Here is a 57,671-nt window from a genome sequence, read left to right on the forward strand (position 1 = left end):
AAATCCGTTGTTCGTCACGGAGATCGCCCGCGCGGTCGCCGACGGCACGTGGCAGCCGGACCAACCGCCGCGCAGCGTCCAGGACATCGTGACCGCACGGCTCGCCCGGCTCGGTGACGAGGCGCGGGAGCTGATCAAGACGGCCGCGCTGATCGGCCGCGACTTCGACGTCGACCTCGCGGTGGCGGCGTCCGGGGTGCCGATCAGCGCTCTGGACGAGGCCGCGTCGTTGATCGACGCCACCGGCCACCGGTTCGTGCACGCACTGACCAGGGACGCCGTGGAGGCTTCGCTGACCACCGCCGAACGCCGGACGATCCACCGCCGGATCGCCGAGACGATGACTTCCAGCACGCACTACGCCGACGTTGCCCGGCACTGGACCGCTTGCGGCGAAACCGGTGAGGCCCGTGCGTGGACCATCCGTGCCGCCGAGGACGCGGTGCGGCGGCTGGCCTACGAGGAAGGCGTCCGGCTTTACCGCGCGGCAGCGTCCATTGAGGACAGCTGCGAGGTTCAGGTGGCGCTGGGCAGAGCCGCGTACTTCGCGGGCGATCTGGCGGCGTGCGTCGACGCCGCCCAGCGCGCGACCGAGCTGGCACGGACGGCCGAGCAGATCGCGGAGGCCGCGCTGGTGCTCGAGGCCGCGCCAGGTGCTGGTGTCAACGCGGTGGCGACTCCGTTGTGCGACAACGCACTGCGCCAGCCGGTCAGTCCCGCCACCCGTGCCCGGCTGCTCGCCCAGCGCAGCCACCTCGCGTTCTACCGCGGCGAACAGCACCGCCTCGACGAGCTCAGCCGCGAGGCACTCCTGCTGGCACGGGACAGCGGCGACGACCGCGCGCTCGCCGAGGCCCTGCACGCCCGGCAGGAGGCCTGCCCCGGTCCATCCGGCCGGGCAGAACGGCTCGGCCTCGCCACCGAGATGATCGACCTGGCCCAGCGGACCCGCAGCCCGCGCGGCACGATGTGGGGCTCGCTGTGGCGAATCCAGGCGTTGATCGAGAACGGTGAACTCGTTGCTGCACAAGAAGAACTCCCCGCCTTGGCGCTCGCCTGCGACCGCGTCGGTGGCCAGGTTCCGCGGTGGCACCTGGAGGTCGTGACGGCATGCCTGGCCCAAGCGCAGGGCCGGTTCGCCGAGGCGCGCGAGGTCGGCCGCCGGGCCTACGACCGCATGCTGGTCATCGAACGCGAACCGGCTTCCGGCGCGTACTTCGCGTTGCAATGCGGGCTGGCGTGCCACCTCGGCCCCACCGAGGACGGCCTGGCGCTGGCCCGCCACTTCCACGACCCGCCACCTCGGTTCCGCCTGATGTCGAAGCTGACGCGGTCGTACCTGTTGCTGCGCGCGGGTTTCCGCGAAGAGGCGCTGGAGTGGTTCCGGCGCGCCGGGCCCGTCGCCGAGTGGGACCTGCCGGCGTTCTTCGTGGTGGCAGGCCTGGTCGACGCCGTGCTCGTCACGTCAGGTCTGGGCCTGCGCGACGACCTCGCCCAGATCCTCCCCCGGCTCGAGGTGTTCCGCGGCGCGCACGCGGCCGGCAACGGCGTCGCCTACATGGGCCCGGTGTCGCTGGCCCTGGGCCGCGGCTACCTCGCGCTGGGCGCCTTCGAGGATGCCGTCCTGGAGCTGAGCACTGCCGTCGACGAGGCTTCCGCGGCCGGCGCCCCGGCGTTCGCGGCGGAGGCCCGCTGGCACCTCGCGGCCGCGTTGCGCGCACTGGGCAAGGACGCCGACGCCGTGCAACGCTCCGCCGACCGCGACATCCGCACGCTCGGGATGACCGCCTTCACCGTGACGGAGCTGAGCAGCCGCGAGCACGAGGTCGCGTCCCTGGTCACCGAAGGCCTGACCAACCGCCAGATCGCCCGCAGGCTCGTGATCTCCGAGCGGACCGCGCAGAACCACGTCCAGCACATCCTGACCAAGCTCGGCTTCAGCACGCGCAGCCAGATCGCGGCGTGGATGAGTACCCGACCGAGTACTCCGGCGGATGGCTGACCAGCGCGAACTTCCTAGGTTTGAGCCACACCCACCAAGGAGGAACACCATGTGGCTCACCATCGCGACCCCGCCCACCCAGTCCCTCGACCAGCTCGACAAGGTGATGGGCTCGTCCACCCCGGACGGTCTGCGCGCTCGCTACGCCTGCCAGGCCGACGGCGAGTTCCGGGTCATCGCCGTCTGGGAGTCGAAGGACCACGCCGACACGTTCTTCCGCGACACGCTCGGCCCGATCCTGGCCCGCGTGCTGGGCCCGGAGCCGTCCGGGGCGCCCGCGGTCACCGGCATGGAGGTGCTGCGGGAGTACGTGCCCGTCAGCTGAGCCCCGCTAGTGGCGTGGCCCAGAACGTTGCCAGGCGAATTCGCGGTCAGACGGGTGCATCGTGGTGCCGCCCCCGCGTCCTCATACCGGACGTATGGGGGCGCGGGGGCGGTGCCGCGAGGCGCCCTGCTGAGCGTGAATTACCCGGCCGTCGTTCTGGGCCACGCCACTAGTTCAACACGGCGATCGACACGTTCAGGGCCCCCGCGAAGCTCACCCACGCCAGATAAGGCACCAGGAGCAACGCGGCGGCCCTGCTGCGCCACCAGAACACGACGACCACCGCGACGATCGCCAGCCACAGCACCACGATCTCGGCGAACGCGACCCCGTACCAGCCGAGCCCGAAGAACAACGGCGTCCACAACGCGTTCAGCACCAGCTGCACCCCGAACAGCGCCAGCTCGCCCCGGCTGGCCCCGCGCCGCCACGCCAGCCAGCCGGACAGCGCGATCAACCCGTACAGGACCGTCCACACCGGACCGAACAGCCAGGCGGGCGGCGCCCAGTCCGGTCGTCGCAGGCCGAGGTACTCCTCCCCCGCCGACACCGAGAACAACGACCCGACAACGGCGGTCACGACCACCGCCGCGACGAACACGAACAGCACGCGCACGGGGTGGTGCCGCAACGGCAACGCGGTCATGAGGAACTCCCGACAGGCAGGGCGCGGACGATGGCGAGCACCGTGGCACGGCTGGGAGCCGCCCGTTCGGCGTCGTCGAGCAGGGACAGTTCGTCGGCCAGCACGGCCTGGCGAAGCTGGTCGAACCGATCGGGCACCTCACGCGCGAGCGCCTCGACCAACCGGCCCCGCAACGCACGTCCGGCGGGGTCGTCGGACGGCAACACGCGCCAGTGCGCGCGCAGGACCCGTTCGGCCACGTCCTCGCCACCGACCGCCCACACGAGGCGGATCATCCGGTCGGCGAGGCCCATGCCCAGGAGTCTAGATTCGATTCAAAATCGTTTCAACAGCACCCGCGAGCGAGTCCACGCGCTGGACACCTCCGGGCAGCGGCACGTCGTCCCATCCCGGCCCCGCGACCAGCACGCCGGCACCCAGCTCCGCCAACGGCACCTGGTCCGCATACGCCCGATCGTGCGCCCACACGACCACGACCTTCGGCTTGAGCCGCCGCACCGCGCTCACCAACGCGGCAGCGGGCACCCGAGCCCCGAGGTTCCGCGCCGCGCGCCCCTGCTCGGCGAGTGCGGCCGCGAGCACGTCCAACGGCAGACTGTGCTGCTCGTCCGGTGCACACGCCAGCAGCACCGACGGCAGCCCCGCCGCGGCCCCCTGCACCCGCATCGCGTCCGAGATGCTGCCGCTCGCCACGTGCTCGACCTCGATACCGGTGGCCGCCGCCGAAACCCGCTCGCCGAGTTCGATGAGAAACGGCATCAGCACCGCGTCCCACGTGTGCACGACACCGTGGCGGGCGATCAGGCCGACGGCCACCCGGCGCATCCTGGCCGCGTCGAGCTGGTCGGCGGCGTCCCAGAAGTCGGGGTCACCGGCGGGCGCCAGGGATGCGGCCGCCGACGCGGGCGCGACCCCCGAGGCGGTCAGCTCGACCATGCGCTTCAGCCGGGCGACGTCGTCGTCGTTGTAGCGGCGGTGCTTGCCCTCGTGCCGGGTGCTGGGGCCGAGGCCGTAGCGGCGGTCCCAGGTGCGCAGGGTCGTGGGCGAGATGCCGAGCATCCGCGCGACCGCGCCGGCACTCCACTCCACCGCTCACCTCCGTTGCAACGATTTTGAATCGTAATGCGCGGAGGGTCAGGCTGCGTTGTCGAGGCGGTGGCGGAGGTCGTCGTCCAGCACCAGGTCGAGCGCGCCGAGACACTCGTCGAGCTGGCTGACCGAGCTGACGCCGAGCACCGGCAGCACCGGCGGCACCGGCGGGTCGCCGCCCAGCAACCAGGCCAGGACCACCTGGTTCGGCGTCGCCCCCAGTTCGGCGGCCACATCGGCCAGCACGGCCAGCCGGCGCCGGCTGTCGTCGTGGTCGTACTGCTCCGGCAACGGCCGGTCGGCGCGGGTGTAGGCACCGGACAGCAGTACCGAGTAGCCGAGCACGGTCAGATCGGGCTCGGTCCGCGCGTAGTCCAGGATCTCGTCGCTGATGTGCGGGTTCGCCCCGAACTCCGCACCCGGACGCGGCCGCAGGTAGGTGTGCCGCTGCTGGACGCACGTGAACTCCGGCAGCCCTTCCGCCCGCGCGATCTGCCGGGCCTGAGCGACGCGCCAAGCCGCGTGGTTGCTGCACCCCGTCACGCGAACCAGGCCGTCGGTCACCAACGACGCGAAGGTGGCCACGGTGTCGTGCAGGAGCGTGCGGCGGTCCTCGATGTGCGCGTAGTACACGTCGAGGTGGTCGGTACCCAGGCGGCGCATGCTGGCCGCGGCCTGCGCGCGCACCACCGCACGGGACAGCCCTTCCGCGTGCTCCGGCCAGGCAGCGCCCGGCGGGTCGGGCAGCGCGCCGACTTTGGTGGCCAGCACGACCCGGTCGCGGACGCCCCGCGACGCGAGCCACCGGCCCAGCAGCTCCTCGCTCTCCACCCCGGTGCCGCCCGGCACCCAGAACGAGTAGGTGTTGGCGGTGTCGATGAACGTGCCGCCCGCCTCGACGAACCGGTCGAGCACGGCGAACGCCTGCTCCTCGGCCACCGTCGTGCCGAAGTACATCGTGCCCAGGCACAGCGCGCTCACGCCGAGTCCCGAGCCACCGTCGGCCAAGATCCGCTCTTGCACGTTTCCCCCCAGAAACGACCTCGGACCGTCCAGATCGGACGGTCCGAGGTGGATGAGAACTACCTCTTCTTGCCGGAGAACAGTTCCTTGACCTGGTTGCCGCGGCGGCGCAGGCCCCACTTCGTCACGCGGATCAGCGCCTCGCGGACGATGTTGCCGCTCATCTTCGACTCGCCGAACTCGCGCTCCAGGAACGTGATCGGCACCTCGCGCACGCGGAAGCCGAGCTCCAGCGTCCGCCACAGCAGGTCGATCTGGAAGCAGTACCCGGCCGACGCGACCGAGACGAGGTTCAGCTTGCGCAGGGTGTCCGCGCGGAACGCCCGGTAGCCGCCCGTCATGTCCCGGATCGACGCACCCAGCGCCAGCCGCGAGTACAGCGAGCCGCCCAGCGACAGGAACTTGCGCTTCGCCGGCCAGTTCACGACCTCGCCACCCGGCACCCAGCGCGAGCCGAGCACCAGGTCGGCCTGAGGCAGCGCGTCCAGCAGCCGGTGCAGCTGCTCAGGCGCGTGCGAGCCGTCGGCGTCCATCTCGCACACGACGCCGTAGTCCCGCTCCAGCGCCCACTGGAAGCCGGCGACGTACGCGGCGCCCAGACCGGCCTTCTCGGTGCGGTGCATCACGTGGACGCGCTCGTCGGCGGCGGCCATCTCGTCGGCCAGCTGGCCGGTGCCATCGGGGCTGCCGTCGTCGACCACAAGTACATGCACGTCGGGCAGTGCCGTGTGCAGCCTCTTGACGATCTTTCCGATGTTGTCCCGCTCGTTGTAGGTCGGGATCACCACCAGCACCTGCCCGAGTTCCTGGTCAGGCTGCTGCACCATTCGAGTCCTTCCGTTGTCGGGTGAAGCCCAGCGCCAACGCGACAAGGCCCGCAGCGGTCAACACCCACTCGGGCCAGGCTCCTAGCCAGGTCGCCAGCGTAGTCTGTGACCTCAGCGGCAGTTCGGCGACCAGGGCATCAGGCACGAAGAGGCCAGTCTTCCGCGTGACGGAACCGTCCGGTTGGACGATCGCGCTCACCCCCGAAGTGGCCGCCACGACGACCGAACGTCCGTGCTCCACGGCGCGCACACGTGACATGGAAAGCTGCTGGTAGGTCATCTCCGTGTAGCCGAACGTGGCGTTGTTCGTGGGGATCGCGATGATCGTCGCGCCGCTCGTCACCGTGTCGCGGACCACTGAGTCGAACGCCACTTCGTAACACGTGTCAATCGCGACCTTCGCCGACCCCATGACGAAACCGTCCGGGTCCGAACCAGGCTGGAACACGCCGGCGCGGTCCACGGTCGACGTGAACAGCCGGAAGAACGACCGCATCGGCATCGTCTCGCCGAACGGCTGCAGCTTGCGCTTCGTGTAGGTGTCGGTCGGCCCCTTGCCGGGCTCCCACAGCACCACCGTGTTGCGCGGCAGCCCGTCGCCCCGGTCGACCACCACGGCACCCACCGCGATCGGCGCCTTGATCGCGTCGGCGGCCGCGTCGAGCACCGCGGCGGCGTCGCCGTTGCGGAACGGGTCGATGTCGGACGAGTTCTCCGGCCAGATCACGATGTCCGGCTGCTTCACCTTGCCCGCCGCCACGTCCGCCGCCAGCTGCATCGTCCTTTTGGCGTGGTTGTCCAGCACGGCCCGGCGCTGCGCGTTGAAGTCGAGCCCGGCGCGCGGCACGTTGCCCTGGATCGCGGCGACCGTCACGGTCCCGGCGGAGGCGTCCACCCCGACCGGCACCACGAACCCGATCAACAGCGGCACCACGAAGAGCGGCAGTCCGAGCTTCCAGTTCTTGACCACCCAGAACAGCCCGAACCCGGTCAGCACCACCGCGAACGACACCAGCGGCGCCCCGCCCAGCGACGCCAGCGGCAGGAACCAGCCCTCCGGCTGCCCGAACGCGATCTTGCCCCAGGTGAAGCCGCCGAACGGGAACACGCCGCGCAACGCCTCGTCCGCCACCCACAGGCACGCCGCCCACAACGGCCAGCCCGGCACCCGTGACGCCACCGCCATCGCGGTCGTGCCGATCGAGATCATCAGCGCGCAGGCCAGCGCCAGCGGCAGCCACGCGATCAGGCCGACGAACTCACCGGTCCAGCGCAGCAACGGCACCATGAACCCGAGGCCGAACAGCACGCCGTAGCCGAACCCGGCCCGCGCCCGGCGTTCGTAGATCGTCCAGGCCAGCAACGCGAACCCGACCGGCGCCAGGAACCACAACGGGCGCGGCGGGAAGCTCAGGTAGATCAGCACACCGCCCACCACGGCGAGTGCCATGCGCAACAGCACCGGTCGGCTCAAGCGCCTTCGGCGAGCGGGCAGTTCCGGCGATTCCGGCGCAATGGAGGGTGCGACCACCCGATCAGCCTAGGAGTACACAGGAGAGATGACCTACGTGGATCTTGCGCTGGACCGGCTCTCCACGGATGGCGATCGCGAGGCCCTGATCGGCGGCGACACCCGCCTCACCCGGTCACAAGCCCGCGACCTGCTGTTTCGCCTGGCAGACGGGCTCGTCCAGCGCGGCATCAAGCCCGGCGACGGTGTGGCGGTGTACGTCGGCAACACCCCGGAGGCGGTGCTGCTCAACGTCGCCGTGCACCTCCTCGGCGGCCGGCTCGTCTTCGTCCCGCCGGAGCCGGGTCCTGGCGAGCTGCGCGCGTTCATCGACAGGGCCGAGGTCTCGGCGGTGGTCGTCGACCCGACGTTCGACACCAAGATCGACGGCTGGCACCTGCAAGACCTGCCGGGCGATCCGGTCGAACGCGCTCCGCACCCTTCGTTCGCCACCGTCAGCTACACCGGCGGCACCACCGGCCTGCCGAAGCTCGCGGTCCACGGCCCGAACCTGGCCGCGGCGTTCTCCGCCTTCAAGGACACACCGCCGCAGAAAATGCTGGGCACCACCCTCCTCACCCACGGCAGTGGCGCCGGCACCGCGATCATGGCCCTGGTCAGCGGCTCAAAGCTGGTGCTTGGCCCGTCCACGTTCGACGCGGACACGTTCGTGCGGCTCGCCGAAGAAGAGCAGATCACCTCGACGGTGTTCGTCCCGCCGATGATGTACGAGGTGCTGGACCACCCCGACTGCCCAGGACCGCAGTTCACCAACATCCGCATCGGCGGCTCCCCCGTCGCCCCGGCGCGACTCCGCCAGGCGATCGAGCGGTGGGGCCCCGTCGTGCGGCAGGCCTACGGCATGACGGAGGCCTTCCGCATCTCCTCCATGCCTCCTGAGGACATCGACTTCGACCGGCCGGAAACCCTGCGCACGGTCGGCAAGCCGAGCCCGGACATCGAGGTCGAGATCCGCGACGGCGACATCTGGGTGCGCGGCCCGTCCGTCATGGAGGGCTACTGGGGTGAGCCGCCGCTCAGCGCGTCCGACGGCTGGTTCAACACCGGCGACATGGGCCACTTCGACGACGAGGGCTACCTCTACCTCGACGACCGCAGCAAGGACGTCATCGTCACCGGCCGCACGTCGGACAACGTGTACTCGCGGCTGCTCGACGACTTCCTGGTCACGCTGCCGGGTATCCGGCAGGCAGCGGCGGTCGCCCAGCCCGACGACGCCCTCGGCGAGGTGGTCCACGTGTTCCTGGTGACCGACGTTCCGGATGTCGACTTCGACAGGATTCGCGCTTCGGTCGTCGCCGAACTGGGTGAGCTTTACCAGCCCAGAGGCGTCACGATCGTTCCCCAACTCCCTCTGACGAAGGTGGGAAAGGTCGACAAGCGCAAGCTCCGTTCCCGGTTTCGGTAAGGTTCGGAGTAAATCAGGAGGTGACGGATGCCCCGTCCAAGCGTGGAAGCCGAACGCAAGGCGCAGATCCTCGCGTCCACCTGCAAGGTGATCGCGGCAGAGGGTTTCCGCCACCTCCGGGTGTCCGACGTGGCCAAGGACGCCGGCGTCTCCGGTGGCACGGTCCACTACTACTTCGAGACCAAGCGCGAGCTGACCGACGCCGCGTTCGAGCACTGCTTCGAACTGTCGGTCTCGCGCCGCCGCTGGATCCTCGAGTCCGACGAGCCACCGTTGTCGCGGTTGCGCATGGTCGTCGAGTCGTACCTCCCAGAGGGTGCGGAGACGGTCGAGGCGTGGAAGGTCTGGGCCGAGCTCTGGGTCGAGGCCATCCGCAACCCCGAGCTGCAGGAGCTCAACGAGCGCTTCTACGGCGAGTGGCGCGACATCGTGGCGAGCATCTTCCGCGACGGCCAGGCCTCCGGCGACATCCACTCGCCCGGCGACCCGGTCGAGCTGGCGAACATGATGGTCAGCATGCTCGACGGCCTCGCGCTTCAGGTGCTGGCGGGTTCGAAGGCCATGACGGTCGACGCGATGCGCACCACCTGCCTGAGGTTCGTCGACCAGCTCTCCACCGCGTCCGTCGGGTAGCTCAGGCCGCTCGTCAGCAGGCACAGCACGATCAGCAACGCCACCGGCGTGCGCGTGAACCCGAGGAACAGCAACCCCTTCGGCACCGGCACGGTCTCGGCGAACCGCTGTGCCTCGCTCAGCAGCAGCCCGGCGAACATCGCGAACACCACAGCGAGCGGCAACGTCCGCCCGATCGCGCTCACCGTGATCAACGAGCCGCTCGCGATGAGCACGAGCGCCGCGGTGAACCACCAGTGGTGCGGTGAGTGCCAGGGTTCCTTCGCGCTTCGCGCCATCAGCCAGTCGCCGAAGAGGATCGCGACCGTGGTGAGCACCAGCACCCGCATCGCCGTGAGCACGCCCTGCCCGTCCGGCTCGTAGGCCATCGGCACGTAGGCGACGCCGAGCGCGACGAGCGGCGTGACCGCGAGCCCGCGCGCCACCCGCATCACCGCCGGCCGTTGCTCCGCGTTCGGCCTCATCGCCACCCGCGCCCTGGCCCGATCCGCCTCGCTGATCTTGGACCGCGCGGCCTCGCCGTCCCCCTGCTCCCACACCACCCACACCAGCCCGAGCGCCACGACCACGCCGAGCACCACCGCGTACCCGGTCAACTGCCGCGGCCCGTACACCCACCCGACCGCCCCGACCAGCACGCACAGCGCCAGCCGGATCAACGCCCCGAGCTCGGGCCTCGCACTGCGCCACTGCTTCTGCGGCCACGACGTGAGCACCAGCCTGCGCATGACGAACCAGACGCTCGCGCCCAACGCCACGGCCGCCATCCACACCGCGAGCCCCACTCCCGGCTGCCGCAACGACTTCGTGTCGCCGAAGATGAGCACGACCGCCACGAGCGTGACGACCACCGCCGGAACCCTGAGACGCCCCAACGCCCACACATGCGCGCGCACCCACCGCTCCCGGTTGCGCCAAGCCGACTCCGCGCCCACCAGCGCCAGCAACCCGAGCGCCCCGAAGCCCACCGGGTTGCCGGCGAGGTGCGACACCGCCAGCACAGCGATCGGCACCGCCCGCGGCAACGGGCTCACCGCCAGCGTGAGGCTGCGCAGGGGCGACGGCTGCGCTTTGCGTTCCTTTGTCTGGAGCCACTGCCACGCGCGCCAGAGCAGTGGGACGTACACCGCGACGAAGACCACGTCGACGAGGAGATTGACGTTCATCTCGGCTCCCCAAGGTTGCGGGACAACCGTGGAGTCGCAGGTCACAGCCTCGGGGTTACCTGCTGTAACACGTCCGGGTGAAATCAGGGTTCGTCCCCGATGCAACAAGTGGCCGAGTTTGGGCATTCTCGGTATATGACCACGACAGTTGCTTTGAGCAGGCCCAGGACCAACCGGATGATCGCGGGTGTCTGCGCGGGGCTCGCCCAGCGCTGGGGATGGAAGCCGGGCACGGTCCGGCTGCTGTTCCTGCTGTCCTGCCTTCTGCCGGGACCGCAGTTCGTCGTCTACCTCGTGCTGTGGGTGATCATGCCCGACCGCGGTTACTGATTCACTTCACGGGTGCCGGAGAAACTGACCGTCGACCTCCACCCGATCTTCCGCAACGACCGGGACATCGACACCGCGGTGCGCAACGCGATCTTCCGCGCGGCCGCCGCGAAGGTGCCGCTCGTCGAGATCATCCCGGGGAAGGGGTCGGGCAAGCTCAAGGGCCGTGTCCTCGCGATGCTGAGGCAGCCCCACCTGAGGAAGCTGTACCGGCGGGTGGAGGTCGCCCCCGGTAACGACGGGATGGTGCTGGTGCACCTGAAGTAGGTCAGTCGCGGACCGACCGCAGGAACGCCTCCCACGCTGCCGGGTTCACCGGCACGTGGGCGGCGGGCGCCTTGGAGTCCCGGATGCCGACGCCGTGGCCGATCTCCACGCAGTCCTGGTCGGTCGGGCTGTAGCTGCTCTTCCGCCACTCGACCATCCCGGTCGCCTCCTCAGGACACGATGCTGGTGATCAACTCCCTCGATTCTTCCTTACCCAGCGCAGCACTGTCCATCGTCTTCAACGCATCCTGGTAGAGCCCGATTGATGCCTTGTCGTCGAGAAACAAAGCCGAGTTCAAGCCACCCTTGTAGACGACCGGCTCGTACTTCTCGAACTTCAACAGGGTGAAGTCACCGGTCAGGGCGCGCCCAGCAGGCAGGATCCGGAAGCTGATGTAGGGCCGAACCAACATGCGCAACAACTCGTGCAGCTGCTCAGCCATCACATCGGCGCTGCCGACCTCCGAGTACAGCACTGGCTCGTACACGTAGAAAACGAACTTCTTGTGTCCCGCGACGATGCCGCGCCGATCGATGCGAGCCGCGACCAACTCCGGAATGTCCTCGTCCTTGACGAAGGGCGAGTCCTCGGCGGCAGCGCGCGCGTACGGCTCGATCTGCAGCAGTCCGGGAATGAACAGCGAGCTCCAGATCACGATCTCCTTGGCGATCCGCTCGTGCAGGATCAACGTCCGGACGTGCGGCGGCAGCACTGACTCGTAGAGCTGGAGCCAGCCCTTCTCCCGCGACTCCAGGAAAAGTCCCTTCAGGTACTGGAACTCCTCCGGCTTCGCGCCGCACATCCCCAGCAGGAACGTGAACTCCTCCAGGGACGTGCCGCCCTTGCCGTTGACCAGGTCCGACAGCTTGGCGTGTTCCCAGCCGAGCCGGCGCGCCAGCTCGGACTCCTTCAGACCGGTTCGGGCGATCACCTGGCGAAGGCTGTCGCCGAACTCCCGTCCCAGCACAGTGGACACTCTCTTTGGCATGGCAGCGAAACTAGCCCCGCCGTTCCCCCACGCTCCATCACTTCGGGCCCAAAATGCCCTGAAAGAAGCAGATGTAGAAGGCTTCTACGAAATCTGGAAACCCGGCCGACTCGGCCAGCCGCTGCGGCGCGGTTCTGCGTCCCCACATCTGCGCTTCTCCCCCAGCTCGACTGGCATTCAGCCGATGGCGACCACCCTTGCCCACGCGGGTGGCGCGTCCGGCACGTAGTCGGGATCGTCCTCACCGGACAGACGCGGCCGGGGGAACAGACCCACCACCGTCCGGCAAGGCGGCCGCGCCTCGGGCCAGGGTGTCTGGCCATCGGTCAGGGCAACGACAACGTCGGGCCGGGGACTCGTGCGCAGGGCTTGGGCGAAGCCGGCCCGCAGGTCGGTGCCGCCACCGCCCACCAACGGGATTCCCTCCGCGCGGCACAGCGGATGCGTGACGCGGGCGGCGGCGTCGCACGACACCACCGAGACGAGGTCGCGCCGGCCGCCCACCGCGCGGGCGATCGCGGCGATTTCCAGGAGTGCGCTGCCCAGTTCGGTGTCGCTCACCGAGCCGGAGGTGTCGACGATGATGACGACGCGGGGCGGTCGGCGGCGCAGGCTCGGCAGGACGACGCCGGGCAGCGACCTGCGGGACGGCCGGCCGTAGGTGTAGTCCTCGCTCACCCCGGCGCTGGACACGGCCGACCGGACCGCCGCGCCGAGCAGTTCGCGCCACGGCTGGGGTGGGTGGAACGCCTCCTCCGCCCAGCGTTGCCAGCCCTGCGGGACGTCGCCACGACCGATGAGGCCCTGCGCCACCCGGAACCGAACGGCGTCCCGTTCCTGCGTGGAAAGCCCGTGCGCGCCGTCCGGGCCCAGGTCCCACCCGCGCTCCAGGCCGTCGGCGCCGCTACCGCAGTCGAGCCACGTGAAGGCGTTGGTGTGCGGGCCGAGCCGGAACTGGCGCAGGTAGTCCTCCATCAGCTGGCCCGAGTGCAACCGGAGCGAGGACGGCAGGACCGCGCCTTCAGGACACACCAGGCCGTCGCCGAACACGTCGTCGTTGATCTCGCAGTCCGCGGCGATGTTCATCCGCAGCCGCTCGCCCGGCCCCGTCAGCTCGTGCTGCACCGCGAACCGGTCGCCGCGCCCGTGGTGGTCGCGGAGCAGGTGCGAGACCTCGTGCACCCAGATCCCGGCGAGCTCCTCCACCGGGGTGCGGTCGACGAACAACGGCGAGACGTAGCAACGCCAGTGCCGGTCGACGGCCATCGTGGGCACCTGCTGTGACTCCACGACGTGCAGAGCGAACAACGCCGTCGCCAGGTACGGCCGGCACCGGACCGCGTACAAACGAGCGGCGAACAGCTTCTCCTCGTCGAGACTCGTCATCGAGCACCCACGCGGTCCGCGTGCCTTGCCACACCCACGGCTTCGGCGAGCCGTTCGATCTCCGCGGGAACCAGCCAGTCGTCCCGGCGCAACGCGGCGAGCGTGGAGGCGGGCACGACGACCAGGTCGGGGGCTCCGGTTTCCAGGGCCAGCACCAGCACCGACCACGCGGCGTTCCAGCGGGCCTCGTCCGGTCGTTTGCGCACCGCCTCCACCACGCCGTCGAGCACCACCTGGCGCAGGTCGCCGCGGTCGGGCAGGACAGCAGACGCCGGGTCCGCGAGCAGCGTCTCGGGATCCGGCAGGTCCATCCGGTCGAGGTTCGCCAGCAGCTCCAGGCCAGGGCCATCGCCGACGGCGCCGCGCACCAACATCGACAGCACTTCCCGGGAGGCACCCGCCGCAGTAGCGAACGCGATCAGGCGCAACGCCATCTCCCAGCTGCGCGGCGAGGGCCACGGACCGCCGCGGCGTGCTTCGCTCTTCGGCAGTTGATGCACGAGATTTGGCCGTACGGCAAGAAGTTCGCACACGGCCCTACGGGCAAAAGCAACCGCATCGGTCAGGCGCCCCGAATCCAGCAGTGGCAACGTCGCGAGAGGCCAAGTCCCACCCAGCCCGCGCACCACGACGTCGTGGTCGTACCTCCACTGCAGATGGACGAACCGGTTGGCCAGCGGTGGACTCAACTCCCAGCCGTCAGCGGCGGAGGAACGCGGGTTGGCAGCTGCCACGATCCGGACGCCAGGCGGAAGTTGCAGGGCACCGATCCGCCGTTCCAGCACCACGCGCAGCAACGCGGCCTGGACCGCGGGCGGCGCGGTGGACAGCTCGTCCAGGAACAGCAGCCCGTGGCCCGCGCGGACCAGGCGCACGGCCCAGTCGGGCGGGGCCATCGGCACGCCCTGCGTCGCCGGGTCGTCGCCGACCACCGGCAGACCGGCGAAGTCGGACGGCTCGTGCACGCTGGCGATCACCGTGGTCAGCGGCAGGTCGAGAGCGTCGGCGAGCTGGGTCAGCGCCGCGGTCTTGCCGATGCCCGGCTCGCCCCACAGCAGCACCGGCAGGTCGGCGGACACGGCCAGCGTCAGGGCTTCCAGCTGGATGTCGGAACGCGGTTCGGTGGTCGTGTTGCCCAGCAGGGCAAGCAGGTTTGCGGCGGCATCGAGCCGAGCAGCAGTCATGTACGTGGTCACCTTGGGGTTCGACGAGTGTCCTTAGTGGATGGAACGCGGGCTGTCCTGGAGAGCCCGGCCCGGTAGAGTCCGTACGTCAGTCGACGAGCTTTCTCCAGCTCGTGTTCGGCGGCGACGGCGTCGATCGTCTGCAGGCACGGCAACGGTTTGCCGCCCAACGCGACCAGCAGGTCCTCGCGGCGGAGCTCGTCGGTGTCGTGGTCCAACGGGACGAGCACACCGTCCACCAAGCCCAGCCGGTGCGTGTCGCCACGACAGGAAACGAAGCGGAAAACCGTTGAACTGCTTGGACTTCGTACCGGCGACTGACCGGGCAGGAGCGCCGACGCGACGAGCGGGTGCAGGCGATCGGCGTCGATCAGCCCGGCGTGCAACAGCTCCACGTCCGGCGCCACCCAGGTCGACGCGTCGGGCAGTTCGACCGCGTCACCCGAAGCTTCAGGGTTCAGCACGAACCGGCGCCGCGAACCGAGCCGCACGGCGACGGGTCCGTCCGCACGCCCCTCGGCGCGCAGCAGCAACGCGGCCTCGCCCTGCCAGTGAACTGTGGGGTCACGGCCCGGCGTCCCGGACCGTTCCCGCAGCTCAGCGGCCCTGCGTGCGTCCCACAGATGCCGGTGCAGGTCGAGCCGGAACCGCCGGCTGGGCCGGGGATGGGGATGCCCGGTCACGGGACTCCCCCGCTCCCACAGCGCGAGGCTGATCCGCTGACCGGCATCCGCCCAGGCCGGCGGCGTGCGCGCGACGAGGTGCACAGCGCCGTATCGAGCGAGGGGAACGGTGAGGCCAGGCCGTAACAGGCCGTCGGGACTGATTCGCGGAAAGTGCCAGCGCAGCAGGTCAGGGGCGAGGTGACGAAGATCGGCGCGGACCGTTCCGGCGAACTGAGCGCCATGGGTGCGAGCCAGGGCCCGCAGGTTCAGATCCACGTCGACCCGCGCGGCAGCGCAGGCCCCGGACCAGTCGCCCACGGCACGGCGGGCGGTCGCTGACTCGATCATCGACGTCGGCACGGCGAACTCGCGCACGTGCGACCAGAAAGTGAGGCGGGAACGTCCGTTCGCGGTCAGTGGGCGCATCAGCACTCACCTTTTGCGAACGAGACCCCCGATCTGCTCCAGGAGGTAGCCATCGCAGCAACCGTAGCAGGCTTCCCGGGCTTCAGCGATCATGTTCCGCCGGAATGCCCGCCAGTTCCTCCGTGACGCTCGTGAACGCCTCCGGCTGCACCCGCAGCACCCCGAGGAACGGATGCGTCATCCCGAGGCACAACGCGCACACGAACGCGAGCACCCCCGCCGTCACGCCCATCTGCACCACGTGCCGCAACCGTGCCGTGAACCCGATGAGCAACGGGAACACGATCATGCCCACCGCACCGACGAGCGTGCCGATGAGCATGACCTTGCCGGTGTTGTCGAGCCCGCCCGCCTGGTCCAGCCGGTCCCGCCGCAGGTCCGTGATCTCCCGCAACCGCTCCAGCACCCGTTCCCGCGCGCTCTTCACCTGGTCCGGCGTGGCCGGCAGGGACAGGACCTCGGTGTGCAGCGAGTTCAACGTCTCGGTGGTGCGCTCGTCGGACTCGCCGCGAGCCAGCCGCTCCCATTCCTCGTCCGCCACCAGTTTCGGGTACTCGCGCAACAACGACCGAATGCGATCACGTTGCGGCTGCGGCATCACAGCGGTCTGCCAGTAGGCGTCGGCGACTGAAGCGGCCTCGCGGGCGGCGTTGTCCTCGGCGGTGCCGCTGTCCTCCCACACGATCACCATGTAGAAGGCCAGCGCCACGATGAAGAGGCCGCTGACCACCGCGCCGAGGAAGCCGCGCGAGTCCGCGTCGCGGTCGTCGGCCTGTTCGTGCACGCGCGAACGGCCGAACAGGAGACAGGCGGCGACGGTGACGGCCACCGACGCGACAACGATGACTAGCGCGGTCCACATGGCCTCCATCTCCCCACAGCGGGACACCGTTTGACCACCAACACCACGCTTCTCGGCGGTCTCCGCCGCCCGTCAAGAGCAACCGAGGTTGATCATGCGCACCGCTGGTCCACATGGGAGCGCTAACAAAGAACCGTTGGACACGAATAGGAGAACCGCGCCGCCAACGTCCTCAACGGAGAGTGAGGACCGCGTGATCAACGGCCGGTGACAACCCCGCCGAACCGTGCCAACCTGTGCCCCGGCCCCGACCGGGAAGGCGTCGCATGCGCGTACCGATCCTCATCGCTGTCGTCCTGCTGGTTCCCCTGCTCACCCCCGGCCCACCGGTCGCCGCAGCCGAGGTGTGGCGCACCCAGTTCGACGAAGCGGTGTACGGAGACGTCACGGTCATCGGCAACACCGTCCTGACCTGCCCGACGCCCGAGCAGGCGGGGGAAAGCCCCAAGCACCCGGTGCAGTCCTGTGTGGATGCCTTGAACCGCAAGGGTCACGGCCCGTCGGCGCAGAACAACGGCCACCGCATGTCGTGGACCGACGTCGATGCCGACCCGACGACGTTCAACTCGTCGACCGCCCGGCTGACCATCCCGGAACAGGCCACCGTCGCCTACGCCAAGCTGGGCTGGGCGGGCAGCGCGACCTGCCACCACTCCACCGCGGCACCCGGCAAACCGCAGGACCCGGTCACCCTCAACGGCACGAAGATCAGCCCCGATCGGTTCGTCCTCGACTCACCGGACCACCTCTCGCACACCGACACCGCCTTCTACAGCGCCGAAGCCGACGTCACCCGCGCGCTCAGGAGCGGCACGGTGACGGTCGGCAACGTCTGGGCGCCGCAAGGGTTCGACTGCTTCGGCGGCTGGTCGCTGACGGTCGTCTGGAAGTTTCCCGGCCCCACCGCGGCGGCCCCGGCCAAGCGCCACGTCTCGGTGCACGGCGGGCACGTCCGGCTGCCCACGAAACTCCCGGTGCTGAGCACCCCGATCGCCCCGACGCACCCGGCCGGCGGGGTCGCCCGCCTCGGCATCACCGCCTACGAGGGCGACTGGGCCACCGAGGGCGACCAGCTGCTGGTCGGCAAGACCGCGGTCGGAGGCCGCAACGCGTTCGTCTCCCAGGCCCAGGGCGTGGTGCAACCCAGCTCCCCCAACAACATGAGCATCGACGCCCGCACGTTCACCCTCGACGACAACGCGCTCGAGCCGGGCAGCAAGAGCGCCGAGCTGACGTTCCGCCGGGCCGAGGACGCGTTCCTGGTGCAGAACATCGCCTGGTCGTTCCCGCTGCCCGAGCTGACCCTGGCCGTCACCCCGGAACAGCCCGCCGCCCACGCGAAGGACACCGTCGCCCAAACCGCGACCGTCACGAACACAGGTGACGCCCCAGCAGCAGACGTGTCAGTTTGCGGCCAGAAAATCGGCGCAATCGCGCCACACCAGAAAGCCACGCGCACCTGCACGTCCCAAGCGGCGGACGACGACTACCAGATGACGGTCACCGCAAACGGCGCCAGCCTCGCCGCAGATCCGCTCACCGCGCAGAAGACCGCAAAGGTCGACGTTCTGCACCCGGCATTGCGCGCAACAACGACAACCGAGCCGATGACCGCACTACCCGGACAAGTTGTTAAATTCTCAACAACTGTGACGAACATTGGCGACACCCCGTTGTTCGATCTCGACGCGCGCACGGCCGCCAACGGTTGCACCCGAATGCAAGGTCAGCTCGACCCAGGTGCCGCCGCCACGGTCGACTGCTCCGCCCCGGCCGGTGACGAGACCGGCGCCCTGACCTCCACGGTCAGGGCGACCGACAAGATCGGCGGCAGGGTCGAGGCGAGCGCGTCCGTGCAGGTCAGGGTTATCCACCCGAGGCTGACCCTCACGGCGCTCTGGTCGAAGGACCGCGCGGAGGACGGGGAGCTGGTCACGGTCACCGTCACCGTCGGCAACCCGTCCGACCTGCCGATCTCCGGCGTCGAGGTGGCCGGTGAGCCCGCCGCGTGCCGCCGGACGTTCCCGGAACTGCGACCGGGAGAGCGCCTCACCTACACCTGCCGGGTGAGCGCTCCGGTGAATTCTCGGTTGACGGTGTCCGGCGCGGGAGCGGGTCAGGCCATCAGTGAAAGCGCCGTCGTGCGGATCGAATCGTCGAACGCGCCGCTGCCGACCGTTCAACCGCGACCTGACGATCCCGCACCTCCACGCCCGGTCGCGCACGTTCAGCAGGTGTCGAAACCGGCCGTCGGTGGCGTCGCCGCGGTAATCGGCGTGATCGGCATGGTGATCGTCGCGAGCGCGTTTTCCGGTCTGGGCAGGCGGTGACCGCGGCAATTCCACATTTTGGAGACAAGCGTGTTCCTTTAGCCCGGAATGCGGTAGAAGGACCTCATGGAGATCACCGCCTTCCTGGACCGCAAGCTGGCCCGCCGGTTCCGGACGTACGACTCCGACGGCGACGGGTTCATCGGGCGCGAGGACTTCACACAGGCGGGTGAGCGCACCACCAAAGCGTTCGGGTTAGCCGACGACGACCCGAAGGCCGTCCGGTTCCACGACACGTTGATCGGGCTGTGGGAGCAGCTCTCCTCCGTCACCGACCAGGACCACAACGGGCGCATCAGCCTGGAGGAGTACCAGAAGGCGTTCGCGAACGGCCTGCTGGAGACGCCGGAGTCGTTCGAGGAGGGCTATCTGCCGTTCCTGGACGCGTTGCTGGCCATCGCGGACGAGGACGGCGACGGCAAGCTGACCGTCGAGGAGCACGTCACGTGGACCGGCGCGCTGATGAACCTGTCGGAGGCGGACGCGCGGATGATCCACGACATCCTGTCCGACGACGACGAGCTGATGTCCACGCAGGCACTGTTGGACGCGATCCGGGAGTTCTACTTCTCGGAGGATCCGGCGGCGTCCGGCAACTGGCTGCTGGGATCGCTGGACTGATGGCGCTGCTGAAGACGCTGCAGGAGTACGCGGCACGGGCCCAGCCGGCCGCGCACGTCGAAGAGGTGGGCGGGTGGTGGTTGCGGCACTCCCCCGACGACGCCTGGTGGGTGAGCGCGGTGCTGCCGCACGACCCCGAGGACCGGGTGGCGCACGCCGAGGAGTTCTGCGCTCGCCGCGGCTCCGGGGTGCGGTTCCAGATCACGCCGGGCGTGTGCGCGAAAGGTCTCGATGCGCAGCTGGGTGGCCGCGGCTACACGCGGGGCCACGACATGTCGCTGCAGATCGCGTCGACCGCCGAGGTGCTGCGGCAGTCGCACGCCGACGCCGGCGAGGTGACCGCCCGGCCGACCGACGCGTGGCTCGCGGCGTGGCAGGCGGTGACCACGCGCGACGTCAGCGCCGAACGCGACCTGCTCAGCCGGGTCGAGCACCCGAGCGCCTACGCGTATGCCGAGGTGGACGGCCAGGTGGTGGCCGTGGGACGCGCGGTGGCCGAGCAGGGGTGGGCCGGGGTGTTCGGGATGGCGACGTTGCCGCACGCACGAGGTCAGGGCGCCGCACGGTCCGTGCTGGCCGCGTTGGCCTCCTGGGCGGCCGCGCGCGAGGCGAACCACATGTACCTGCAGATGGAGAAGGCGAACAACAAGGCGTTCCGGCTGTACGAACGCACTGGGTTCCGCGAGGTCTGCACCTACCACTACCGGATCAAGCCAAGTTTCGGATCTGGGTCGTAACCAATCAGGAATCGAGAAGCAGCGGCGGTGTCGCGGAGCTAGCTTATGCGCCATGACGCATGAAGCCGACACCCACGATCTGATCCGCGTGCAGGGCGCGCGGGTGAACAACCTTCGCGACGTCGACGTCGAGATCCCGAAGCGCCGCCTGACGGTCTTCACCGGCGTGTCCGGCTCCGGCAAGAGCTCGCTGGTGTTCGGCACGATCGCCGCCGAGTCGCAGCGGCTGATCAACGAGACCTACAGCGCGTTCATCCAGGGCTTCATGCCGACGCTGCCGCGCCCCGAGGTGTACCTGCTGGAGGGCATCACCACGGCGATCCTCGTCGACCAGCAGCGGATGGGCGCCGACCCGCGCTCGACCGTGGGCACCGCGACCGACGTGAACGCGATGCTGAGAATCCTGTTCAGCCGTCTCGGCACACCGCACATCGGCGGCCCGCAAGCGTTCTCGTTCAACGTCGCCTCGATCTCCGGCGCGGGTGCCGTGACGATCGAGAAGGGCGGCCAGAAGGTCAAGGAGCGGCGCGAGTTCTCCATCACGGGCGGCATGTGCCCGCGCTGTGAGGGCCGCGGGCAGGTCTCCGACATCGACCTCACCGAGGTCTACGACGAGTCGAAGTCGATCCTCGAGGGCGCGATCAAGGTGCCCGGCTACAACGTCGACAACCAGTGGACCGTGCAGACGTTCGCGCAGTCCGGGTTCCTCGACCCGGCCAAGCCGATCCGCAAGTACACCAAGCGGGAGCTGCACGACTTCCTGTACAAGGACCCGGTCAAGATCAAGGTCAACGGCATCAACCTGACCTACGAGGGCCTGATACCGAAGCTGCAGAAGTCGATGCTGTCCAAGGACCGCGAGGCGCTGCAGCCGCACATCCGCGCCTTCGTGGACCGCGCGGCGACGTTCGGCACCTGCCCCGAGTGCGAGGGCACGCGCCTGACCGAGGCCGCCCGGTCGTCGAAGATCAAGGGCGCGTCGATCGCGGACCTGTGCGACATGCAGATCAGCGATCTCGCCGACTGGATGCGCGGCTTGAAGGACAAGTCCGTCGCGCCGCTGGTCGACAAGCTCGTGCACACGCTGGACTCGTTCGTCGAGATCGGCCTCGGGTACCTGTCGCTGAACCGTCCCGCCGGGACGTTGTCCGGCGGTGAGGCACAGCGCGTGAAGATGATCCGGCACCTCGGCTCCGCACTGACCGACGTGACGTACGTGTTCGACGAGCCCACGATCGGGCTGCACCCGCACGACATCCAGCGGATGAACAACCTGCTGCTCCGCTTGCGGGACAAGGGCAACACCGTGCTGGTCGTCGAGCACAAGCCGGAGACGATCGCGATCGCGGACCACGTCGTCGACCTCGGTCCCGGTGCCGGCCGCAACGGCGGCACGATCTGCTTCGAGGGCACGCTGGCCGGGTTGCGCAAGAGCGACACGGTGACGGGGCGGCACCTGGACGACCGTGCCTCGTTGAAGGCCTCCGTGCGCAAGGCTTCCGGCGTGCTGGAGATCCGCGGCGCTGCCAAGAACAACCTGCGTGACGTCGACGTCGACATCCCGCTCGGCGTGCTGACCGTGGTCACCGGTGTCGCGGGCTCGGGCAAGTCGTCGCTGATCCACCAGTCCATGCCGAAGGACTCGGGCGCGATCGTGGTCGACCAGACGCCGATCAAGGGCTCGCGGCGGTCCAACCCCGCGACCTACACCGGGCTGCTGGAGCCGATCCGCAAGGCGTTCGCCAAGGCCAACGGCGTGAAGCCGGCCCTGTTCAGCGCGAACTCCGAGGGCGCGTGCCCGAACTGCAACGGCGCCGGCGTGGTGTTCACCGACCTCGGCATCATGGCGACGATCGAGTCGCCGTGCGACGTGTGCGAGGGCAAGCGGTTCGACCAGGCCGTGCTGGAGTTCAAGTTCGGTGGTCGCGACATCTCCGAGGTGCTGGCGATGCCGGTGTCGGAGGCCGTGGAGTTCTTCGGCGCCGGGGAGGCCAAGACTCCCGCTGCTCACGCGATCCTGTCGCGGCTGGCCGACGTCGGCCTGGGCTACCTGTCGCTGGGACAGCCGCTGACCACGTTGTCCGGTGGCGAGCGGCAGCGGTTGAAGCTCGCCACGCACATGGCGGACAAGGGCGGCATCTACGTCCTGGACGAGCCCACGACCGGCCTGCACCTCGCCGACGTCGAGCAGCTGCTCGGCCTGCTGGACCGGCTCGTCGACTCGGGCAAGTCGGTGATCGTGATCGAGCACCACCAGGCCGTGATGGCGCACGCCGACTGGATCATCGACCTCGGCCCCGGCGCAGGTCACGACGGCGGCAAGATCGTGTTCGAGGGCACGCCGGCCGACCTGGTGGCCGACCGGTCGACGCTGACCGGCGAGCACCTGGCGGACTACGTGGGTGCCCCGGCCCGGCGGAAGAAGCGCTGACGGGGTACGAAGTGTCATGGACATCTCGGCGTTCCTGGACCGCAAGCTGACCCGCAGGTTCGAGACCTACGACAGCGACCAGGACGGGTACATCGACCGCTCGGACTTCGAACAGGCCGCCGCCCGCACGACGGCGGCCTTCGGGCTGAGCGACGACGACCTGCGCGCCAAGCACTTCCACGAGCTGCTTCTCGGCCTGTGGGACCACCTCTGGGCCGTGACGGACACAAACGACGACGACCGCATCAGCCTCACCGAGTACAAGGCCGCGTTCGCGCAGGGGTTGCTGGAGCGGCCGGAGTCGTTCGACGACGGCTACGTGCCGTTCCTGGACGCGCTGCTGGCCGTCGCCGACCATGACGGCGACGGCTATCTGGGCGTGGACGAGTACGTGCGGTGGACCGGGGCGTTGCTCAACCTGCCCCGGTCCGTCGCCCGCACCGTCCACTCGCGACTGGATCACGACGGTGACGGTCTGATCAGCACCGACGACCTGCTGGCCGCGATCAGGGCGTACTACTTCTCGGAGGACCCGGACGGACCGGGTGCCTGGCTACTCGGCCCGCTCGACTGAGAACACGAAGTCCTGACGTGCCCTGGCGTCCACGGCCATCGGCAGCCGGATCCGACCCTCGTCGACCAGGCGTTTCACTGCTGGTCGGCTCAGGCCGAGTCCCTTGGTGAGCAGCTTCTCGACCCGGACCGGCGCCGGGAGCTCGAACCTGACGAAGACCTCGAGCGGATCTTTCGCGTCCTCGATGTCGTAGAACGGCAAGTCGGTGTTGAGCTCCCACGTGCCGGTCCAGTCGAGCCGGCGCTGTGCGTGCACCAGTTCGCGCACGATCGCCGGGTCGTTGTCCTCGAACCGCACCAGCCGCTCGTGGTCGAGCGCCTGGACGTGAACCCGTTCGTGGACGGGGATTTTCGACGTGCGGTCGCACCGCTCGCAGCCGATCAGCAACCAGACGTCCAGCTGTTTGCCGTTGGCGTTGACGCGGATCTTGCCGGTCGCGTGGTGCCGGGTGTGCCTGCAGTCGACGCAGGGCTTGACGACGGCGGGCAGGCCGAGTTCGCGGACGACCCAGAGCGACTTGTTTTCGGCATGGCAAATAGAACTCATGTGATTCGGTGATTCCCCAGGAGTCAGAGGCGTGCGGAAAAACCCGCACCGTCCACACGGGTGCGGGTCAGCTGCTCACTGGGTCAGGACCACATGGCCGTGACAATGGCCAACCGAGGGGTTCACCCGCAACGCAATTTCGAGCACATCGGCTCACGGTTCGCGACAGGTGGCTGGGAAACCCAGCCGGTCGACGGATGGACGCGCCGCGAGCGCACCGGTCAGGGTGATCACTCCAGACCTGGAGAGCACGGGAGATCCGGCTTGACGATGCTGCCCACCATCCAGCAGGTCCTCGACCTGGATGGCGTACGACGAGGCGAACCCGCGGTTCTCGCCGGCCTGCGCAATCTCGATCGGACCGTGCGGTGGGTGCACGTGGCCGGCGAACCGCGGTGCGGGGAACTCCTTCTCGTCACGGACAGCGCTGTGCCGCCGGACGGTGTGCAGTGGCTCGAACGCGTGGCCGCGACCGGCGTCGCGGGCGTCGTGGTCCAGACCGCCGGCGTGGTGCCGGACGAGCTGGTGCACGCGGCACAGCGGCTGGCACTGCCGCTGGTGCGGTTGGGGACCGACACCGGGCTGTCCCAGGTGACCGAGGCCGTCCTGGCGCTCGTGGCGGCGAGCCAGGTCACCGAGTCGCGCCAGTGCGAGGAGATCCACCGGCGGTTCACCGAGCTCACGAGGTCAGGGGCCGGTGCGTCGACCGTGGTCTCCCATGCGGCGGCCATGGCCAAGTGCCCGGTAGTGCTGGAGAACACCGCACATCAGGTCATCGCGTTCTCGCCGGCGGACGCGGATCTGGACGTCCTCGACGGCTGGGAGGCGTCGTCCCGGCAGATCGTCGTGAGTGGACAGACCGGTTACGACAAGGCGGGATGGCTCGTCACCCGCGTCGGCGCCGGAACGGCTGAATGGGGCCGGTTGCTGATCAGGTGCCCCGAACCGGCCACGGCCCAGGTGGTCCTCGCCGAGCGGGCAGCCGACGTGATCGCTCTGGCCCTGTTGGCGCACAAGGACGAAGATCCGCGGTTGCAGGCCCAGCACGCTCTGTTGACGGGCTTGGTGACCGGCGACATCCTGTCCGCGGCGTTCGCCGTCCGCGCCCGTGCGCTCGGAGTACCGCTGGATCAGTCGGTCGTGGTGGCCGTGGTCGTCCGCGGCCGATCTCCGCACGACCTGGCGACCAGGTTCGGCGACCTCCTCCAGGATCTGGTCTGCCTGCGCGCGGCCTTCGACGACGGCTCGCTGGGCATCCTGCTCGCCCTTCGACCGGACGACGACGTGCACGGGAGTCTGGTGCGGCTGGCGGAGGCCGTGCGGCGACGTGCGCCTGTGATCGTCGCGACGAGCGAGCCGGTGGCATCGGCGCAGGAGGCGCGCAAGGCGCTGTTGGAGGCGCAACAGGTGGCCGCGGCCGCGATTGGTGGCCGCTGGGACGTGCCGTACGTGAAACTACGTGATCTCGGGCTGCACGGGTTGATGCACCAGCTCCGCGACGACCCGCGGGTGCAGGCCCACGTCGAGCGGGAGCTCGGCCCACTGCTCAAGCCGGGGCACACCGACCTGATCGCCACCCTGAGGTCCTATGTGGACAGCGGTGGCAACAAGACCGACGCGGCCACGGCCACGAACCTGTCCAGACAGGCGCTGTACGACCGGCTGAAGCGAGTGAGCCAGCTGCTCGACGCGGACCTCGACTCGCCTCGAGTGCGGGCATCGCTGCACGCCGCGCTCTCCGCCCACGACGCGATCGGACATGGTTGACACAATGTCCAGCCGGAAATGGAATTCCACAGGATTGTCAATCACTTCGCCAGGATGAACCTTTTCAAAGCCTACTCCGTACTACCCAGAAAGAGCCCAGTCAGAAATTGGCGATCCGGGGAGTTCACGTGATTGTAGAAGAGCGCGTCGGTGTGAGTGCGATGGCCGTCGTCCGAGCCGACGGCGAGTACCGCCTGGTGGCCAATCGCCGCATCTCGAAGGGAGAGCTGCTGTTCACGATCGAAGGCGAGCTGACGACCGCACCGACTCGGTACACGGTGCAGGTCGGCCGCGACACACATGTCGACGTACCCGCCGAATATGACTTCGAAGAAATTCTCGATCGATTCTACTGGCGCTTCATGAATCACAGCTGCGACCCGACGGTTTTCGTCCGCGGGCGCGCGGTGATCAGTCTGAAACCGGTCGACTTCGGACAGGACATCACGTTCAACTACAACACCACCGAATTCGACATGGCAGAGCCCTTCTCCTGCCGATGCGGCAACGACAGGTGCACCGGCAGCGTCCGGGGCTACCGGCACGTGTCCGCTGAGGAACGCCGGCGGCTGCGCCCCTGGCTGGCCTCCCACCTGGCCGCGGGGTCGCGGTGACCGCTACCGTCCGGACCTCGACGGTCTCACTCGTCGACTTCTTCGACAGTGCCGCCCAGCAATGGCCGGATGCCATCGCTGTGGACGTGCCTCCCGCCGTTGACCGTCCGCGCCGCAGCCGGATCACGTACGCGGAGTTGCGGAACAAGTCCAGCGCGGTCGCAGAGGTCTTCGATCGGATGGTCGGCCACGGGCACGTCATTTCGATCATGCTGCCCCGCACGTCCGTCGCCCTCTACGTGTCGCAGCTCGCGGTCTTGAGGTCCAGGTCGGCGCACGTGTGTCTCGACCCCGCGTTCCCGGACGACCAGGTCCAGTTCATCCTGGCCGACTCCGGAGCGCAGGTGCTGGTCACCAACGCCGAGGGCGCCGAGCGGGCGCGGCGGATCGGCTTCCGCGGAGCCGTGATCAGGACCGACGGCCCGATCCCGCGGGTGCCCGTCGTCGACGCCCCGCGCGCGCCCGACGGCCTGGCTTACCTGATCTACACCTCCGGCACCACCGGCCGGCCCAAGGGTGTGATGGTCGGGCACGCCGGCATCGTCAACCTGATCAGCTCGGACCTGATGGAGTTCGGTCTCGGTCCCGGAGACCGGGTGGCTCAGGGCTCGTCGGCCGCGTACGACTCCTCGGTCGAGGAGGTGTGGATGGCCTTGGCGTCCGGCGCGACCGTGGTGGTGATGGATGACGAGACGGTCCGGCTCGGCCCGGACGTGGTGCCGTGGCTGCGCGACGAGCGGGTCACCGTGTTCTGTCCCCCGCCGACTCTGTTGCGGGCGGCCGCCTGCCCTGATCCGCAGACGGCGCTGCCTGATCTGCGGCTGCTGTACGTCGGCGGGGAGGCGTTGCCCGACGACGTCGCCGAACTGTGGTCGCGTGGACGGCGGATGGTCAACGGCTACGGCCCGACCGAGTGCACAGTCACCTGTTTGCGCCAGGACATCGTTGCGGGGCAACCGATCGCCATCGGCCATCCGGTACCAGGGGCGCGGGCGTGGGTGCTCGACGAGCAGCTCAGACCGGTCCCTCCGGGGCAGCAGGGCGAGCTGTGCATGTCCGGCATCGGCCTGGCGATCGGCTATCTCAACCTGCCGGAGCTGACCGCAGAGAAGTTCCCCGACCATCCGCTGGTGGGCCGGATCTACCGCACCGGTGACCTCGTGCACGCCGAGCCGGACGGGACGCTGTTCTACCACGGCCGGATCGACTCCCAGGTCAAGGTCCGCGGGTACCGGATCGAACTGGAGGCCGTCGAGACGGTCCTGGCCCGCTGTGACGGCGTGCGGGAGGCGGCATGCCGTGTCCAGGGTGAAGGTGCGTCACAGGCGATCGCGGCGCATCTCGTCGTCGTGGATCCGACGCGCCCGCCTCATGTGGAAAGTCTGCGAAGCAGGCTGCGGTCGGAACTTCCGTCCTACATGGTGCCGGCGCTGTTCGGTCTGATCGACGACCTGCCGCGCAGCGCGGGCGGCAAACTGCGCCGTGCCGACCTGCCGGTGCTCACGATGCCGGAGCGCCGCCGCCGTGGCCGCGGTGGCGGGAACGGGACGAATCCCGTCGAGAAGGCGATCGCCCTCGCGATGGGTGAGGTGTTCGACCTGGCTGACGGCGTCTCGCCGCAGGACGACTTCTTCGACGACCTCGGTGGCACGTCGCTGCAGGCGGCGATTCTCATCTCCAAGCTCCGGGCCGACCCCGCCACCGCGGCCATCACGGTGCGGGACGTCTACGAGGCGCGCACCGTCAGCGCGCTGGCACGGCGCGTCAACCCGCAAGGGCAGGCAGCACAGGAGCCGGCGCCCGAGCCCGTGGTGGCGTCCGCCCGTGACGCGGCCGCGGTGACCGCCGAACAGTCGTGGTGGCTGTTGCTGGAACTCGTTCTCCTCGCGCCCCTGGCCTACCTGGTCACCTTCGAGTTCCTGCCGTGGCTGGCGCGCCTGATCGGCCTGCTGCCGCTCGTGCTGGTCGTGCCGATCCTGCTCGCCCCGCTGAGCCTCGCCTGGACGCCGATCTCCGTGGTGATCGCCGTTCAGGTGAAGAAGATCCTGATCGGCCGCTACCAGCCCGTGCGCGCGCCGGCATGGGGTGATCTGCGCGTCCGCATGTGGATCGTGCAGCACGTCGTGCGCATCATCCCGTGGCGAAGCATTGCCGGGACGGAGTTCCAATGCATGGCGCTGCGCGCCCTCGGTGCCAGGATCGGCCAGCGCGTGCACATCCACCGCGGCGTCAACCTGACCCAGGGCGGATGGGATCTGCTGGACATCGGCGACGACGTGACGCTGAGCCAGGACGCGCACCTCGGCCTCGTCCAGTTCGAGCACGGACAGATCGTCGTCGGTCCGGTCCGGATCGGGGACGGAGCCACGCTGGACACCCGCGCGAGCATGGGTCCGGGTTCCCGGATGGGGCGCGACTCCTGGCTCGCCGCGCTGTCGTCACTGCCGTCCGGAAAGTCCCTTCCGGACGGTGAGATGTGGGACGGCGTGCCCGCCCGGCCGGTGGGTCCGGCGCCGCGGCCACCGCTCCCCGCACAGGAGGGCAGCCTCTTCTCCCCCGTTCTGCACGGTGTCGCGATGATGCTGTCCAGGACACTGCTCGTCTGGGTGCTGTCCCTCCCGGCCACCGCGGTGGCGATCGGCGTGATCCTCCACTACGGGCTCACGTTCGACTCGCTGCTCGTCGTGCTCACGAACCCGTTGTCCTACCTGAACTTCTTCGGTGTGGTCGCGGCACTGACCTGCCTGACCCTGATGCTCACGATCGCGCTGGAAGCCCTGGTGGCGCGGGCGTTGGGCCGGGTGACGGAGAAGGTCATCAGCCGCTGGAGTCCCGCGTACATCCGGATCTGGCTGAAAACCGGGCTGGTCGACTCCGCCAACAAGTGGCTGTCCGGCGGCCTGTACTGGCCGACCTGGCTGCGCTGGGCCGGTATGAAGGTGGGCCGCGGCTGCGAGATCAGCACGATCATCGACGTGGTCCCCGAGCTGGTCCACATCGGACCCGGCACGTTCTTCGCCGACGGCATCTACCTCGGCGGCCCGCGAGTCCACCAGGGAGCGGTCACGCTGGCGGAGGTCCACATCAGCGAGCGAACCTTCGTGGGCAACCACGCGGTCATCGCCGGCGGGCAAAGACTGCCGGCCGACATCCTGATCGGGATCAGCACCGTGGCCGACGACAAGACCGTGCGACCGGGCAGCTCGTGGTTCGGGCATCCTGCGTTCGAGCTGCCACAACGGGAGATCGTCCAGGTCGACCGAGCGCTCACCCACGAGCCCTCGCTGATCCGGCGGATCAACCGGCTGTTCTGGGAATGGCTGCGGTTCACCCTGCCCATCGCCCCGCTGGCCGTCCTGACCGTGTGGTTCTGGGGTGTCGCGTTCGCAGCGAGAACCTTGCCGTTCACGGTTTTCCTGACCGTTGGCGTCGCGGCGGTGACGCTGGGCGTCGCGTTGCTGCCGTGCCTGATCGTGCTGGCGATGAAGTGGCTGCTGCTGGGCAAGGTTCGACCTGGCGTCCATCCGTTGTGGTCGTGCTGGTGCAGCCGGTGGGACTTCCTGTACGTCGCCTGGGGTGTCATCGCCAGTGGCACTCTCGCCGCCCTCGAAGGCACCCTGCTGCTGGCGGTCTACCTGCGCCGGATGGGCATGAAGATCGGCAAGCGCGTCGTGCTCGGCGACGGGTTCGCTCAGGTCGTCGACCCGGACATGCTCCAGTTCGACGACGGTGCCACCGTCAACGCCATGTTCCAGGCACACACCTTCGAAGACCGCGTCCTGAAGATCGACCGAGTCGTGGTGGGAGCGAACTCCACCTTGGCGCACGGCACTGTTCCGTTGTACGGCGCGGACATCGGTGAGGGTGCGTACGCCGCGACCCACAGCGTGGTGATGAAACACGAACACCTGCTGCCGCACACGCGTTACGAAGGTGCACCGACTCGAGCGCAGGCATGACCGCCCCGGTGCGGTCAGAACCGCTGTTCGATCTCCTTCACCGCGGCCGCCGCGATCTCAGCGGCGGCCCGCCGCGGCGAAGGAGCTTCGATGACCTCGCGGACGAGGCGGCGCATGTTCGTGGCGATCTTCGCGAACGCGGACTCCGCGGTGGCCTCGATGTCACCGAACAGCGTCCACCACCACCAGGAGTTCGTGGCGGAGTTCGCCACGACGTCCGGGATGACCAACGCATCGATCAGGGCTTCCGCTTCTGCCGTCACCGGCATGTTCGCGGCTTCGACGATCAGCTTGGCGCGCACGGACGTCACGTTGCCCGCGTTGATCGCGTAGCTCGTCGCGGCCGGGACCAGGACGTCCGCCTCGACGTCGAGCCACTTCTCGCGGTCGAGCTGGAGGTCAGCGGGCCGCAGCTGCGTGCGGTCGATGCCGGCGTGCGCATCCCGGGACAGCAAAAGGGTTTCCACGTCGAGGCCGTCAGGGTTGGCTACTACACCGTGGACATCAGCCAGCCCGACGACCTTGACGCCCGCCTGTGCGAGGTAGCGGGCCGTGGCGCCGCCCATCGAGCCGAAGCCCTGCACGAACACGGTGGGGTTCTGAAGCTGAAGGTGCTCGATGCCGGCCAGCGCGGCTTCCGCGACGCCGTAGCCGCCGACCAGTTCGTCCAGGCTGACGCCGTCGACCGTGACGTTGAAGGCGTCCGCGAGACGTTGGCGGGCCTTCTGCTCGTCGTCCAGCAGCGGGTACACGGCCTGGATCGACGACTGCAGGCCGATCTTCGCGATGGCCCGGTCGATGGTCGACTGCCGGAGCCCGAGGTCCTCCCCCATCGTCCAGAACCGCTCGATGTAGGGAGACATGGCGAACAGGTACGCCGTGAGGACCTCTTCGGCCCGCGGGTCGTACGGGTCGAAGTCGATGCCGCCCTTCGCGCCCCCGAGCGGCACGTAGCGCGCCTCGGGGTCGTAGTTGAGGGCCTCCTTGGCGGTCATCCCCTCGGCCAGTCCGCGCACCTCGTCGAGGGTGCAGCCGGCCCGCATGCGCAGGCCGCCGCTGCTCACCCCGCGCACCAGCCGGTCGATGACGAGGTAGCCGCGCGCCTGCGTGGCCGGATCGGTCCAGGTGACCTGGAGATAACTCATCGCCTACACCCCTTGACTTCAGCCTATGACCGCGGTCACATGGTCCGGCCAAATAACTGACTGACGACTCAGTTAATCATCTGGAGGGCCCGTGAGCGAGGTACAGCCTCTCAGCGGCAACTGGCTCAGCGAACGCACCCACCTGCGCAAGTCACTCCGCCGGGTGGACGTCACGTTCTACCTGCTCTGCACCCTCGTCGGCCTGGACACGATCGGCAGCGTGGCCGCCAACGGGCCGCAGGGCCTCGTCTGGATGGTGATCCTGGCGGTGGTGTTCTTCCTGCCGTACGGGTTCCTGACCACCGAGCTGGGCACGGCGTTCCCGATCGAGGGCGGCCCGTACGTGTGGACCAAGCTCGCGTTCGGGCGCCTCGCCGCCGGGATCAACCAGGTCCTGTACTGGCTGTCCAACCCGCTGTGGCTGGGCGGCACGCTGTCGATCATCGCGGTGACGACGTTCGAGACGTTCTTTTTGCCGTTGGGCATGGTGGGCAAGCACATCGCGGGCCTCGTGTTCATCTGGATCGGCGTGCTCGCCGTGGCGGCGTCGTTGCGGATCGGCAAGTGGGTGCCCATCGCGGGCGCGTTCGCGCGGATCGTGCTGCTGGGCTTCTTCACGCTGTCGGTGGTGGTCTACGCGGTTCGCAACGGCGTGCAACCGTTGTCCGGCGGGGACTTCGTGCCGACGTGGGCCGGGTTCGTGGCGCTGGTGCCCGTGCTGATCTTCAACTACGTCGGGTTCGAGCTGCCCTCGACCGCGACGGAGGAGATGACCGACCCGCAGAAGACCGTGCCGTTCGCGATCCTGCGGGCGGGCATCGCGTCGTTCCTGTTGTACGGCGGGCCGATTCTCGGGATTCTGCTGGTGGTGCCTGCCTCCCAGATCCAGGGGCTGGGCGGGTTCATCGACGCGGCCAAGCAGGTGATGACCGTGTACGGCGGATCTGTCGCTGCGGACGGAACCGTGACGCTGACCGGTGCTGGCGCCGTACTGGGCACCGTGTGCGCGGCCGGGTTGATCATCGGCGTGCTGACTTCCGGTGTCTCGTGGGCGATCGGCGCACACCGGGCGCAGGCGGTCGCGTGTGCGGACGGCGCCGGGCCTGCGTATCTGGGTCGTCTGTCTTCTCGCTACGGCACGCCGTTGCGGGTGAACGTCCTTTCCGGACTGCTGGCGTCCGTCGTGCTGGTGACGGCGTTGAACCTGACGGGCGGCAACTCCGAGAAGTACTTCACCGCCGGGCTCGCGCTGGTGATCTCGACGACGTTCATCAGCTACCTGCTGACGTTCCCGTCGATGCTGGTGCTGCGGCGTAAGCTGCCCGACGCGGTCAGGCCGTTCCGTGCTCCTTTTGCGTTGCTGACAACGGTTCTGACGACCGGACTGGTGGCGTTCACCGTGGTCGTGCTGATCTGGCCGGTGGAGCTGCCTGCCGCTTTTGCCGGCGAGCGGACGGCTTACACGTTGTCGCAGGTGGTTCCGCTGCTGATCGTGATCGGCATCGGTTTCCTCTTCTACGCGCTGGGTGCGCCTACCCGTGCGTTGGACCGGGAACTGCACCGGGACTTCATTTCGACATCTGGATGAGGAACTCCGCGTTGCTCCCGGTCTTGCGCAGTCCTTCGAGAAGCACGTCGATCTCGCGCTCGGCCATGGCCCGGCGCATCACGTCCGTGATGGCGAGCTCCTGCGGGGAGACCAGCAGCTCCGCCTTGCGCGTACTGGACTGGTGGAGGTCGACCGCCGGGTAGACCCGCTTCTGGGCTGCCTTGCGGTCGAGCTTCAGCTCGGCGTTGCCGGTGCTCTTGAGCTCCTCGAAGATCACCGTGTCGGCCAGCGACCCGGTCTCGACGAGCGCGGTGGCGAAGATCGTGAGGCTGCCACCTTCCTCGATGTTCCTTGCGGCACCGAGAAACTGCTTCGGCGGAGTGAGCGCTGTCGAGTCGACGCCGCCGCTGAGGATGCGGCCGCCGTTGGGCGCGGCGAGGTTGTACGCGCGGCCAAGACGCGTGAGCGAGTCGAGCAGGATCACGACGTCCTGCCCGTCCTCGACGAGCCGCTTGGCCCGTTCCACGGCCAGTTCCGCGGTGGCGACGTGCTCCCTGGGGTGCTCGTCGAACGTGGAGGTGAACATCTCGCCCGGAATGCTCGTCCGCATGTCCGTGACCTCTTCGGGCCGTTCGCCGACGAGCGCGACGATCAGGTGGCACTCGGGGTTGTTCTTGGCGATGGCCTGCGCGATGTGCTGCAGCACAATGGTCTTGCCGGCCTTGGGAGGCGCCACGATGAGCGCCCGCTGCCCCTTGCCGACGGGCATGACCAGGTCGATGGTCCTGCTGGTGAGCTCGTACGGGTCGTGCTCCAGTCGCAGTCGCTCGTTGGGGTAGAGCGGCGTCAGGTCCGCGAACCTGGGCCTGCGGTGGGGCTTGCGCCCGTTGACGGTGTCGACGCTGACGAGCCGGTCGCCCTGTGCCTCGCCGCTGATCTGGTCGCCGCGGCGCAGGTCGTGCTGCTTGACGAGGCTCTGCGGAACTTGCGGCCCGTCAACGAGAAATGCCTTCTTGTTGCGTATGTCGAGTACACCGATGTGCATCGGTCTGTCCTTTCAGGAGGGTTGCTTGAATGGCGCCTCGTCGACTCCGCACGCAGGGTGTGGTGGAGGAGAGCGCTGCAGATGCGTTCGGAGGCATCTGATGTGGGTCCGCCAGCGTGAGAAACTGGGGATGTGCACTGCGGACTTCGGATGGTCCAGCAGCTGGTCGGAACTTACGTGCGCTCGGTGCGCACCGCCGGTTACAAACGGACTGTAGCAGACAACGTCGAGAGCGCGCTTGTTATTCCGCGCACTTCTTCCACGACAGCCGGAACGTCGTGGTCACGCTGGAGTCGGTCGAGTCCATGGTCATGAAGCTGGCCGTGCCCTTGCCGTTGACCTTCAGCTCGGCCTCGATCGTCAACGGCTTGCGGTCCTTGCACGGCCCGTGGACGACGCCGTCCGGCCGGTCGGTGACGTGCCAGTTGTCGCTCATCGGCGCCTGATACGTGTGCCTGCTGTGCCGCGTCGGGAACCCCGGGAAGTGGTAACTGTTGCGCGCGGTGCCTTTCGCGCCGTCGGTGAGGTGCGCGAACCCGCGGAAATCCGTCGCCGCGATGCCGTACGTGTACCCCGGCACATGGTTGATCCGAAGCGCGATCGTGCAGCTCTTCTTGGCCTCACTGCCGTTGCCCTGCACCAGGAAGTCGCTGTACGTCACCGTGAACGCCTCGTTGTCCTGCGACATCGCGACGGTCGTGGTGTTGGCACGACAGCCGGTGCCGCTGACGCTCACCACCTCGACCGTCACCGGGCCGGGAGGCGGGACGAGCGAAGCCAGCAGTGCCACCACAGCCAACATCGAGGCCTCCTCACGTCGCTGTGGGAGAACCTATCGGGCTCGGCAATCACGCAAACGGACGAGCAGAGCCCGCGCGTCCTCCCGCATCAGCTCGCTCCACCGGGCGAGATCGCGTGCGGCGCCGCGCCGCACGTGCCACGGCGCGGTCTCGTCCCACGCCACCGCCCGCGCGATCACCGATCCCACCTCCCGCTGATCCCGCCGCATCTTCACCAACGCACGCGCACAGCGCATCCGCACCACGGGGTTCGGCTCACTCATCCCCATCGCCTGCAACGACGACACCACCCGAGCCGAGTCGATTCCACCAATACGCCGCAACACCTGCACGCGCCGCATGGGATCCGCTTGCTCAACCAGTCCGGTGAGAACGGTCAACGCCTCGGCGCGGGCGGACCTCTCAGCCTGGTGGAGGATCACGGCCGCCTTCGCTCGTGTCAGGGCCGGGAGCTGGGAATCAGCGATCATCGCACGGGCAGCCAGTGCCGCGCGTCTTCTTCCCGTCGCGCTGAAATCGGTCAAGTGCCCGGCCGCCCGGACACGCATCGCCGGCCGCTCTCTCGGGTCGGTGGCAACCTTCTCGAGCACCTGCACGCCAGCGGCTCGGTCTTCGGGCGTGCACAGCCCGAGCCTCCACGCCGCCCGAACGCGTGCGGTGACCAGCTCGCCGGCGTCATCGCGGACCCCACGGACAACGTCCAGCTTGCCGGCAGTGAACTGACCATCGATGCGCCGCCACGAAGGTGTAGCGCACAGGACCTCTTTCGCAGCGGCGCTCAGTTCCGCGTTGATGTGGTCCAGCAGGCGTGCGGCTGCGTACCGCACCCGGAACGGCAGACTCTCGTCCTCGACCTCGGTAACCGCCTCGTCGTGCACGCGCCACCAGTGCGCCTGACCCGTTTCCGCGAGAGCCGACCGCGCGGCTCGTCCCTCGATGCGCTCGAGAACCGCGACCGACTCGGACTTGAAGACGCACGACACCCCGAAGAGCGCGACCGCGGCCCTCGCGCGTTCTCCGGAAGTGGTCTCCGGTGCCGCGATGACATCGCGGATCTCCGCGACAACCTCGTCGCGCAATGGCAGGTCGTCCCACTGGTCACGGGACGGCACCCGGTTGTCGATCGGGATCGAGCGATCGTGCAGCCGCGAACGCTCCAGATCGGTGCGCACCCGGCGAGGCAGCGTGGTGATCAACATTCGCCACGCCTTCGCGCTCACGTCCGGACTGCGCAGAATCCCGGCCACCGCCCGCTCATAGCGTGGCGTTAGCGGACGCAGCAGCATGTGCAGCCGCTCCAGCACCTGCGCGCGCTCCTCCAACGGGATGTTCGGATCCTCCGCGAGACGCCACTGGGTCGCCATCGACGACGCGCTCTTCCTCCGATCGAGCTGGGCGAGCCGCAAAGCCGCACTGCCGCGTTCATCGGCTGGTGCGTTGCCGTTGTCGATCACAGCCTGCAGTGAGCCGGTCACCTCGTCCAGTGCGGACTTCTCCACCAACACCAGGTAGTAGAGCGCCCACTGCCATGTCCAGTAAGGCAGCAAGTCGTCCTTTACCAGTCGGCGCAGTTCGGCGCGGTCCCCGAGCACGGCAGCAGCCATGATCAGGTCCATCGAGATGAGCGCGCCACCGGTCAGCTGAGCACGAAAACGGCCTGCCATGTCAACATTTGCCGAGCGCAGCTCGCTGACAAGGCTCTTCAGCTTGTCGAACTGGAAGTAACGCGTCGTGGTCACGAGCAGATCCGCGGCACTGTCGAGATGCGTCGGACGCCGGGAGGCCAGGAGCACGGCCGCCTCGGCCCGCGCGTCGCGAGCGAGGCCGGGGAAGGCCACCAGACGTTCCAGAGCCGTCAGCACGTCCTCGTCGTCGCCGTGTCCCAGCTTCTCCAGCGCCAGCACGGCTTTCCACGCCCGCTGGACCGAAGTCCGTTCGTCGGTGAGGACTTTCCGCAGCGCTTCCGCCAGCACTCGGCGCGGGCCAGGTCCGGTGGAGGCGTGATAGGAGACGACGTAGGGAAAGTCCGTGATCATCGTGGTCCCGGTGATGATCTGACGCAGTTCCTCGGCCGACTCCCGCTCGAAACGGCCGCCGAGCGCGCTGAGCCCGTTCGCGGCGGTGATCCGGATCCGCATCGATCGCCGCACGCCACGAGCGGCTGTTCGCAGAATGTCCGCGGCTTCCTCTGACCGGCGGCCGTCCTGCGCCGACACCGCGGTGGCCAGGTCGAACATCACGTCTCCGGCCGCTTCCGGCGACCGGGCGCAGTCCAGGAGCGCCTCCAGCGCCTCGTCACCGGCTCCGGTCCGGACGAGCTCTCGGTAGGCACCAGGCATTGCCAGCGGCCGCAGGTGTGCGATCACCCGCGGGTGGTGGTCCGGTCCCGACCTGATGAGCGTGTTGGCAGCGCGGCAACGGACGTCGGCGTCCACATCTGGGTCGGCGAGCAGATCGTGCAGAGCCCGCAGCGCTTGTTCTCGGTAGGGCTCGCCGAGATCCACGAGTTCGTCGAGGACGGTGACGTGATCGTGGGAGCCGAGTGGTGCGCAGGCACCGGACAAGGCGGCCGCCGCTTCGTCGCGAAAGGCTGGACCGACCTTTCCGATGGCAGCCGCCGCACGCCGGACGTTGTTCCAGTTCTGGTGGCGTTCACTGATCATCTGCCGCAGGCCGGCGAGCGCGACCTCGCGGTGCGGCCCGTACGTGACCAGGTGACCGAGCAGGACCGAGCGGTCCAGATCGCGGACCGCACTGCCGACGAACGCGGCTGTCAGCTCGCCTGCCGTCTTCCTGTGGTCTGGTCCCAGCTCACCCAAGGCCCTTGCCGCGGCGACCCGGCCGTAGGCATCCCGGCGCGGTTCGGTGAGCCGCGCGGTCAGTTCGGCGGCCGCCAGGTCGAGGTGGGTTGAACTGATCGAGGCCAGGCCGAGCGCGGCGTCGGACCACACGAAGTAGGTGGACGCCGGACTGCGCAGCAACGCGAGGAAGTGGCCGGCGCAGACGTCCGCGAACTCCGGACCGATCTCCAGCAGGCCGGTCGCAGCTTCGACGACGTGCTGTGGCGGTGCGTCCACATCGGACAAGGTTCGGGTCAGGACCCCGATCGCGAACGTGCGTGCTTCCCCGTCGAACGCGGCCAGGATCACGGCGGCAGCGCGGACCGATGGACCAGAGGCGTCGAGATCCGCGAGCACCGCGCGGAGCCCGCGCTCAGCGGCTTCGCGTTCGCTGGTTCCGCACTGCGCCAACGCTTCCGCCGCCATGAGCCGGTCCGGCACCGAGGCCTGTGGCTCATCCACCAGGTCGTGCAGGAACCGGACGGCATCTGGTGTGTGCGGGCCGCGGACGCGCACCGCCAGTGCCGTGGCGGCCTCCGCTCGTGAGCTCCAGGGCGCGTCGGCACAGTTCATCAGGCGGATCAGCCACCGAGCCAGGCCCGGGAACCGGGTGGCGCGCGAAGCCTCGGCGAGGATGTCGGCTGCGTGGTAGTGCGTGGTCATGGCCCAGTCCCAGACGGTCGCGAAGAACGCCTCCGTTCTGGCTGCCGAAGCCGGCAGGTGGTGGGCCAGCAGGCGACCCGCGAGGAGGTGCTCGCCACCGGTGCCCTGCTGCAGCCAGTCCAGCAGGCGGTCGGCTTCACACGGGTGCAGCCGGGCGTGGTGCAACAGCACGGCTCGGGCGAAGCGGCCCGCGTCATGGGCGTCGGCGGCGTGCAGCAGATCGGCGAACACGGTGGGACAGAACTCGTCGGGCAGTTCGCGGGCGCAGGACGTCGCGGCGAGGTGTTCGGCGAAGCTGTGGTGCAGGAAGGCGAGGTCCTCGCCGCGCAGGACGAACGGGCCGACCGAGAGCAGGTAGTCGGTCAGTTGTTCTTGCCACGACGTTGAATCCGGGACCTCGTGCCGAGTCACCCAGGTGCGCGCGGCGTGGACGAGCGAGGTCTCGGTCTCCAGACGGGTGCGCGCCAGGTGCTCCAGGAGTTTCTCGCGGTCGAAACGGTCCGGCTGGTCGCGACGGATGTGCGCGAGATAGGTCTCGTAGAGGGAGTACTGGTTGCCGGGCAACGGTTGTGCGCTGTACTCACCGAAGATGATCGCGGCGATCGTGGCCAGCAGCGGGACCTGGACGAGTTCGTCGAGGTGGGCTTCGCGGATCTGCCGGAGGAACCGTTGTGCGTCGGCTTCGGGGAACCAGTTGGCAGCGAAGCGTCGCAGCGCCACAGAGTCGAAGGGCTGCAACTCGTAACGGACCGCGCCGATGCGGTGCAGCGGGGCGAGGGCGCCGCCTTCGGTGGGACGGGTGGTGAGCAGGATTCGGTAGGTTCCGTCCGATGCCCAGGCCGCGAGGGCGCTGACCAGGCGCAGACGCTGGCCGGTGTCGGCGACCTCGTCCAGTGCGTCGACGATCAGCAACCAGCGGCAACCGACCGCGCGGCCCGTGAAGAGGTCCCGGTCGACCGGTTCGCGCAGGAGCGGGCCGTACTCCGCAGCCGCGCTGTTCGCCAGCGCTTGGGCGAACGGCACGTCGAGGTGGGCGGCGAGGGTGCGGGCGGTGATCTTGAGCGGGACGACCGGTTCGGACAGCGGAGCTTCGTCGCGCCGCGTCCAGTGCCCGGCGATGTCCGCAGCCAGGCGCAGGGCCAGGGTGGACTTGCCGAGGCCGGGGCCGCCGGTGACGACGAGGTGCGCGTCGCCGTCGAGAGCCTCGTTCACCCTGCGGGACGGCGGGCGGACGGTGATCCGCACGACCGGACGGGCCGGAGTCTCGATCAGTCTGCCATCGTCGTCGAGTACTGGACCCTGGCGTGGTTGTTCGGGTTCCTCGACCGCGCTGCCGAGGTCCTGGCGGACGTAGACGGTGTCCAACGACGGTTTGCGCGCGCCCGGCAGGCGGTACGGGCTTTCGTGCGCGGCCTGAATCTGCGCCCACAGCAACGACCGGATCTCCGGCGGTGGCTGCTCCGCCTCAGCCCACGTCCGCGGCGTCGCGAAGGTGGGTCTGGGCTCCTTGCCCGTGTGGAGGTGCACGTCGCCGTGGACGTTGTTGGCCTGGAACACCGTGCCGATGACATCGCCTGTGGTGAAGTCCAGGTCGTCGTGCGCCATCGGGGGATGGTCCCACGAACCGGCCGTGCATTTTGTGCCAAATCAAGGACGTTATCCGCCCGCCAGATCCCCCACCACGTGCAGCACGGTCGGCCGATCGGCGGTGAACGCCTTGCGCAACGCGGACGCGAACCTGTCCTCGTCGTCCACGGTCAGGCCATGGCAGTTGAGCCCCTTGGCAACGCGAGCGAAGTCGACGCCGGGCAGGTTCACGCCGTGAACGGGTTCGCTGCGGTCCACCATCTCCCGCCGGATCTCACCGTATCCACCGTTGTCACAGATGATCACCGGTAGAGCAAGGCGTTCCTGGGCCGCGGTGGCGAGTTCGGGAAGGGTGAACATCACACCGCCATCACCGTGCAGCGCAACGACTTGGCGGTCCGGCGCGCCCATCTTGGCGCCGATGGCCGCCGGCAGGCCGTAGCCGAGCGTGCCGAACCCGGTGGGGTACAGGAAGCTGGCCGGGCCCTCCAGCGGCAGGTTCGACAAAGTGCCGTAGTAGCAAGCCATTGCGCTGTCGGCGGCGACGATGGCGCCCGCTGTCAGGACTTCCTGCATGGCTTCGACCAGCGGGAGCCAGGTCGCGCCTTGGGAACGGGCGTGCTTGCGGAAGAGCTTTTGCCAGCGTGCGGCGCGCTTTGCCGCTTCCTGGCCGCCGTTGCCCTTGCCGAGACGTTGGTTCAGGGCTGTGACGGTGGCCTCGGCGTCGCCCACGAGGCGGTAGTCCGGGAGGGCGTTGGTGATCATCTGGGCCGGGTCGACGTCGATGCGGATCAGGTCGCCGGGGAACTTCAGCGGGCCGTTCCAGAGGTCGGTGGAGGCCAGTTCGGTGCCGATGGCCAGGACCACGTCGCACTCGGCCACGAACTCGGCCACTGCCTTGTGGTGCAGGCCCGCGCCGATGGAGAGCTGGTGGCGTTCGGAGAAGGTGCCCTTGCCGTTGGCGGTGGCGACCACCGGGGCGCCGAGGCGTTCAGCGAGGGCGGTGATCTGCTCGGCCGCGCCCTTCGCGCCGCCGCCGATGATCAGGCCTGGGCGCGCAGCGGAGTTGAGGCGGCCTGCTGCTGCGGCGATGGTGACGGCGTCGGCCGCCGGGTGGGCGACGAGGACCGGGGGCACGTCGCTGACCTTGTCGGTGGCGTCGATGAGGTCGAGCGGGATTTCCAGGTGCGCCGGGCGGGGGCGGCCGGAGGTCATGTGCGCGAAGGCTTGTGCCACGGCCAGTGGGATTTCGGCGACGCTGTGCACGCGGTTGGAGTAGCCGATGGCGGCTTCCAGGGCGGCGCTCTGGTCGCGCACCTCGTGCAGGGTGCCGTTGCCGCGGCCGGGGTGCTTCAAAGGCATGCCCGGCGAGATGAGCAGCACTGGCACGGAGTCGGAGTACGCCTGGGTCACCGCGGTCATGGCGTTGAGCACGGCCGGGCCACTCGTGGTGAGGCAGACGCCGACCTTGCCGGTGACGCGGGCGTAGCCGTCGGCGGCGAAACCGGCGCCCTGCTCGTGGCGGGGCGTGACGTGCTTGACGTCGTGCTCGGCCAGGTAGCGGTAGATGCCGAGGTTGTGGGTGCCTGGGATGCCGAACACCAGCTCGGTGCCGTGCGCGACGAGTGCGCGCACCAGCGCGTCACCCCCGCTGATGCGAGGAACGGTCATGCTCATGCCACGCAGAGTCCGCTCGATTTGTTCAACGTGTCCCCCGAAGGGATGATCAGCGCGTCGACGGCCAGCACGCCGTCTGGCCCCACGCGCACGGGGTTCAGCTCGATCTCGGCCAGGTCGGGTCTGGCCGCGAGCGTCGCGGAGACCTGGGCGATCACCTCGGCCAACGCTGCCACGTCGACGGGCGGCGCGCCACGCCGGCCGGACAGGAGCGGGGCAGAGATGAGGCGTGCCAGCATGTCCCGCGCTGTGGCGGGGGTCACGGGCGCGAGCTCGAGCGCGGTGTCCTTGAACAACTCTGCGTGGATGCCGCCCGCCCCGACGAGGATCACTGGGCCGAACGAGTGGTCCCGTTTCGCGCCGATGATCAGTTCGACGGTGTGCTCGCGCGTGTCCATCTCCTCGAGGACGTACGTGCCGGAGCCGAGCCTGGTCTCCATCTCCTCGAAGGCGGTGGCCGGGTCGGTGAGGTCGAGCCGGACGCCACCGTGCTCGGTCTTGTGGGCCAGCCAGTCGGCTTTGAGCGCGTACGGGCCGTGCAACGTGGTCGCCTTGACCTCGGCGGCGCTCGTGACGGCGTGCGCCTTGGGGAACCTGACGAAGCTGAGCAGCTCGCGGGCGGCGAGGTAGCCGGACCGGAACGGCAGGCTCGCGCAGGGGTCCCCTCCGAAGGGGTCCCCTGATTCAATTCTCCCAGCCACCCCTGACAATTCCGGGCCGCTCAACAGTCCGGCGGCCGATCGGGACAGCGCTCCGAGACGGGCCGCGTGACCGAGCGCAGCCACGGAACGCTCGATCGTGTGCTGCACCGGCACGCCGCCGGCCCTGAGCTTGCGCACCGCCGCGGAGTCCGCGCACATGCTGTGCACGGTGATCAGGACGCCGGTTTCCCTTGCCAGGGCACAGATCTGCGCGGCGACCTCGACCTCTTCCGAGGCCAACGACGGCGTGTCCGCTCCGTAGCTGCCGAAGTAGCCGGACAACACGACGGTGTCGACCTCACCTCCGCGCGCGAGAGCGTCGATCCGGCGGGCGTAGTTCCGGAGGTCCTGCTCTCCCGCGCCGGCCAGGTCGATCGGCCGGACAGGCACCGACAGCCCGGCCTGCACCGCCAGGTCCGCCGCGATCGCACCCTGCCCACCGGAATCCGAGATGATCCCGACCCTGCGCCCGCCCGGCACTCCCGAAGACAACACCGCCGCCACGTCCACCAGCGCGGCCGGCGTCGTCACCCGCACCGCACCGGCCCGTCTGCACGCCGCGTCCACAACGTCCAAAGAGGACGTGAGCGCGCCGGTGTGCGAAAGAGCGGCTTCCTGCGCGGCTCTCGACGAGCCAACCGTCAGCAGCACCACCGGTTTCCCGGCCGCGCGCAGCTCCGACATCGCCGTGACGATCCCCGGCCCGAAGCTCTCCAGATAGAGCCCCACGACCGTGGTCAGTTCGTGCGAACCCAGCTCCAGCAACGCTTCCGTCGCCGTCACGTCGGCCTGGTTGCCGACCGACACGAACCGCGACACCCCGAGTCCGGACTCGGCCGCGAGCCCCGCGATCTCCAGGCCGACCTGCCCGCTCTGCGACACCACGCCCAGCGAACCGGGCTGGAACTCGCCCCAGGCCAGGTGCAACGACGTCGCCGCGTCGAACACGCCCAGGCAGTTCGGCCCGAGCAGGCGCGCCCCGGCCTCCCGGATCCGCCCGATCACGCGATCGTCGATGCCCGCGGTGATGCCGACGAACCCGCGCACGCCAACTGCCAAAGCCTCGTCCACCACTGCGGGCACGTGCGCGGCAGGCACCGCCAGTACGACAAGCTCAGGCGCCTCGGACAGTTCCGACAGCGACCGCACGGTGGGCTGCGAGAGAACCGAGCCGCCGCCGTGGTTCACGAGGTGCACGGCCCGGCGGTCGCGCCCGGTCAACGCACCGCGCGCCAGCCAGTGGCCCCACTTGGCTGGGTCGTCGCTGGCACCGACGACCGCGACGGACGAGGGATCGGAGAAGATCATCTCGCACCGAGGCCGCGGGAGATGATGAGGCGCTGGATGTCCGAGGTGCCTTCCTCGATCTCCTCGAGCTTGGCGTCGCGCATCCAACGCTCGACGGGATATTCGCGCGAGTAGCCGTAGCCGCCCAAGGTCTGCACGGCGGCGTGCGTGCACCACATCGCGTTCTCCGAACCGACGAGCTTCGCCATCGCCGACTCCTGCGCCACGGCGTACCCCTCGTCGTACAACGTCGCCGCGCGCACGGTCAGCAGGTGCGCGGTGTCGACGCGCGTGGCCATGTCCGCGAGCCGGAACGCCACCGCCTGGTGCTGGACGATCGGCACGCCGAACTGCACGCGTTCCCGCGCGTAGTCGGTCGCGAAGTCCAGCGCCGCTCGCGCCAGCCCCGTGGTGGCCGCGCCGATGAGGATGCGCGAGGCGTCGAACGTGCGCATCAGGCCCGCGAACCCCTGGCCTTCCTCGCCAAGACGATTCTCGACCGGCACGCGCACGTCGTCGAGGAACACCTCGGCGTTGACGATCGCGCGCTGGCCCATCTTCTGGAACGGCGGCCCGACCTTGAGGCCGTCGGTGTCGCGCGGCACCACGAACGCCGTGACACCCTTGGCGCGCTTCGCCGGGTCGACGGTCGCGAAGATGACGAAGTACTCGGCGTAGGGCGCGTTGGAGATCCAGGTCTTCTGTCCGTTGAGGACGTATTCGTCGCCATCTCGTTTGGCCGACGTCTGGATGCTCGCCGCGTCCGACCCGCTGCCGGGCTCGGTGACGGCAACGGCGGTGAGCGGCGGTTTCTGAGTCCCGAGTGGACTGAGGAAGCGCTCTTGCTGCTCAGGCGTGCCGAGGTGCTCGATCGGAGCGCTGAAGAAGCCGTTGGACGTGACCAGGTTGCCGATGCCGATGTCGCCGTGGCACAGCTCCTGCTGCACGAGCACCTGGGTGAGCAGGTCGGTGACGCCACCGCCGCCGAACTTCTCGGGGATCATGAAGCTCGTCAGCCCGAGCCGCGCCGCCTTCTCCCACACGTCGAGCGGCGACTCGGTGTCGGCCTCGTCGACGGCGCGCCCCCGCGGACGGATCTCCTTGGCGGCGAACTCGCGAGCCAGCTCGACGAACTGCTCCTGTTCGGCCGTGAGCCGCAGGCCGTCCCGGACGGTCCGCCCCATCTCGCACTCCTAAATTGACTGACGAATCAGTTATTCACGATCCATCGGGCAGCCTAGTTGTGTCAAGACGCATCGGAAGTGCGCGAACGGGTGACTGTTAGCGTCCAGGGGTGGAGATCGTTGATGGTCCGCGAATCGTGTCCAAGCCAGAGATCCACTATGTCGGCATCCGGGTGACGACCCCGTTCGGCGGCATGCTCGCCGTGCGCAACTCGTTGCTGGACGAGCTCGCCGCCGCAGGCCCCGGCCTCCTCTTCCACCGGCTGCACGTGATCGACATGAACGGGCCGATGGACATGGAGGTCGGCCTGGTCGACGGCCCGCCCACCGAGCAGGCGCGCCCCGGTGTGCTGCCGGCCGGGCGGTACGCGAGCCTCACGTACGTCAACCACGCGCGCCAGGCGAACAAGCTGCTGCTGGAGTGGGCGCGCGACCACGGGCACGCGCTGGACCGGTGGGACGGGTCGGCAGGTGACCACTTCGCGTGCCGGTACGAGGCGTTTCTGACCGATCCGCGGGTGGAGCGGATGAAGACGAAGTGGCAGGTGGAGTTGAACATCCGGCTGGCGGACGCATGACGGACTGGCTCACCCGGTATCGGAACGGGCAGCGCGACCAGGTGTGGCACGAGCTGGGCCTGCTCGGCGGTGAGTCCGGCCGGATCGACGAGGCACGAGCCGTCTGCGACGAGATGGCGCAGCGCGCGCGGCAGAACGTCGAGGCCATCGTGGAGCGGCTGACCGAGGACGGATTCCGGTTCCACGACAACAACGACGCGCAGACCCCGGCAACGCCCCACACGCCGCCCACCGACGACGCGGCCGCGCACGTCGCGTGGCTGGAACAGCACATCGGCTCCGTACCTCTGACGCTGTCGTCCTGGGTGCGGATCGTCGGCGATGTGTGGCTCGTCGGCACGCACCCGGAGTGGCCCACCTCGGCCGGCGCCGATCCGTTGGTGATCGAGGTCGAGGGGTCCCGCTACCCCGGCTCGTCGATGCGGAAGTTCGTCGAAGAGGAGTGGAACGAACGGGACGACTCCGAGCCGTTCGTGCTCGTGGTGGCGCCGGACCAACTCCACAAGGACAACGTCAGCGGCGGCTCGCCGTACGGAATCGTCCTGCCCGACGGCGGCGCGGACGGCCTGTTCTGGCAGGAGGGCGTCACCACGCCGTTCGTCTCCTACCTGAACTGGGCCTTTCAGAACGGCGGTTTCCCAGGGCCCGACGATGACGGACAGCGGATCAGGGACCGCCTGGCCCAGGACCTGCTGCCACTCTAAAAGGTGCCCCGCACGAACAACCCGGGCGTCTCGGCGGCCGGCTTCTCCCACCGAGTCGCGTAGTGGTCGAGGAAGATCTGCCCGACCAGCTCACCCCGCGTCCGCACCCCGGTCTTGTCGAAAATGGACTTGAGGTGGTCCTGCACGGTGTACGGCGACATGCACAGCGCCTTGGAGATCTCCTTGGTAGGACGACCCTGGATGCACTGCATCGCCACCAGCGCTTCGCGATCGGTCAACCCGTACGCCAGCGCCACCACGGGCGCCACGTCCTGCGGTGTGGCGGGATGGATGATCACCGCAGTGCGACCGTCAGAGCCAAGACGCGTGCCGTACAACAGCAACCAGGTTCCTGAGCGCGTGCGGACGCGGGCGCGCGCGGCCAGTTCGAGCGGATCCGTGCCGGGCGGAATGACGCGAGCACGAGCGGCGACGGACTGCACGATCTTCGACGAGCTCGGCACGTCGGGTGCGGGGTCCTCGACGAGCTCGCCGATCCAGCGTTCCGCGGCCGCAGAGGTCGACTCGGCGTTGCCGTCCGCGTCGAACACCACGACGCCCGGCCCCCAGTCGACCCGAGGACCCGACAGCGAGGCGGCGATGGTGCGCCGCAGACCGGTGGCGATCGAGGACGACAACGCCGCCAGCGCCGCCACCTCGGCCTCGGTGAACCACGGCTGGTCCGCGTGGCGCAGGAAGGCCGCCGCTCCCCAGTAGATGCCGTCCGCCACGAGCGAGACGCGCAGCTCGTCGCCGAAGCCGTGCCCTTGCTGCGAGCGGTGCCTGGCCGAACGGGTGAGGTCGCCGTGGGTGTCGATGCTGATCGCCCCGGCGATGCGGCCGCTGTTGGCGAGGAACGACCACTTGTTGACGTCGTCGACCACGTACTCGTGGTGGGCCAGCCACGATCCGGAGCAGCCGACGTCGCGGTTGACCGTGCCGGTGAACAGGATCGTGCCGGGGTCCACCGTGTGCCAGCAGTAGGCGTCGAACGGGATGAACGGCCGGACCGCCTCCGCGACGTCCGCCGTGAAGTCGACCCAGTTCAGCCGGCTCGCGTCGATGCGCGCGATCTCGGCACGCATTCGAGACGCCACGCGTCGGAGACTACGCCGCACACGCCACCGCGACACCCCCAGAAATCTGGCCCTCACCTGCGGCGATCACCCAGCGTTCTGGGATGGTGGACGCCACCGCAGGCGCCGCAGGCTCGACCCCATGACGACTACCCCAGTGACCCCGGACCGCATCTTCCAGCTCGCCCAGGGGTTCATGGCCAGCAAACACCTCTTCGCCGCCAACGAGCTCGGCCTGTTCGAGGCCCTGGGCGAAGGACCGGCCGACCTGGCCGGTCTGGCCGCCCGCACGGGTCTGCCCCAGCGGACGGCCCGCATCAGCGCCGACGCCATGGTCGCGCTCGGGCTGCTCGAACGGCACGGTGACCGGTACGCGAACACACCGGTGGCCGCGACGTTCCTGGCGGGGGCCACACCCGCCGACTTCCGGCCGCTGCTGAAGTTCTGGGACAAGCTCAGCTACCCGACGTGGACCGACCTGGCCGGAGCGCTGGGCCGCGGCAAGCCGGCCCACGACATGTCGGAGATCGACGACGAGCTCGTGCCCCTCGTGTCCGCGGGCATCGAGGCCGCCACGGCCGGTGCCTCCCGCGCCCTCCCCCACGTCGCCGGGTTGCCTGCGGGCAGCCGGGTGCTCGACATCGGCGGGGGCACGGGATCGTGGTCCGTGGCCCTCGCGGACGCCGATCCCACGCTCACCGCGACCGTGTTCGAGCTGCCGGGGGTGGCCGCCCTCGCCGCGCAACGGCTCCGCTCCGAGCGGATCCGGGTGCACACCGGCGACCTGCTGACCGACGAACTCCCGCCAGGCCACAACGCTTTCCTGCTCGCCAACGTCGTCCACTACTTCACCCCGGAGACCAACAGGACGATCCTGCGCAAGATCCGGGCGGCCGCCGAGCCGGGGGCACGTCTGCTGCTCGCCGACTTCTGGACCGACCCGACGCACACCCAGCCGTTGCCCGCGGCGCTCATGGCCGGCGAGTTCGCGATCCACGTCAACGACGGTGACGTCTACAGCGTCGAGGAAGGCGCCGGGTGGCTCGGCGAGTGCGGCTGGACCTTCACCGGGCACCTGCCGCTGGCAGGCCCGATCAGCCTCGTGACGGCCGAGTCAGGACCGCAGTAACGCCGCCCGCACGATGTCCATGGCTTCCTGCGACGAGAGGCCCAGTTCCGCCGACATCGACGCGTACTGGGCCGCCGCCGCACGGATGCGCTCGCGGTTGTTGTCGCCGTTCGCACTCACCACGGTGCCCGCGCGGCCCCTCGTCTCGACGAGGCCGGCCTCCTCCAGTTCGCGATAGGCCCTGGCCACCGTGTTGACCGCCAACCCCAGGTCCTTCGCCAGCGCCCGCACCGTGGGCAGTTTGGCGCCCACGGGCAGTTCGCGGCTCGAGATGGCGTGCGCGTAATGCACCCGCACCTGCTCGTACGGAGGTGTGTCCCCTTGGTAGTCGATCTTCACTGCGCCCCATCCTCCCCGGCGGCCTGTCACTACCTCTGTATTGACCAACGGAGGAGTGCCCGGGAGGTTGCGGGTCGATTCAGCGAAGATTGGTCTGGTCCGCACCCATCTGCACGTAGAGCTTGCGCCACGCCTGGTCCGCGGCGGTGGCTTCTTCGCCGTCGCAGTAGGGTTTTGCGCCGTTCGTCGTGTAGTAGCGAAGGATGGACAACGAGACGACGGTGTCCCAATTACCTTCGTCGAAGTACTCCTCGCCCGGCTGCTGCTCCTGGTGCTTCATGCACGAGATGTCAGACTGCTGTTCGTCGTCGAACTGAGCGTTGGCCACGCCTTCCGAACCGCAGGCGCCCAACGCGGCCAAGGCGAACACCAACACAACGAGTTTCTTCATGATCCCTCTTCTCGATTAACCGGCCAGCGCGCGCGTGGCCAGACCGACTCCGACGAGCATCACCAGCGCCGCCGTGCCCAGCGGCGTGAAGTCCGCGAACTTGCGGAAGCGAGCCAACCGCGGACCCAAGCGGTCTCGTAAAGACACCAGCAACAGTCCGGCGGCGGTCAGCGTCGCCGCCATGCCCAGCCCGTAGGCGAGCACCAGGACCACGCCGAACCACGTGCGGCCCAGTGCGATCGCGCCGAGCAGCACGACCAGTGCGGACGGCGACGGCACGAGGCCGCCCGCCACGCCCATTCCGACGAGCCCCGCCCGGCGGTGCCCATGACCATGGCCGTGCCCATGACCATGTCCGTGGCCATGCCCATTTCCTTCTTGGGCACGCAAACGGCCACGTGAAAGCACCGCCGAGCGGAGCAGCACCCCTCCGATCACCGCGACCAGCAGACCGCTCGCCACGCCGAGCCAGCGCAGAACTGACTCGCCGGCGATCACGCTGGACACGCTGAGCAGCAGCCCCAGCACCAAGACCCCCGCCGTGTGGGTGATGGTGACCGTGGCCCCGACGAGGAGTGCGTCGCGGCGGGTTCCTCGCGAACCCGCCAGATAGGCGGCCATCACGGTCTTGCCGTGGCCGGGCAGCGCCGCGTGCGACGCGCCCAGCACCAGAGACAGCAGGACCGCACCAATCCCGACCACCGGGGTGAGATCACCCACCAGTCCGACGGCCGCCTTCGTGGCTTCTCCCAACGCTCCAGGCGGGGTGACGACAGTTCCCTCGCCTGGTTGTGCGACGAACCGCACCGCCCGCACGTCCAGCGGCGACGACAGCAGGTCGTCCGGGTACGTGCGCAGTTCGTTCGTGATCGACTCGGCCGGCGCGCCCGACACCGTCATGTCGACACCGACGACGGTGATCTCGCGCCAGCCGGGCCTGTCCTTCAGGTACGAGTCGCTGAACGTCACCTCGACCTCGCCGCGCACCGGCAGCACCGCGGTGTACTCGCAGGTCAGCCGCATGGTCGGCAAGCCGGCCTCACCGGGCGGGCGCACGACGTCGGCGTCGCGCACCTCGAACCGCAGCGCGCGCTCGTCGGCCATGGCGTTCAACGACTTCGCGCGTTCCGCGCACCGCTTGCGGGCGTCGACGAAGTCCCGGTCCTGCAGGGTCGGAATCTCCGCACTGTCCACAACGGACCGCAGCTCGATCCGGTCCGGGAACACCCGCAGGCCGTCGTAGTGGTTCACGCTGAGGTTGCTGAACGGGTGCGCCTGCGCCACCCCGCCCATCAGCAGCATGCCGAACAGCACCAGCACGAACACCCTCATCGCAGACTCCCCAGAATCGCCTCGCGGTGCCGCAGCACTTCCGGGTCGCGCCAACCCAGTGCGACGGCTTTGTCGGAGTACGGCAGGGCTTCCGCAGAACGCTTGTTCACGTGCAGAGCCCACGCCAGCGCGTCCGCGGTGAAGACGCTCTGCCGCTTCGCCCACTCCTTCTCGGCGTACCGCAACGCTTCCGCCGGATCCCCGTGATCGGCGGCGATCAGGGCAGCGGTCAGGTCGTCGCCACCCAAAGCCTGCAGTTGCCGCAATGCGAGGTCGAACTGCGCCCGCGCCTCCTGCGGATTGCCCGACTTGGCCAAGGCCTTGCCGTACTTCACCAGGTACTCCGGCGACGGCGCCTTCGCCACGAGTCCGCGATAGACCTCCAGCGCCTCCTGGTCGGAACGCCCGTTCAGTTCGCCCAACTGGAAGCGGCAGAACTCGGCCTCGTCCGGGGAAGAAGCCGTCTCCAGCGCCCGTTCCAACGCCCCGCGCGCCTCGTCCAGGCGGCCGTGCAGCTCGAAGTGGTAGGCGGCGCGGGTGAACGACGCGACGCCCGGCCGCAGGTCCAGCATGCGTTGCAGCGCAACGGAAGCACCGGCGTCGTCGCCGAGCTGAGTCAGTGCGTCGACGAGCACGCCCTGAGCCTGTGCGGAGTCCGGAAGTGCGGTGACTGCTCGCTGGCCCCAGCCGCGGGCCTCAGCGAACTCGTGCCGGGCGTTGGCCAGTGCACCTCGGCCGATGAACGCCTCACCGTTGCCCTCCGGCTTGAGCCGCAACGACTCGGTGAGCGCCCGCTCGGCGCGGGGGTGGTGCTGGGGGTCGAACGTGACGCGGGCGAGCTCCACGTGGGTGGTGCCGAGCTGCGCCCAGGCAGCGGCGTCCTGCGGGGTTCGGCGGAGCTTGGCCTGCAACGACTCGGCGTTGCGCTGCAAGGAAGAAGTCTGCGTGGCTGCGGCGGGTGTCGCCGCCTGCGGGGAGACACAGGCGGCGACAGCGAGCAAAGCTGCCAGCAGCGGAATGGTTTTCCACATGTCAGGCACCCTCACTCAGTTGGAGTTGACCGCCCGGTTGCTCGGCAGTCCGACGTACGGGAACTTGTCTCCGAAGCGGACGTTGTTCTTGTCCACCCGGTCACCCTTGGCGAGCGCCGGCACGAGCTTGCCGGTCAGCGCCGCACCCACGACCGCCTGGATCTCGATGTCCACCACGTCGTCGGCGAGCCTGCGGCCGTTCGGGAACCCTTGCAGGTCACCGCCGAGCACACCGAGCCGGTTGGGGTTCTTCGTCACCGGCGTGGACATGTTGAGCCGCAACATCTCCGACGGCGCGAACTTCTTCGGGTCCACGTCGGCGTTGTTCAGCTGCGAGTTGAGATCCGCCTTGATCGGGCCGCCCGCCTTCGTGGTGATCCCCGTCAGGAAGATCTCCACCAGGTCGGCCCGCGGCGTCTTCGGCGCCGGGATGCCGTAGATCGCCTGGATCAACCGGGCCAGCTCCGGGTCGTTCACCCGGTCCAGCAACGCCTGAACCTTCGCGTCCCCAACGGGTTCGAGCCCGTTGAACGCGTCCTTGATGGCCGCCGACGACACGACTTCGTTCACCAGCGGGTTGCCCAGCCGGGAGACCTGCACGAAGTTGCCCTGCGGAGTCGCCTTGCCCGGGTCGAGCTTCAACGTGCGGCGCTCGGTGTCGCTCCACACGCCGATCACCGGGTTGCGCGCCGGGTCGCCCTTGAGCGCGAGCATCGTCTTGGGCACCTGGATGGCGATCGTGTTGACGTTGTAGCCCATCAGGGTGTCCTGGTTGACCTCCTTCAGGTTGCCGCCGTAGAGCAGGTCGAACACCCGCAGGTCCAGGAAGAACGAGTCCTCGGCCGGTCCGACGTAGACCTGGCCACCACCGGGGATCTTCGCCGTCGCCTGGTCGCGGATCGCGCCGAAGTCGGGGAACGACGCGGGGCCGGTGTTCGACGGAGCCGCCCGGCCGCCCCGCACCAGCGTTGTGCTCTTGCCGGGCTCGATCAGCTCGAGGTTGTAGTTCTGCCGGAACAACAGGTTGTCGTCGTTGATCGACGTGACCGGCCCGTTGTTGTAGAGGAAGGTCTTGTTGCCGCGCCGGTCGTCGGTGTTGAAGGTGAACCGGAACGTCTTGTCCGGCACCGCATCCCCGTCGGCGTCGATGTTGACGTCGTACCGGGCGTCCGTGGCCCACGGGTAGAAGTTGGGGCCACCGTTGGGTTCCTGCAGACCGAACCAGTTCGCGATGAGCGTGACCGTGTCGGGTCTGTCGGGACTCGTGAAGGCGTAGACGTCGGTGTTGTCCACCGCCGGGTCCGCCGCGATGAGCGGTGCTTCGCGGTGGCTGGAGGCGTGCGCCGCCGGTATCGCCGCCGCGACCGCGACCACGGCGGCGGCGATCGCACCGCGCCGTAATCGCTGTCTGTTGCTAGTTGGCATTGTCCTGCTCCCTTCCCACGGCGGGGATTCGGAAGCAGGACGCCTGCCGGTTCGGACTTATTCTGCGGACTTCGGCGCGACGACCGTGCCGCGCGCCCGCGTTACGACGATCGGCTCAGCGAGCAGATCCGCCGCGCTCGGTCCGCGATCGGGTGCCGACCGGCACACCACGCGCGCCTCGAACTCGATCTCGCGCGAGCGCTTTCCTATGCGCACCAACGTCGCCGTGGCCTCGATGACGTCACCGGCCTGGATCGGCGCCACGAACTCGACGGAGCTGTACCCCGCGAACAGCCCCTCGTCGGAGTCCGTGTGGATCAGCAGCTCGGTGGCGACGTCACCGAACATGCCGAGCCCGTAGGCACCGTCGACCAGGTTGCCGCCGTAGTGTGCGTGCGAGTGCGGCACGTAACGGCGGTGCGTCACCGAGAAACCTTCGACCAAAGCCCCGCTCACGCGGCGACCCCCTTCTTCTCCTGCATCGCGTGCACCAGGTAGCTCGCGACCTCACCCGGCGTGGTTCCCCGGCTGAACACCCGATCCACCCCGAGTTCCGCTGCCATCAGCGGATCGAACCGCGGGCCGCCCGCGACGAGCAGCGGCCGCCTGTCCCCCATCGCCTCGCGGAACGCCGCGGACATCTCCTGCGTGTTCAGGATGTGCGCGTCCCGCTGGGTCACGACCTGGGAGATCAGCACGGCGTCGGCCTTCTCCGCGCGGGCGCTGCGGACCAGCTCGGGGACGGAGACCTGCGCGCCGAGGTTCACGACCTTCAGCTCGCGGTAGTACTCCAGGCCCTTCTCCCCGGCGAACCCCTTGATGTTGAGGATCGCGTCGATGCCGACCGTGTGCGCGTCCGTGCCGATGCAGCCGCCGACGACGACCAGCTTGCGCCGCAACACCTTCTTCAGCGTGGTGTTGACTTCGGCCGGGGACAGCAGCGGGTACTCGCGCTCGACGACCTTGACCTCGTCGAGGTCCACGAGGTGCTTGACCGAGCCGTAGACGACGAAGAACGTGAAGTCCTCGCCGATGGGGTTCGAGTGGACCACCATCGCGGGGTCCATGCCCATCTTGTTCGCGAGCTGCTGTGCCGCGCCGTCCGCCTTGGGGCCGAAGGGAATCGGCAGCGTGAACGACGTCTGGATCATGCCGTCACCGGTGGTGTCGCCGTACGGCCTCACGTACCTGGTCATGCCTGGGCCTCCAGCAGCTCGCTCGCCGGGTTGAAGTACTCGTCCGCCTTCTCGACGACGCCGTCCGCGCCCTTGCCCTTGTCCGCCGGGCGCTTCATCAGGCCGAACGTGCCGTCCGCGATGGCGTTCAACAGGCCGTCGTCCACGATGCGCTCCAGCAGATCCACGGCCTCGCCGAGCACCTGGTGCGCACGCTTGACGATCAGGCCGTCCTGTGCGGGGCGGAAGTCCTCTGCGAGGCTGCCCGCCGCGTTGAGCACGTACCGGACGTTCTGCAGCGCGAGGTCGCGGTCGGAGAGGAACGGCGTCACAACGGCTTCGGTCATCATGCCGACGAGCAGAATGGACTGTCCGGTCAGGACACCGGCGAGGTTGAAGAACCCGTCCAGCAGGTAGCCGTTGAAGACGTCGCCCGTCATGTGCTTGGTGGGCGGCATCCACTTCAGCGGTGCGTCCGGGAAGAGCTCGCGGGCCAGCAGCGCGTGGGCGAGCTCGAGGCGGAACGAGTCGGGCACCTTCGGGTTGATCTCGAAGGCGTGGCCGAGGCCCAGCAGGTGGTCGGGCAGTCCCGCCTCGTGGGCGAAGTGCTCGTTGAGCAGCTGGCTCACCGTCACCGTGTGGGCGGCGTCGACGGCGTCCGCGGTGGTGAGGTAGTTGTCCTCGCCGGTGTTGATGATGATGCCGGCGCGGGCGTGGACCTGGCGGCTGAAGCGCTGGTCGACGAACGTGCGGATCGGGTTGATGTCCCGGAACAGGATGCCGTACATCGAGTCGTTCAACATCATGTCGAGCCGCTGGAGTCCGGCCAGGACCGCGATTTCCGGCATGCACAGGCCGGACGCGTAGTTGGTCAGCCGGACGTACCGGCCGACCTCCTTCGACACGTCGTCGAGCGCCGCCCGCATGATCCGGAAGTTCTCCTGCGTGGCGTACGTGCCCGCGAAACCGTGGTGCGTGGCGCCTTCCGGCACGTAGTCGAGCAGCGACTGGCCGGTCGAGCGGATCACGGCGATGATGTCGGCGCCCGCGCGGGCCGCATTTTGGGCCTGCACAACGTCTTCGTCGATGTCGCCGGTCGCGACGATCAGGTAGATCCACGGACGTTGCGCCGGGTCGCCGAGTTTGGCGACCAGCTTGTCGCGCTGCGCCCGGTTGCGGTCGACCGTCTTGAGGCCCTTGGCGACGGCGGACGTGGCTGACTTCTTGGCGGCGGTCCGGTCCTTGCCTGTGGGGATCTTGAACTGGATCTGCCCCGCCGCGGTGGCCTCCGCGAGCTCGGTCAGCGTGCCGAGGTTGTTCTCGCGAAGTGCGTGGAATGCCGGGAGCACCACGCCGTGCTCCAGCCCGCACTGCTCGCGGACCGTGTCGATCACGCGGTTGACCCACGGCACGTCACCGGCGCGGTGGGTGGAGTCCGCGCCGGTGATGCCGGCCAGGCGAAGTGTGGCGCGCTCGACGGCGACGGTGGTGTGCGCCTTCGCGATGGACACCACCGGTTCGGCCGCCCGCGCCGCGAGTTCGCGCGCGGTGGCGACGACCTTGGGGTCGAGGTCGAGCAACGCCATGAGTCACTTCCTCTCGTAAATTGTCCGGCCGTTCAGGACGGTTCGCACGCAGACGGGCGCGGGCCCGGTCAGGTCGGGCAGCCCGGGCACGCCCGAGCGGGGGTCGGTGGACCAGCGCTGCACCCGCGAGTCGCTGGCGGCCACCACGAGGTCACCGGTCTCCCACACCGCGTACGTGGCAGGAGCGCCGGGCTGGAGCGTGCCGGTCAGCCCGTCGTCCACGCCCGCGGCTCGCCAGCCGCCGCGTGTGTGGGCGGTGAAGGCAGCGCGTGGCGAGATGCCGTGCCCGTTGGTCTTGTGGTGCACCGCAGCGCGCACGGCGGCCCACGGGTTGATGGCGGTCACCGGGGTGTCGGAGCCGAACGCCAGCACGACGCCTGCTGCGGCGAGCTTGGAAAAGGGGTTGAGCCCCACTCCGCGCTCCGCCCCGAGGCGCTGCACGTACATACCGGTCGGGCCGCCCCACTCGGCGTCGAACAGGGGCTGAACGGACGCGATGACGCCCCACCCGGCCAGTTGCTGCGCCTGCTCGGCGGTGACCATCTCCACGTGCTCCAGGCGGTGCCGCGCACTCGCGAGGTTCGGGGTGCCGAGCGCCTTCTCGGCGATGGTGAAGCCTTCGATCACGGCGGCCATGCCCGCGTCGCCGATGACGTGGAAGCCCGCCTGGATGCCCTCTTCGGTGCACTTGATCAGGTGGTCGGCGATCTGCCGGCCGGTCAGGTAGAGCGCGCCGGACGTGTCGGCGTCCGCGTAGGGCTCGACCAGCGCGGCGGTGCGGGAGCCGAGCGCGCCGTCGACGAAGTGGTCGCCGGCGAGGCCGCGGACCTCGACCGACGGTTTGTCGTGGGCGCCCCAGTAGGCGACGACCTCGGGTCCCTCGCCGTGCTGCAGCAGTTCGCGCAGGTCGTCCTCGCTCGAGATGTCCGGGCCGGCGCACTCGTGGACGCTCGCGATGCCCATGCTCGCCGCGTGGCGGAGGAACGTCAGCTGAGCTGCCTGGCGTTGTTCCGGCGTGATGGCCGCTTTGGCCGTGCCGCGCACGTGGTGGTGGGCTGCGCGCGAAAGGGGACCGTCGTCGCTGTAGCCGTCGGCGTTCTTGGCTTCGTCGGTGATCAGGTCGGAGGAGACAAGCGCAGAGTGCACGTCGATGCGCGACAGGTAGACCGTCTTGCCCTGAGCCGCCTCGTCGATCTCCGCACGCGTCGGCGGACGGTTCTCCGGCCATCGGGTCTCGTCCCAGCCGTGCCCCCACACCAGCGGGCCCTCGGCGTCGCGGACCTGCTGGAGCAGTTCCTGGATGGACGACGTGCGGGTCAGGTCGAGGCCGGTCAGCAGCAGACCGGCACTCGTGGCGTGCACGTGGGCGTCGACGAACGCGGGCGCGACGAACGCACCGTGCAGCTCGACGACCTCGGCGTCGGGGTGCAGCGCGCGGCCCACCGAGTCCTGGCCGATCCACACGATGACGCCGTCCGTGACGGCCATGGCCGTCGCATCCGGTGCGTAGATGCGGCCGCCGACCAAAAGTTGCGTACTCACGTCACGCAGTCTGCCGTTGCTCGAACAGCGCCCGCACACCCGGCTGGGTCCTGATCAGGTCCAACGCGAACGCGGCGTGACCAGGCACATACCCGTTGCCGACCAGCATCTCGACGTCGGCCGCCAACCCCTCGGCACCGAGTGCCGCGGCACTGAACGAGGTCGCCATGGAGAAGAAGATCACGGTGCCGCCGTCGCCAGTCGCGAGGATGGCGCCGTGCTCGCACCCCGGCACGTCCACACACACGACCGTGACATCAACCTGCTTGCCCACCGCTTCGGCGACGGCGACGGGGTTCCGTGCGTCCGCGATGACGACCTCGTCCGCGAGCCCCGCCTTGCGGACCTGCTCCGCCTCACGCTCCGTCGGCACCAACGCCACGAGGCGCGTAGCACCGGCCTGACGTGCGGCCGCGAGAGAGAGCGATCCGGACTTGCCGCCACCGCCGAGCACCAGCACGGACCCGCCGGGGTGCTTCCGCACCACACGGTCAGTCAGAGCCGGTGCACCACACACGTCCAGCACGGACAGCGCCAACTCGTTGGA

50 protein-coding genes (2 of these 50 only partly in view) are annotated in these 57,671 nt (G+C 69.0%); 18 read left to right on the forward strand and 32 right to left on the reverse strand.

The annotated features are described in order from the left end of the window. Together DI276_RS00830 and DI276_RS00835 are read left to right on the forward strand one after the other, a co-directional pair. Positions 1-2,002, forward strand: the 3' portion of a protein-coding gene (locus DI276_RS00830; protein ID WP_198680385.1) for an ATP-binding protein. 599 nt of this gene lie to the left of the window's left edge; only the last 2,002 of its 2,601 coding nucleotides appear in the window; the start codon falls outside the window, past its left edge; it ends in the stop codon at positions 2,000-2,002. 49 nt (positions 2,003-2,051) lie between these two features. Continuing rightward, on the forward strand, positions 2,052-2,327 hold the full coding sequence (locus DI276_RS00835) for a hypothetical protein (protein ID WP_112261304.1): 276 nt from the start codon (positions 2,052-2,054) through the stop codon (positions 2,325-2,327). Between the two features lie 169 nt (positions 2,328-2,496). Here DI276_RS00835 and DI276_RS00840 read toward each other — a convergent pair whose 3' ends face one another. The 6 genes from DI276_RS00840 to lnt are packed head-to-tail and all read right to left on the reverse strand — an operon-like array spanning position 2,497 to position 7,362. Then, complete coding sequence (locus DI276_RS00840; protein WP_112261305.1) at positions 2,497-2,973, reverse strand: TspO/MBR family protein; 477 nt, start codon at positions 2,971-2,973, stop codon at positions 2,497-2,499. Next, on the reverse strand, positions 2,970-3,266 hold the full coding sequence (locus DI276_RS00845; protein ID WP_112261306.1) for a hypothetical protein: 297 nt from the start codon (positions 3,264-3,266) through the stop codon (positions 2,970-2,972). Before DI276_RS00845 ends, DI276_RS00840 begins: the two co-directional genes overlap by 4 nt. 10 nt (positions 3,267-3,276) lie before the next feature. Then, positions 3,277-4,062 (reverse strand): MerR family transcriptional regulator, encoded by a 786-nt coding sequence (locus DI276_RS00850; RefSeq protein ID WP_198680386.1) that lies wholly within the window; start codon positions 4,060-4,062, stop codon positions 3,277-3,279. A gap of 45 nt (positions 4,063-4,107) precedes the next feature. Continuing rightward, complete coding sequence (locus tag DI276_RS00855) at positions 4,108-5,085, reverse strand: aldo/keto reductase (protein WP_232836363.1); 978 nt, start codon at positions 5,083-5,085, stop codon at positions 4,108-4,110. 59 nt (positions 5,086-5,144) lie between these two features. Continuing rightward, entirely contained in the window at positions 5,145-5,912 is a 768-nt protein-coding gene (locus DI276_RS00860; protein ID WP_112261307.1) for a polyprenol monophosphomannose synthase, read from the reverse strand. After that, complete coding sequence (gene lnt / locus DI276_RS00865) at positions 5,896-7,362, reverse strand: apolipoprotein N-acyltransferase (RefSeq protein WP_112261713.1); 1,467 nt, start codon at positions 7,360-7,362, stop codon at positions 5,896-5,898. Before lnt ends, DI276_RS00860 begins: the two co-directional genes overlap by 17 nt. Positions 7,363-7,471: 109 nt before the next feature. Between lnt and DI276_RS00870 the strand changes: the two genes are divergently transcribed. Both DI276_RS00870 and DI276_RS00875 read left to right on the forward strand, forming a co-directional pair. After that, positions 7,472-8,851, forward strand: coding sequence for a class I adenylate-forming enzyme family protein (locus DI276_RS00870; RefSeq protein ID WP_112261308.1), 1,380 nt, complete (start codon positions 7,472-7,474; stop codon positions 8,849-8,851). A gap of 27 nt (positions 8,852-8,878) precedes the next feature. Continuing rightward, positions 8,879-9,484: a TetR/AcrR family transcriptional regulator gene (locus DI276_RS00875; RefSeq protein WP_112261309.1), complete on the forward strand. Its 606-nt coding sequence runs from the start codon at positions 8,879-8,881 to the stop codon at positions 9,482-9,484. On the opposite strand, the gene DI276_RS49650 is transcribed toward DI276_RS00875, so the two are convergent. Continuing rightward, positions 9,388-10,650, reverse strand: a complete 1,263-nt coding sequence (locus DI276_RS49650) for a hypothetical protein (RefSeq protein ID WP_157984439.1) — start codon at positions 10,648-10,650, stop codon at positions 9,388-9,390. The genes DI276_RS00875 and DI276_RS49650 overlap by 97 nt on opposite strands. 135 nt (positions 10,651-10,785) lie before the next feature. Between DI276_RS49650 and DI276_RS00890 the strand changes: the two genes are divergently transcribed. Beyond that, positions 10,786-10,980: a PspC domain-containing protein gene (locus tag DI276_RS00890; protein WP_109641433.1), complete on the forward strand. Its 195-nt coding sequence runs from the start codon at positions 10,786-10,788 to the stop codon at positions 10,978-10,980. 12 nt (positions 10,981-10,992) lie between these two features. Further along, positions 10,993-11,247, forward strand: a complete 255-nt coding sequence (locus DI276_RS00895; RefSeq protein ID WP_112261312.1) for a Smr/MutS family protein — start codon at positions 10,993-10,995, stop codon at positions 11,245-11,247. Between the two features lies 1 nt (position 11,248). On the opposite strand, the gene DI276_RS00900 is transcribed toward DI276_RS00895, so the two are convergent. The 6 genes from DI276_RS00900 to DI276_RS00925 all read right to left on the reverse strand — a co-directional run bounded on the left by DI276_RS00900 (position 11,249) and on the right by DI276_RS00925 (position 16,759). Beyond that, a complete protein-coding gene (locus DI276_RS00900) occupies positions 11,249-11,404 on the reverse strand; it encodes a DUF397 domain-containing protein (protein ID WP_112261313.1) in 156 nt (51 codons plus the stop codon). A 13-nt stretch (positions 11,405-11,417) separates the two neighbouring features. After that, positions 11,418-12,236 carry a helix-turn-helix domain-containing protein gene (locus DI276_RS00905; protein WP_112261314.1) on the reverse strand — a complete coding sequence of 273 codons (819 nt, stop codon included), beginning with the start codon at positions 12,234-12,236 and terminating at the stop codon, positions 11,418-11,420. A gap of 177 nt (positions 12,237-12,413) precedes the next feature. After that, a complete protein-coding gene (locus DI276_RS00910) occupies positions 12,414-13,622 on the reverse strand; it encodes a vWA domain-containing protein (protein WP_112261315.1) in 1,209 nt (402 codons plus the stop codon). After that, the gene (locus tag DI276_RS00915) at positions 13,619-14,806 is read right to left on the reverse strand and encodes an AAA family ATPase (RefSeq protein ID WP_112261714.1); all 1,188 of its coding nucleotides are present in this window, start codon (positions 14,804-14,806) and stop codon (positions 13,619-13,621) included. Before DI276_RS00915 ends, DI276_RS00910 begins: the two co-directional genes overlap by 4 nt. Positions 14,807-14,814: 8 nt before the next feature. After that, positions 14,815-15,897 carry a hypothetical protein gene (locus DI276_RS00920; protein WP_198680387.1) on the reverse strand — a complete coding sequence of 361 codons (1,083 nt, stop codon included), beginning with the start codon at positions 15,895-15,897 and terminating at the stop codon, positions 14,815-14,817. 82 nt (positions 15,898-15,979) lie between these two features. Continuing rightward, positions 15,980-16,759: a bestrophin-like domain gene (locus DI276_RS00925; protein WP_157984440.1), complete on the reverse strand. Its 780-nt coding sequence runs from the start codon at positions 16,757-16,759 to the stop codon at positions 15,980-15,982. A 266-nt stretch (positions 16,760-17,025) separates the two neighbouring features. Here DI276_RS00925 and DI276_RS00930 point away from each other — a divergent pair, with 266 nt between their 5' ends. The 5 genes from DI276_RS00930 to DI276_RS00950 all read left to right on the forward strand — a co-directional run bounded on the left by DI276_RS00930 (position 17,026) and on the right by DI276_RS00950 (position 23,452). Further along, positions 17,026-19,089, forward strand: coding sequence for a COG1470 family protein (locus DI276_RS00930; protein WP_112261318.1), 2,064 nt, complete (start codon positions 17,026-17,028; stop codon positions 19,087-19,089). 66 nt (positions 19,090-19,155) lie between these two features. Then, complete coding sequence (locus DI276_RS00935) at positions 19,156-19,710, forward strand: EF-hand domain-containing protein (RefSeq protein WP_112261319.1); 555 nt, start codon at positions 19,156-19,158, stop codon at positions 19,708-19,710. Further along, complete coding sequence (locus DI276_RS00940) at positions 19,710-20,447, forward strand: GNAT family N-acetyltransferase (RefSeq protein WP_232836364.1); 738 nt, start codon at positions 19,710-19,712, stop codon at positions 20,445-20,447. Before DI276_RS00935 ends, DI276_RS00940 begins: the two co-directional genes overlap by 1 nt. A gap of 52 nt (positions 20,448-20,499) precedes the next feature. After that, complete coding sequence (locus tag DI276_RS00945; protein WP_112261320.1) at positions 20,500-22,878, forward strand: ATP-binding cassette domain-containing protein; 2,379 nt, start codon at positions 20,500-20,502, stop codon at positions 22,876-22,878. Between the two features lie 16 nt (positions 22,879-22,894). Then, positions 22,895-23,452, forward strand: coding sequence for an EF-hand domain-containing protein (locus DI276_RS00950; RefSeq protein WP_112261321.1), 558 nt, complete (start codon positions 22,895-22,897; stop codon positions 23,450-23,452). Here DI276_RS00950 and DI276_RS00955 read toward each other — a convergent pair. Beyond that, positions 23,432-23,998, reverse strand: coding sequence for a DUF1062 domain-containing protein (locus DI276_RS00955; protein ID WP_112261322.1), 567 nt, complete (start codon positions 23,996-23,998; stop codon positions 23,432-23,434). The two genes, DI276_RS00950 and DI276_RS00955, sit on opposite strands and share 21 nt — an antisense overlap. A gap of 270 nt (positions 23,999-24,268) precedes the next feature. Between DI276_RS00955 and DI276_RS00960 the strand changes: the two genes are divergently transcribed. The 3 genes from DI276_RS00960 (at position 24,269) to DI276_RS00970 (ending at position 30,338) form a co-directional block, all read left to right on the forward strand. After that, complete coding sequence (locus tag DI276_RS00960; protein ID WP_232836413.1) at positions 24,269-25,765, forward strand: PucR family transcriptional regulator; 1,497 nt, start codon at positions 24,269-24,271, stop codon at positions 25,763-25,765. A 128-nt stretch (positions 25,766-25,893) separates the two neighbouring features. Beyond that, positions 25,894-26,379 carry an SET domain-containing protein-lysine N-methyltransferase gene (locus DI276_RS00965; protein ID WP_232836365.1) on the forward strand — a complete coding sequence of 162 codons (486 nt, stop codon included), beginning with the start codon at positions 25,894-25,896 and terminating at the stop codon, positions 26,377-26,379. Next, positions 26,376-30,338, forward strand: coding sequence for a non-ribosomal peptide synthetase (locus DI276_RS00970; RefSeq protein WP_112261325.1), 3,963 nt, complete (start codon positions 26,376-26,378; stop codon positions 30,336-30,338). The genes DI276_RS00965 and DI276_RS00970 overlap by 4 nt, the downstream gene beginning before the upstream one ends. A gap of 14 nt (positions 30,339-30,352) precedes the next feature. Here the strand turns inward: DI276_RS00970 and DI276_RS00975 are convergent, their stop codons facing one another. Next, complete coding sequence (locus tag DI276_RS00975; protein WP_112261326.1) at positions 30,353-31,483, reverse strand: Glu/Leu/Phe/Val dehydrogenase dimerization domain-containing protein; 1,131 nt, start codon at positions 31,481-31,483, stop codon at positions 30,353-30,355. Between the two features lie 91 nt (positions 31,484-31,574). Between DI276_RS00975 and DI276_RS00980 the strand changes: the two genes are divergently transcribed. Next, positions 31,575-33,071 (forward strand): APC family permease, encoded by a 1,497-nt coding sequence (locus DI276_RS00980; RefSeq protein ID WP_112261327.1) that lies wholly within the window; start codon positions 31,575-31,577, stop codon positions 33,069-33,071. On the opposite strand, the gene rho is transcribed toward DI276_RS00980, so the two are convergent. From rho to DI276_RS01010, 6 genes are all read right to left on the reverse strand, one after another. Next, positions 33,052-34,077, reverse strand: coding sequence for a transcription termination factor Rho (gene rho / locus DI276_RS00985; RefSeq protein WP_112261328.1), 1,026 nt, complete (start codon positions 34,075-34,077; stop codon positions 33,052-33,054). The genes DI276_RS00980 and rho overlap by 20 nt on opposite strands. Positions 34,078-34,318: 241 nt before the next feature. Continuing rightward, positions 34,319-34,879: a DUF4360 domain-containing protein gene (locus DI276_RS00990; protein ID WP_112261329.1), complete on the reverse strand. Its 561-nt coding sequence runs from the start codon at positions 34,877-34,879 to the stop codon at positions 34,319-34,321. A 30-nt stretch (positions 34,880-34,909) separates the two neighbouring features. Continuing rightward, positions 34,910-39,985: a hypothetical protein gene (locus tag DI276_RS00995; protein WP_112261330.1), complete on the reverse strand. Its 5,076-nt coding sequence runs from the start codon at positions 39,983-39,985 to the stop codon at positions 34,910-34,912. A 51-nt stretch (positions 39,986-40,036) separates the two neighbouring features. Then, on the reverse strand, positions 40,037-41,644 hold the full coding sequence (locus DI276_RS01000) for a thiamine pyrophosphate-binding protein (protein ID WP_198680389.1): 1,608 nt from the start codon (positions 41,642-41,644) through the stop codon (positions 40,037-40,039). Further along, a complete protein-coding gene (locus DI276_RS01005) occupies positions 41,641-43,653 on the reverse strand; it encodes an acetate--CoA ligase family protein (RefSeq protein WP_112261332.1) in 2,013 nt (670 codons plus the stop codon). The genes DI276_RS01000 and DI276_RS01005 overlap by 4 nt, the downstream gene beginning before the upstream one ends. Then, complete coding sequence (locus DI276_RS01010) at positions 43,650-44,816, reverse strand: acyl-CoA dehydrogenase family protein (RefSeq protein WP_112261333.1); 1,167 nt, start codon at positions 44,814-44,816, stop codon at positions 43,650-43,652. Before DI276_RS01010 ends, DI276_RS01005 begins: the two co-directional genes overlap by 4 nt. Positions 44,817-44,953: 137 nt before the next feature. Between DI276_RS01010 and DI276_RS01015 the strand changes: the two genes are divergently transcribed. Both DI276_RS01015 and DI276_RS01020 read left to right on the forward strand, forming a co-directional pair. After that, positions 44,954-45,394, forward strand: a complete 441-nt coding sequence (locus DI276_RS01015; protein WP_112261334.1) for a hypothetical protein — start codon at positions 44,954-44,956, stop codon at positions 45,392-45,394. Further along, positions 45,391-46,098, forward strand: a complete 708-nt coding sequence (locus DI276_RS01020; RefSeq protein WP_112261335.1) for a hypothetical protein — start codon at positions 45,391-45,393, stop codon at positions 46,096-46,098. Before DI276_RS01015 ends, DI276_RS01020 begins: the two co-directional genes overlap by 4 nt. Here DI276_RS01020 and DI276_RS01025 read toward each other — a convergent pair. Further along, a complete protein-coding gene (locus DI276_RS01025) occupies positions 46,095-47,195 on the reverse strand; it encodes a helix-turn-helix transcriptional regulator (protein WP_198680390.1) in 1,101 nt (366 codons plus the stop codon). The two genes, DI276_RS01020 and DI276_RS01025, sit on opposite strands and share 4 nt — an antisense overlap. Positions 47,196-47,316: 121 nt before the next feature. On the opposite strand from DI276_RS01025, the gene DI276_RS01030 reads away from it, so the two are divergent. Beyond that, positions 47,317-48,303, forward strand: a complete 987-nt coding sequence (locus tag DI276_RS01030) for a methyltransferase (RefSeq protein WP_112261337.1) — start codon at positions 47,317-47,319, stop codon at positions 48,301-48,303. Here DI276_RS01030 and DI276_RS01035 read toward each other — a convergent pair. From DI276_RS01035 to kdd, 10 genes are all read right to left on the reverse strand, one after another. After that, on the reverse strand, positions 48,289-48,642 hold the full coding sequence (locus tag DI276_RS01035; protein WP_112261338.1) for a GntR family transcriptional regulator: 354 nt from the start codon (positions 48,640-48,642) through the stop codon (positions 48,289-48,291). The two genes, DI276_RS01030 and DI276_RS01035, sit on opposite strands and share 15 nt — an antisense overlap. A gap of 79 nt (positions 48,643-48,721) precedes the next feature. Beyond that, positions 48,722-49,033, reverse strand: coding sequence for a hypothetical protein (locus DI276_RS01040; protein ID WP_112261339.1), 312 nt, complete (start codon positions 49,031-49,033; stop codon positions 48,722-48,724). A gap of 15 nt (positions 49,034-49,048) precedes the next feature. Then, positions 49,049-50,365 carry a nickel/cobalt transporter gene (locus tag DI276_RS01045; protein ID WP_198680391.1) on the reverse strand — a complete coding sequence of 439 codons (1,317 nt, stop codon included), beginning with the start codon at positions 50,363-50,365 and terminating at the stop codon, positions 49,049-49,051. Then, entirely contained in the window at positions 50,362-51,396 is a 1,035-nt protein-coding gene (locus DI276_RS01050) for a tetratricopeptide repeat protein (protein ID WP_112261340.1), read from the reverse strand. The genes DI276_RS01045 and DI276_RS01050 overlap by 4 nt, the downstream gene beginning before the upstream one ends. 15 nt (positions 51,397-51,411) lie before the next feature. After that, entirely contained in the window at positions 51,412-52,821 is a 1,410-nt protein-coding gene (locus DI276_RS01055) for a DUF4331 domain-containing protein (protein ID WP_112261341.1), read from the reverse strand. 57 nt (positions 52,822-52,878) lie between these two features. Then, on the reverse strand, positions 52,879-53,247 hold the full coding sequence (kal, locus tag DI276_RS01060) for a 3-aminobutyryl-CoA ammonia lyase (RefSeq protein ID WP_232836366.1): 369 nt from the start codon (positions 53,245-53,247) through the stop codon (positions 52,879-52,881). 26 nt (positions 53,248-53,273) lie between these two features. Then, the gene (gene kamE / locus DI276_RS01065) at positions 53,274-54,017 is read right to left on the reverse strand and encodes a lysine 5,6-aminomutase subunit beta (RefSeq protein WP_112261343.1); all 744 of its coding nucleotides are present in this window, start codon (positions 54,015-54,017) and stop codon (positions 53,274-53,276) included. After that, positions 54,014-55,582 carry a lysine 5,6-aminomutase subunit alpha gene (gene kamD / locus DI276_RS01070; RefSeq protein WP_112261344.1) on the reverse strand — a complete coding sequence of 523 codons (1,569 nt, stop codon included), beginning with the start codon at positions 55,580-55,582 and terminating at the stop codon, positions 54,014-54,016. The genes kamE and kamD overlap by 4 nt, the downstream gene beginning before the upstream one ends. A 3-nt stretch (positions 55,583-55,585) precedes the next feature. Then, on the reverse strand, positions 55,586-57,133 hold the full coding sequence (locus DI276_RS01075) for an amidohydrolase (RefSeq protein ID WP_198680429.1): 1,548 nt from the start codon (positions 57,131-57,133) through the stop codon (positions 55,586-55,588). Next, positions 57,126-57,671: the 3' portion of an L-erythro-3,5-diaminohexanoate dehydrogenase gene (gene kdd / locus DI276_RS01080; RefSeq protein ID WP_112261345.1), read on the reverse strand. Its footprint extends 465 nt past the window's final position; the window shows 546 of its 1,011 coding nt (coding positions 466-1,011); its start codon lies off the right edge, out of view — the gene reads right to left on this strand; the stop codon is at positions 57,126-57,128. The genes DI276_RS01075 and kdd overlap by 8 nt, the downstream gene beginning before the upstream one ends.

Origin of the sequence: Lentzea terrae (assembly GCF_003265345.1) — a bacterium.
GTDB classification, from domain to species: Bacteria; Actinomycetota; Actinomycetes; order Mycobacteriales; family Pseudonocardiaceae; genus Lentzea; species Lentzea terrae.

Coding starts and splice junctions, on each gene's coding strand:
- DI276_RS01045 (WP_198680391.1), bottom strand. CDS start 50,365: ATGAGGGTGTTCGTGCTGGTGCTGTTCGGCATGCTGCTGATGGGCGGG.
- DI276_RS00860 (WP_112261307.1), bottom strand. CDS start 5,912: ATGGTGCAGCAGCCTGACCAGGAACTCGGGCAGGTGCTGGTGGTGATC.
- DI276_RS01000 (WP_198680389.1), bottom strand. CDS start 41,644: ATGAGCATGACCGTTCCTCGCATCAGCGGGGGTGACGCGCTGGTGCGC.
- DI276_RS01030 (WP_112261337.1), top strand. CDS start 47,317: ATGACGACTACCCCAGTGACCCCGGACCGCATCTTCCAGCTCGCCCAG.
- DI276_RS00975 (WP_112261326.1), bottom strand. CDS start 31,483: ATGAGTTATCTCCAGGTCACCTGGACCGATCCGGCCACGCAGGCGCGC.
- DI276_RS01055 (WP_112261341.1), bottom strand. CDS start 52,821: ATGCCAACTAGCAACAGACAGCGATTACGGCGCGGTGCGATCGCCGCC.
- DI276_RS00920 (WP_198680387.1), bottom strand. CDS start 15,897: ATGCGCCCACTGACCGCGAACGGACGTTCCCGCCTCACTTTCTGGTCG.
- DI276_RS00910 (WP_112261315.1), bottom strand. CDS start 13,622: ATGACGAGTCTCGACGAGGAGAAGCTGTTCGCCGCTCGTTTGTACGCG.
- DI276_RS00940 (WP_232836364.1), top strand. CDS start 19,710: ATGGCGCTGCTGAAGACGCTGCAGGAGTACGCGGCACGGGCCCAGCCG.
- DI276_RS00900 (WP_112261313.1), bottom strand. CDS start 11,404: ATGGTCGAGTGGCGGAAGAGCAGCTACAGCCCGACCGACCAGGACTGC.
- DI276_RS01005 (WP_112261332.1), bottom strand. CDS start 43,653: ATGATCTTCTCCGATCCCTCGTCCGTCGCGGTCGTCGGTGCCAGCGAC.
- DI276_RS00845 (WP_112261306.1), bottom strand. CDS start 3,266: ATGGGCCTCGCCGACCGGATGATCCGCCTCGTGTGGGCGGTCGGTGGC.
- DI276_RS00950 (WP_112261321.1), top strand. CDS start 22,895: ATGGACATCTCGGCGTTCCTGGACCGCAAGCTGACCCGCAGGTTCGAG.
- DI276_RS49650 (WP_157984439.1), bottom strand. CDS start 10,650: ATGAACGTCAATCTCCTCGTCGACGTGGTCTTCGTCGCGGTGTACGTC.
- DI276_RS00960 (WP_232836413.1), top strand. CDS start 24,269: ATGCTGCCCACCATCCAGCAGGTCCTCGACCTGGATGGCGTACGACGA.
- DI276_RS00995 (WP_112261330.1), bottom strand. CDS start 39,985: ATGGCGCACGACGACCTGGACTTCACCACAGGCGATGTCATCGGCACG.
- DI276_RS01050 (WP_112261340.1), bottom strand. CDS start 51,396: ATGTGGAAAACCATTCCGCTGCTGGCAGCTTTGCTCGCTGTCGCCGCC.
- lnt (WP_112261713.1), bottom strand. CDS start 7,362: ATGGCACTCGCCGTGGTGGGCGGTGTGCTGATCTACCTGAGCTTCCCG.
- DI276_RS00915 (WP_112261714.1), bottom strand. CDS start 14,806: ATGACTGCTGCTCGGCTCGATGCCGCCGCAAACCTGCTTGCCCTGCTG.
- DI276_RS00875 (WP_112261309.1), top strand. CDS start 8,879: ATGCCCCGTCCAAGCGTGGAAGCCGAACGCAAGGCGCAGATCCTCGCG.
- DI276_RS00945 (WP_112261320.1), top strand. CDS start 20,500: ATGACGCATGAAGCCGACACCCACGATCTGATCCGCGTGCAGGGCGCG.
- DI276_RS00990 (WP_112261329.1), bottom strand. CDS start 34,879: ATGTTGGCTGTGGTGGCACTGCTGGCTTCGCTCGTCCCGCCTCCCGGC.
- rho (WP_112261328.1), bottom strand. CDS start 34,077: ATGCACATCGGTGTACTCGACATACGCAACAAGAAGGCATTTCTCGTT.
- DI276_RS00930 (WP_112261318.1), top strand. CDS start 17,026: ATGCGCGTACCGATCCTCATCGCTGTCGTCCTGCTGGTTCCCCTGCTC.
- DI276_RS00935 (WP_112261319.1), top strand. CDS start 19,156: ATGGAGATCACCGCCTTCCTGGACCGCAAGCTGGCCCGCCGGTTCCGG.
- DI276_RS00905 (WP_112261314.1), bottom strand. CDS start 12,236: ATGCCAAAGAGAGTGTCCACTGTGCTGGGACGGGAGTTCGGCGACAGC.
- DI276_RS00925 (WP_157984440.1), bottom strand. CDS start 16,759: ATGTGGACCGCGCTAGTCATCGTTGTCGCGTCGGTGGCCGTCACCGTC.
- DI276_RS00840 (WP_112261305.1), bottom strand. CDS start 2,973: ATGACCGCGTTGCCGTTGCGGCACCACCCCGTGCGCGTGCTGTTCGTG.
- kamD (WP_112261344.1), bottom strand. CDS start 55,582: ATGGCGTTGCTCGACCTCGACCCCAAGGTCGTCGCCACCGCGCGCGAA.
- DI276_RS00870 (WP_112261308.1), top strand. CDS start 7,472: ATGACCTACGTGGATCTTGCGCTGGACCGGCTCTCCACGGATGGCGAT.
- DI276_RS00955 (WP_112261322.1), bottom strand. CDS start 23,998: ATGAGTTCTATTTGCCATGCCGAAAACAAGTCGCTCTGGGTCGTCCGC.
- DI276_RS01020 (WP_112261335.1), top strand. CDS start 45,391: ATGACGGACTGGCTCACCCGGTATCGGAACGGGCAGCGCGACCAGGTG.
- DI276_RS01040 (WP_112261339.1), bottom strand. CDS start 49,033: ATGAAGAAACTCGTTGTGTTGGTGTTCGCCTTGGCCGCGTTGGGCGCC.
- DI276_RS01010 (WP_112261333.1), bottom strand. CDS start 44,816: ATGGGGCGGACCGTCCGGGACGGCCTGCGGCTCACGGCCGAACAGGAG.
- DI276_RS00890 (WP_109641433.1), top strand. CDS start 10,786: ATGACCACGACAGTTGCTTTGAGCAGGCCCAGGACCAACCGGATGATC.
- kamE (WP_112261343.1), bottom strand. CDS start 54,017: ATGACCAGGTACGTGAGGCCGTACGGCGACACCACCGGTGACGGCATG.
- DI276_RS00835 (WP_112261304.1), top strand. CDS start 2,052: ATGTGGCTCACCATCGCGACCCCGCCCACCCAGTCCCTCGACCAGCTC.